Source organism: Brevundimonas sp. A19_0 (assembly GCF_017744255.1).
Lineage (GTDB): Bacteria > Pseudomonadota > Alphaproteobacteria > Caulobacterales > Caulobacteraceae > Brevundimonas.
On sequence record NZ_JAGHQP010000012.1, the window covers coordinates 1 to 57,671 of the forward strand.

The 57,671-nt window shown below is 68.6% G+C and carries 49 protein-coding genes (1 of these 49 running past the window's edge); 18 read left to right on the top strand and 31 right to left on the bottom strand.

What is annotated here, in order from left to right; translation table 11 throughout:
• Window positions 1-385: 385 nt before the first annotated feature.
• The gene (locus J7346_RS11020) at window positions 386-697 is read left to right on the top strand and encodes a hypothetical protein (protein WP_209119988.1); all 312 of its coding nucleotides are present in this window, start codon (window positions 386-388) and stop codon (window positions 695-697) included.
• 171 nt (window positions 698-868) lie between these two features.
• Here the strand turns inward: J7346_RS11020 and J7346_RS11025 are convergent, their stop codons facing one another.
• Window positions 869-3,010 (bottom strand): S9 family peptidase, encoded by a 2,142-nt coding sequence (locus tag J7346_RS11025; protein WP_245157811.1) that lies wholly within the window; start codon window positions 3,008-3,010, stop codon window positions 869-871.
• Between the two features lie 121 nt (window positions 3,011-3,131).
• Between J7346_RS11025 and J7346_RS11030 the strand changes: the two genes are divergently transcribed.
• From J7346_RS11030 to trxA, 7 genes are all read left to right on the top strand, one after another.
• On the top strand, window positions 3,132-3,977 hold the full coding sequence (locus tag J7346_RS11030) for a 1-acyl-sn-glycerol-3-phosphate acyltransferase (protein WP_209119989.1): 846 nt from the start codon (window positions 3,132-3,134) through the stop codon (window positions 3,975-3,977).
• Window positions 3,970-4,440, top strand: a complete 471-nt coding sequence (tsaE, locus tag J7346_RS11035; protein WP_209119990.1) for a tRNA (adenosine(37)-N6)-threonylcarbamoyltransferase complex ATPase subunit type 1 TsaE — start codon at window positions 3,970-3,972, stop codon at window positions 4,438-4,440. The genes J7346_RS11030 and tsaE overlap by 8 nt, the downstream gene beginning before the upstream one ends.
• Entirely contained in the window at window positions 4,433-5,521 is a 1,089-nt protein-coding gene (gene amgK, locus J7346_RS11040) for an N-acetylmuramate/N-acetylglucosamine kinase AmgK (protein ID WP_209119991.1), read from the top strand. Before tsaE ends, amgK begins: the two co-directional genes overlap by 8 nt.
• A complete protein-coding gene (gene murU, locus J7346_RS11045) occupies window positions 5,518-6,237 on the top strand; it encodes an N-acetylmuramate alpha-1-phosphate uridylyltransferase MurU (protein ID WP_245157812.1) in 720 nt (239 codons plus the stop codon). Before amgK ends, murU begins: the two co-directional genes overlap by 4 nt.
• A complete protein-coding gene (gene addB, locus J7346_RS11050; protein WP_209119992.1) occupies window positions 6,234-9,302 on the top strand; it encodes a double-strand break repair protein AddB in 3,069 nt (1,022 codons plus the stop codon). The genes murU and addB overlap by 4 nt, the downstream gene beginning before the upstream one ends.
• Window positions 9,299-12,754: a double-strand break repair helicase AddA gene (gene addA, locus J7346_RS11055; RefSeq protein WP_209119993.1), complete on the top strand. Its 3,456-nt coding sequence runs from the start codon at window positions 9,299-9,301 to the stop codon at window positions 12,752-12,754. Before addB ends, addA begins: the two co-directional genes overlap by 4 nt.
• Window positions 12,755-12,836: 82 nt before the next feature.
• Window positions 12,837-13,178: a thioredoxin TrxA gene (trxA, locus tag J7346_RS11060; protein ID WP_209119994.1), complete on the top strand. Its 342-nt coding sequence runs from the start codon at window positions 12,837-12,839 to the stop codon at window positions 13,176-13,178.
• On the opposite strand, the gene J7346_RS11065 is transcribed toward trxA, so the two are convergent.
• From J7346_RS11065 to J7346_RS11105, 9 genes are all read right to left on the bottom strand, one after another.
• Window positions 13,175-14,449, bottom strand: coding sequence for a folylpolyglutamate synthase/dihydrofolate synthase family protein (locus J7346_RS11065; RefSeq protein ID WP_209119995.1), 1,275 nt, complete (start codon window positions 14,447-14,449; stop codon window positions 13,175-13,177). The genes trxA and J7346_RS11065 overlap by 4 nt on opposite strands.
• Before the next feature lie 63 nt (window positions 14,450-14,512).
• Window positions 14,513-15,412 carry an acetyl-CoA carboxylase carboxyltransferase subunit beta gene (locus tag J7346_RS11070; RefSeq protein ID WP_209119996.1) on the bottom strand — a complete coding sequence of 300 codons (900 nt, stop codon included), beginning with the start codon at window positions 15,410-15,412 and terminating at the stop codon, window positions 14,513-14,515.
• Between the two features lie 10 nt (window positions 15,413-15,422).
• A complete protein-coding gene (trpA, locus tag J7346_RS11075; RefSeq protein WP_209119997.1) occupies window positions 15,423-16,253 on the bottom strand; it encodes a tryptophan synthase subunit alpha in 831 nt (276 codons plus the stop codon).
• On the bottom strand, window positions 16,250-16,576 hold the full coding sequence (locus tag J7346_RS11080; protein ID WP_209119998.1) for a hypothetical protein: 327 nt from the start codon (window positions 16,574-16,576) through the stop codon (window positions 16,250-16,252). Before J7346_RS11080 ends, trpA begins: the two co-directional genes overlap by 4 nt.
• A gap of 17 nt (window positions 16,577-16,593) precedes the next feature.
• Window positions 16,594-17,808 (bottom strand): tryptophan synthase subunit beta, encoded by a 1,215-nt coding sequence (gene trpB / locus J7346_RS11085; protein ID WP_209119999.1) that lies wholly within the window; start codon window positions 17,806-17,808, stop codon window positions 16,594-16,596.
• Window positions 17,805-18,473 (bottom strand): phosphoribosylanthranilate isomerase, encoded by a 669-nt coding sequence (locus J7346_RS11090; protein ID WP_209120000.1) that lies wholly within the window; start codon window positions 18,471-18,473, stop codon window positions 17,805-17,807. Before J7346_RS11090 ends, trpB begins: the two co-directional genes overlap by 4 nt.
• A 32-nt stretch (window positions 18,474-18,505) precedes the next feature.
• The gene (locus J7346_RS11095) at window positions 18,506-19,720 is read right to left on the bottom strand and encodes an FAD-dependent oxidoreductase (RefSeq protein ID WP_209120001.1); all 1,215 of its coding nucleotides are present in this window, start codon (window positions 19,718-19,720) and stop codon (window positions 18,506-18,508) included.
• Between the two features lie 57 nt (window positions 19,721-19,777).
• Window positions 19,778-20,512, bottom strand: a complete 735-nt coding sequence (locus J7346_RS11100) for a 16S rRNA pseudouridine(516) synthase (protein WP_209120002.1) — start codon at window positions 20,510-20,512, stop codon at window positions 19,778-19,780.
• Window positions 20,509-21,408, bottom strand: coding sequence for a class I SAM-dependent methyltransferase (locus J7346_RS11105; protein ID WP_209120003.1), 900 nt, complete (start codon window positions 21,406-21,408; stop codon window positions 20,509-20,511). Before J7346_RS11105 ends, J7346_RS11100 begins: the two co-directional genes overlap by 4 nt.
• A gap of 72 nt (window positions 21,409-21,480) precedes the next feature.
• On the opposite strand from J7346_RS11105, the gene recQ reads away from it, so the two are divergent.
• Window positions 21,481-23,346 carry a DNA helicase RecQ gene (recQ, locus tag J7346_RS11110; protein ID WP_209120004.1) on the top strand — a complete coding sequence of 622 codons (1,866 nt, stop codon included), beginning with the start codon at window positions 21,481-21,483 and terminating at the stop codon, window positions 23,344-23,346.
• A gap of 4 nt (window positions 23,347-23,350) precedes the next feature.
• Here the strand turns inward: recQ and J7346_RS11115 are convergent, their stop codons facing one another.
• Window positions 23,351-24,331, bottom strand: a complete 981-nt coding sequence (locus J7346_RS11115; protein WP_245157813.1) for an alpha/beta hydrolase — start codon at window positions 24,329-24,331, stop codon at window positions 23,351-23,353.
• 121 nt (window positions 24,332-24,452) lie between these two features.
• On the opposite strand from J7346_RS11115, the gene J7346_RS11120 reads away from it, so the two are divergent.
• The gene (locus J7346_RS11120) at window positions 24,453-24,890 is read left to right on the top strand and encodes a surface-adhesin E family protein (protein ID WP_209120005.1); all 438 of its coding nucleotides are present in this window, start codon (window positions 24,453-24,455) and stop codon (window positions 24,888-24,890) included.
• On the opposite strand, the gene J7346_RS11125 is transcribed toward J7346_RS11120, so the two are convergent.
• The 13 genes from J7346_RS11125 to J7346_RS11185 are packed head-to-tail and all read right to left on the bottom strand — an operon-like array spanning window position 24,887 to window position 35,967.
• Entirely contained in the window at window positions 24,887-25,357 is a 471-nt protein-coding gene (locus J7346_RS11125; RefSeq protein ID WP_209120006.1) for a hypothetical protein, read from the bottom strand. The two genes, J7346_RS11120 and J7346_RS11125, sit on opposite strands and share 4 nt — an antisense overlap.
• Window positions 25,358-25,374: 17 nt before the next feature.
• Window positions 25,375-25,989, bottom strand: coding sequence for a response regulator (locus J7346_RS11130; protein WP_209120007.1), 615 nt, complete (start codon window positions 25,987-25,989; stop codon window positions 25,375-25,377).
• Window positions 25,983-26,342 (bottom strand): hypothetical protein, encoded by a 360-nt coding sequence (locus J7346_RS11135; RefSeq protein WP_209120008.1) that lies wholly within the window; start codon window positions 26,340-26,342, stop codon window positions 25,983-25,985. Before J7346_RS11135 ends, J7346_RS11130 begins: the two co-directional genes overlap by 7 nt.
• Entirely contained in the window at window positions 26,342-26,905 is a 564-nt protein-coding gene (locus J7346_RS11140; protein WP_209120009.1) for a chemotaxis protein CheD, read from the bottom strand. Before J7346_RS11140 ends, J7346_RS11135 begins: the two co-directional genes overlap by 1 nt.
• Entirely contained in the window at window positions 26,905-27,294 is a 390-nt protein-coding gene (locus J7346_RS11145) for a response regulator (protein ID WP_209120010.1), read from the bottom strand. The genes J7346_RS11140 and J7346_RS11145 overlap by 1 nt, the downstream gene beginning before the upstream one ends.
• Window positions 27,294-28,343 (bottom strand): chemotaxis response regulator protein-glutamate methylesterase, encoded by a 1,050-nt coding sequence (locus J7346_RS11150; RefSeq protein WP_209120011.1) that lies wholly within the window; start codon window positions 28,341-28,343, stop codon window positions 27,294-27,296. The genes J7346_RS11145 and J7346_RS11150 overlap by 1 nt, the downstream gene beginning before the upstream one ends.
• Window positions 28,336-29,199, bottom strand: a complete 864-nt coding sequence (locus J7346_RS11155; RefSeq protein WP_209120012.1) for a protein-glutamate O-methyltransferase — start codon at window positions 29,197-29,199, stop codon at window positions 28,336-28,338. Before J7346_RS11155 ends, J7346_RS11150 begins: the two co-directional genes overlap by 8 nt.
• Window positions 29,196-29,654 (bottom strand): chemotaxis protein CheW, encoded by a 459-nt coding sequence (locus J7346_RS11160; protein ID WP_209120013.1) that lies wholly within the window; start codon window positions 29,652-29,654, stop codon window positions 29,196-29,198. Before J7346_RS11160 ends, J7346_RS11155 begins: the two co-directional genes overlap by 4 nt.
• A 3-nt stretch (window positions 29,655-29,657) precedes the next feature.
• Window positions 29,658-31,931 carry a chemotaxis protein CheA gene (locus J7346_RS11165; RefSeq protein ID WP_209120014.1) on the bottom strand — a complete coding sequence of 758 codons (2,274 nt, stop codon included), beginning with the start codon at window positions 31,929-31,931 and terminating at the stop codon, window positions 29,658-29,660.
• 9 nt (window positions 31,932-31,940) lie between these two features.
• Complete coding sequence (locus J7346_RS11170) at window positions 31,941-32,306, bottom strand: response regulator (RefSeq protein ID WP_209120015.1); 366 nt, start codon at window positions 32,304-32,306, stop codon at window positions 31,941-31,943.
• Window positions 32,303-32,593 carry an STAS domain-containing protein gene (locus J7346_RS11175; RefSeq protein WP_209120016.1) on the bottom strand — a complete coding sequence of 97 codons (291 nt, stop codon included), beginning with the start codon at window positions 32,591-32,593 and terminating at the stop codon, window positions 32,303-32,305. The genes J7346_RS11170 and J7346_RS11175 overlap by 4 nt, the downstream gene beginning before the upstream one ends.
• Window positions 32,593-35,229: a methyl-accepting chemotaxis protein gene (locus J7346_RS11180; protein WP_209120017.1), complete on the bottom strand. Its 2,637-nt coding sequence runs from the start codon at window positions 35,227-35,229 to the stop codon at window positions 32,593-32,595. The genes J7346_RS11175 and J7346_RS11180 overlap by 1 nt, the downstream gene beginning before the upstream one ends.
• Window positions 35,230-35,259: 30 nt before the next feature.
• Complete coding sequence (locus tag J7346_RS11185) at window positions 35,260-35,967, bottom strand: TorF family putative porin (RefSeq protein WP_209120018.1); 708 nt, start codon at window positions 35,965-35,967, stop codon at window positions 35,260-35,262.
• A gap of 382 nt (window positions 35,968-36,349) precedes the next feature.
• On the opposite strand from J7346_RS11185, the gene J7346_RS11190 reads away from it, so the two are divergent.
• Together J7346_RS11190 and J7346_RS11195 are read left to right on the top strand one after the other, a co-directional pair.
• Window positions 36,350-36,961: a response regulator gene (locus tag J7346_RS11190; protein ID WP_280636508.1), complete on the top strand. Its 612-nt coding sequence runs from the start codon at window positions 36,350-36,352 to the stop codon at window positions 36,959-36,961.
• A gap of 55 nt (window positions 36,962-37,016) precedes the next feature.
• Window positions 37,017-40,220 (top strand): ATP-binding protein, encoded by a 3,204-nt coding sequence (locus J7346_RS11195; protein WP_209120020.1) that lies wholly within the window; start codon window positions 37,017-37,019, stop codon window positions 40,218-40,220.
• Here the strand turns inward: J7346_RS11195 and gyrB are convergent.
• Both gyrB and recF read right to left on the bottom strand, forming a co-directional pair.
• A complete protein-coding gene (gene gyrB, locus J7346_RS11200) occupies window positions 40,217-42,646 on the bottom strand; it encodes a DNA topoisomerase (ATP-hydrolyzing) subunit B (RefSeq protein ID WP_209120021.1) in 2,430 nt (809 codons plus the stop codon). The genes J7346_RS11195 and gyrB overlap by 4 nt on opposite strands.
• A 157-nt stretch (window positions 42,647-42,803) precedes the next feature.
• Entirely contained in the window at window positions 42,804-43,937 is a 1,134-nt protein-coding gene (recF, locus tag J7346_RS11205; RefSeq protein WP_209120022.1) for a DNA replication/repair protein RecF, read from the bottom strand.
• Window positions 43,938-44,070: 133 nt separating this feature from the next.
• Here recF and J7346_RS11210 point away from each other — a divergent pair, with 133 nt between their 5' ends.
• The gene (locus J7346_RS11210; protein ID WP_209120023.1) at window positions 44,071-45,867 is read left to right on the top strand and encodes a hypothetical protein; all 1,797 of its coding nucleotides are present in this window, start codon (window positions 44,071-44,073) and stop codon (window positions 45,865-45,867) included.
• 19 nt (window positions 45,868-45,886) lie between these two features.
• On the opposite strand, the gene dnaN is transcribed toward J7346_RS11210, so the two are convergent.
• From dnaN to mutM, 5 genes are all read right to left on the bottom strand, one after another.
• Window positions 45,887-47,005, bottom strand: a complete 1,119-nt coding sequence (gene dnaN / locus J7346_RS11215; protein ID WP_209120024.1) for a DNA polymerase III subunit beta — start codon at window positions 47,003-47,005, stop codon at window positions 45,887-45,889.
• 180 nt (window positions 47,006-47,185) lie between these two features.
• On the bottom strand, window positions 47,186-48,646 hold the full coding sequence (gene dnaA, locus J7346_RS11220; protein WP_245157815.1) for a chromosomal replication initiator protein DnaA: 1,461 nt from the start codon (window positions 48,644-48,646) through the stop codon (window positions 47,186-47,188).
• Window positions 48,647-49,124: 478 nt separating this feature from the next.
• A complete protein-coding gene (gene rpsT, locus J7346_RS11225) occupies window positions 49,125-49,394 on the bottom strand; it encodes a 30S ribosomal protein S20 (protein ID WP_209120025.1) in 270 nt (89 codons plus the stop codon).
• Window positions 49,395-49,510: 116 nt separating this feature from the next.
• Window positions 49,511-50,311: an enoyl-CoA hydratase-related protein gene (locus J7346_RS11230; protein WP_209120026.1), complete on the bottom strand. Its 801-nt coding sequence runs from the start codon at window positions 50,309-50,311 to the stop codon at window positions 49,511-49,513.
• A 438-nt stretch (window positions 50,312-50,749) separates the two neighbouring features.
• Complete coding sequence (gene mutM / locus J7346_RS11235; RefSeq protein ID WP_209120027.1) at window positions 50,750-51,613, bottom strand: bifunctional DNA-formamidopyrimidine glycosylase/DNA-(apurinic or apyrimidinic site) lyase; 864 nt, start codon at window positions 51,611-51,613, stop codon at window positions 50,750-50,752.
• 113 nt (window positions 51,614-51,726) lie between these two features.
• Here mutM and J7346_RS11240 point away from each other — a divergent pair, with 113 nt between their 5' ends.
• From J7346_RS11240 to typA, 5 genes are all read left to right on the top strand, one after another.
• Window positions 51,727-52,524, top strand: coding sequence for a LytTR family DNA-binding domain-containing protein (locus J7346_RS11240; RefSeq protein WP_209120028.1), 798 nt, complete (start codon window positions 51,727-51,729; stop codon window positions 52,522-52,524).
• 338 nt (window positions 52,525-52,862) lie between these two features.
• Window positions 52,863-53,687, top strand: a complete 825-nt coding sequence (locus J7346_RS11245; RefSeq protein ID WP_209120029.1) for a phosphatase PAP2 family protein — start codon at window positions 52,863-52,865, stop codon at window positions 53,685-53,687.
• A 26-nt stretch (window positions 53,688-53,713) separates the two neighbouring features.
• On the top strand, window positions 53,714-55,156 hold the full coding sequence (locus J7346_RS11250; protein ID WP_209120030.1) for a glycosyltransferase family 39 protein: 1,443 nt from the start codon (window positions 53,714-53,716) through the stop codon (window positions 55,154-55,156).
• A gap of 130 nt (window positions 55,157-55,286) precedes the next feature.
• Window positions 55,287-57,341, top strand: coding sequence for an oligopeptide transporter, OPT family (locus J7346_RS11255; RefSeq protein WP_209120031.1), 2,055 nt, complete (start codon window positions 55,287-55,289; stop codon window positions 57,339-57,341).
• 170 nt (window positions 57,342-57,511) lie between these two features.
• On the top strand, window positions 57,512-57,671 hold the 5' portion of the coding sequence (gene typA, locus J7346_RS11260) for a translational GTPase TypA (protein WP_209120032.1). The gene runs 1,673 nt beyond the window's last position; only the first 160 of its 1,833 coding nucleotides appear in the window; its start codon is at window positions 57,512-57,514; its stop codon lies off the right edge, out of view.

Here is a 57,671-nt window from a genome sequence, read left to right on the forward strand (position 1 = left end):
CCTTCTCCCGATGGGAGAAGGTGGCGCGTGAGCGCCGGATGAGGGTCGGCGGCGTCATTCGGCGACAGCCGTGGCAGGACCGGTGCGACGGCTCACGCCGAAGGCCCCGGAGAGCCCCTCACCCCCTACCCCCTCTCAGGCTCCGCGCTGCCCTTCGGGTCCCACGGGAGAGGGGAGATGTGCGCAGCGGCCTCCGAGGGAGAACCGATCCTTGGGTCGAGCCCGAGGATGACGGGCCGGGTAGCGCAGAAATTCCGACCGTATACCAAGCACATGTCATTTTTCGTGTCACAAACTGTCATATAACATTTACATTCTCGCAGATCGGCGCATTCTGAGGGGGAAGACGCCGGGGAGCGTCCCTGTCCCTATGGAGGTACCGCCCATGATCCGCCCTGCCCTGTCCCTTGTTCTGGCCGCCGGCCTGGCCCTCGGCGCCGCTGCGCCCGTCCTGGCCTCGGTCGATCCGACCACGGGCGCCAAGCCCGGTCAGGCCGTTATGATCTGTTCCGAGGATGCGGCGACCCGCGCCAGCTTCCAGCGCGAGTATGGCGAGCGGCCGGTGTTCGTTTCGGCCCAGGACCTGCTGGCCGCCCGCGACGCCGGCGAGCGCTGGGAAGCGCCGCGCTGCATGACCGAGCGGGAGTTCGCCCGCTTCGAGCGGATGACCGAGCAGCGCGCCGAACTGCGCCGCTAGGGTCTGTACCCGCCTGAAACAGCAAGGGGACGCCGGATCACTCCGGCGTCCCCTTTTTTGTCGAGAGACGGCGTGTCGCCCCCTCCACCCTGCTTCGCCGAGGCTTCAGGCTACGCGCTGCCCTTCGGGTCGCAGGGTCCCCCTCCCCCGATGGGGGAGGAGACGAGAGCCCTACTCGCCGATGTATTTGTCGAGCCAGCCGAACACTTCATTGTGCCATTGCAGGCTGTTCTGGGGTTTCAGCACCCAGTGGTTCTCGTCCGGGAAGACCAGCAGGCGGCTTTCGATGCCCTGACGCTGGAGGGCGGTGAAGGCCGACAGACCCTGCGACGTCGGGATGCGGAAGTCCTGCTCGCCCTGGATGACCAGCATCGGCGTGTTCCACTTGTCGACGTGGTTGGCCGGATTGAACTCCTGATAGGCGCGCGGATTTTCCCAGGGCGTGCCGCCGTTTTCCCATTCGGTGAACCACAGCTCCTCGGTGGCAAAGCCCATGGCGAAGGTGTCGAACACCCCGTCGTGGTTGACCATGCACTTGAAGGCATTCGGCCAGTGGCCCGAGATCCAGTTGATCATATAGCCGCCATAGGAGGCGCCGAGCGCGCAGGCCCGGTCGCCGTCCAGGAAGTCATACTTCTGCTGCGCCGCGGCCCACCCCTTTTGCAGGTCTTCCAGCGGGCGATCGCCCCAGTGCTGGCTGATCGAGTCGGTGAAGGCCTGGCCGTAGCCGGTCGAGCCGTGGAAATCGATCATCACCACCGCATAGCCGGCGCCCGCATAGGTCTGGGGGTTCCAGCGATAGGACCAGCCATTGCCGAACGAGCCCTGCGGCCCGCCGTGGATCAGGAAGGCGACCGGGTATTTCCGGCCTTCGACATAGTTGGCGGGCTTGATGACATAGCCGTGGACGGTTTCGTCGTTCCAGCCCTCGAAGGTGAACTGCTCGGCCTCACCGAAGGCCAGATCAGCCAGTTCCGGGTTCACCTCGGTCAGGCGACGCGGCATTTCGCGGCCGCGATAGGTCTTGAACCAGAGGTCACCCGGCTGATCCAGCGCGGCCTGGGCATAGACGATGCCCGACGGGGTCAGGACATGGCTACCGACCGAGCCTTCGCCGGTGAAGGGGATGACGGCGCCGTTGCGCGTATCGACAGCGAACAGCCGGTGCTGGCCGGTGTCCTGCGCCGTGACGTAGAGGGTATTGCCGTCCGGGCTGAAGGCCAGGCTGTCAGCCGAGCGGTCCCAGTTGGCGGCGATCTGGCGGACCTGACCGGTCTCCATGTCGCGCAGCATGATGGCGAACTTGTCGGCCTCGAAGCCCGGACGTGCCATGGCCCGATACGCCAGGGTGCGGCCGTCGGGCGAGAACACCGGGCCGGCGTCCCAGGCGGGATTGTTCCCGGTCAGATTGGTGAAGTCGCCGCTGTCGGTCAGGCCGTCGGTCATCCAGAGGTCGAAATCGGTGCTCCACGGCTCCGACGATCCGGCCTCGCGGGCCGAGAAGACCAGCGACTGGCTGTCGGGGCTGAAGGTGAAATCCTCCTCGCCGCCGAACGGCTTGGAGGGGGTGTCGCCGTCAAAGCCGCGCGTGACCCAGACCGGCTCGCCTTCGGCCTTACCGTCCTCGCCCAGTTCAACGACAAACAGGTGGTTCTGGGTGCCGTCGTTCCAGGTGTCCCAGTGGCGCACGAACATCCGGTCATAGACGCGGCCGGTCGATTTGCGGGCGGCCTCGGCCTCGCCCCGCGCCACCGAACAGGCGAGGCTGTCGCAATCGGGATAGACCGCCAGCGCAACCGCCAGACGCTCGCCGTCGGGCGAGACCTTGTAGGCCTGCACATCGACCGGCAGGTCGGTCACCTGCATGACCTCGGCGCCGTCCGGGCCCGTGGCCCAGATCTGGTTCGAGCCCGAGCGCGAGGAGAGGAAATACAGGGTCTGACCGTCGGGGGACCAGCGCACCGTGTTGCCCTGGCCTGCGTCCATGAACAGCGGACGGGCTTCCATGTCGCCCTGAAGGTCCTGCACCCACACCGTGGTGCCGCCCCCGCCGTTGACCGGATCGACCGCGCGCACCTGATACGTCAGCCAGTGACCATCGGGCGAGACCTGGGGATCGGACAGCCGGTTCAGGCGAAGCATCACCTCATAGGTGAAGGGCTCGGGGTCGGCCGCCGGGGCGGTCGCCTCGACCGGCGCCGTCTGCGGATCAAGGGCGAGCGCCGGGACCGCCGTCAGGCTGAAGGCCATCAGGGCCGCGGCGGCCGTGGCCATGCGGCGCGACCGGAAGAAGGATGTGGAAAGCGAGCGCATGCGCCGGACCTCATAGCCTGTGCCAGAACTGTGGGACGCAGGCCTAGCACCGCCCGCCCGTCCCGGCAAAGTCCCGCACAGCCCGCTTGCCCGATGCGAGCGGAGCGGCGACAAGCAAGGCATGACGGCGGCCTCCGATTCCCGACATATCTGCGATGTGCTGATCGCCGAGCGCGCGCCGCGCCTGACGGGGTCGATGGCCTGGCCGCTGGTCCGCCCCTTCCTCTACGGGCTGCTGGGCTATGGCCGGGCGCGATCCATGGCGGATGCCGTGGCGCCCATGGGCGGGGCCGAGGCGCTGGATTATGTCTCGAAACTGCTGGCGCTGGACGTGCGCATCCTGAATGCCGACCGGATTCCACAGGCGGGTCGCTGCGTGGTGGTCAGCAACCACCCGACCGGGATCGCCGACGGCATTGCCGCCTATGACGCCATCCGCGCGCAGCGGGACGATGCCATCTTCTTTGCCAATGCCGATGCGCTCCGGGTTTCGCCCCGGCTGGACGAGGTGATCATTCCGGTCGAATGGGTCACTACAAAGCGCACGCGCGAAAAGACCCGCGCCACACTGGATGCCGCGCGGAAGGCCTTCGAGGAGGATCGCGCCGTGGTCCTGTTCCCGGCCGGGCGACTGGCTCGGGTGGCGGGCGACGGCCAGCTGACCGATCCGGAATGGTCGCCGACCGCCGTCAGTCTGGCCCGCAAATATCAGGCGCCGATCGTGCCGATCCATATGAGCGGGCCGTGGTCGCGGCTGTTCCACACCTTTGACCGCATCTCGCCCGAGCTGCGCGACATCACCCTGTTTCACGAGATGCTGAACAAGACCGGCGGGACCTTCCGCCTGACGGTCGGGCCGCCCATCCCGCCCGAGCGGCTGGATGCGGACGCCACCCGCGCCACCTATGGGCTGAAGGCCTATATCGAGCGGGTCCTGCCCGGACAGCCGGATGCGCCCTATGCCTGAGGTCCGCGATATGGCCCTGGCCGACGAGGCTGCCACGACCCGGCTGGGACAGGCACTGGCCGCGCACCTGACAACGGGTGAGGTCGTGCTGCTGAGCGGCGCGCTGGGCATGGGCAAGTCGACGCTGGCCCGCGGCCTGATCCGGGCCCTGACCCGGCCGGACGAGGATGTGCCCAGCCCGACCTTCACCCTGGTGCAGTTCTATGAGAGCGAGCCGCCCGTGGCCCATTTCGACCTCTACCGGCTGGACGACCCGCGCGAGGTGGACGAGATCGGCCTCCATGAGGCCATCGACGACGGCGTGGCCCTGATCGAATGGCCCGAACGGCTGGGCGAGGACGGCGCCGGGGCCTTGAGCCCGGACCGGCTGTCGGTCACGCTGGAGACCGACGGCGAGGGCCGTCGCGCGCGGCTGTCGGGCCACGGCGCCTGGGCGGAAAAGCTGAAGGATCTGCATGTCTGAGCGTGGTGCGCTGATCGCCGATTTCCTGGCCGGAGCGGGTCTTGCCGACGCGCGGCGCGACCCCCTGCCGGGTGACGCCTCGACCCGGCGCTACGAGCGGCTGACCACGGCCTCGGGCGGGCGACTGATGCTGATGGATCAGGCCCCGGCGCTGGAGAGCCCGCCGTGTGATCCGGCCTGGTCGCCCGAACAGCGTCTGGCCCATGGCTGGAACGCGACGGCGCGCCTGTCGGCCGGGCGGATCGAGGCCTTTGCCGCGGTGGCGCAGCATCTGCGGGCCGCCGGCCTCTCGGCACCCGAAGTGGTCGCGCTGGATGCCGCCAACGGTCTGGCGATCCTCGAGGACCTCGGCGACGACCTCTATGCCCGGGTGATCGAGCGCGGCGCAGATGAACGGCCCCTCTATATCGAGGCGGTCGAGGCGCTGGCCCGGCTGCATCTGGCCGCGCCCCTGCCGGAGCGGCTGGAGGGGCCGGGCGGGGACTGGCCGCTGCTGACCTATGACGCGACCGCCCTGCAGGCCGGGGCCGACCTGTTCATCGAATGGATGCCGAAGCTTCAGCCCGGGCTCGACTTCGGTCCGGAGGCGCGCGCCGAATGGCACGCCGCCTGGGCCCCGGTCGCGGCCATGGGCGAGGCCAGGGCCTGGGTGATGGCGCACCGCGACTATCATGCCGAGAACCTGCTGTGGCTGCCGGACCGTGAGGGCTTCCGGCGAGTCGGGCTGATCGATTTTCAGGATGCCGTGCTGGCCCATCCCGTCTGGGACCTGCACTCCCTGCTTCAGGACGCCCGCCGCGACGTCTCGCCCGAGGTCGAGCGCGCCGCGCTGGACCACTATATCGACGTCATGCAGGTCGACGGCGAAGCCTACCGGGCCGACTATGCTGCGCTGGCGGCTCTGAACGAGGCGCGCATCCTCGGCGTCTTCGCCCGGCTGGTCGCGCGGGACGGCAAGCCCCGCTATCGCCAGTTCATGCCGCGCATGTGGCGCCATCTGGAACAAAACCTGAAACGACCGGAACTGTCGCAGGTCGCTGTCTGGTTTGACCGTCATGTCCCGAAGGAGATGCGCGGATGACGGTTCCGAAGACAGCGATGGTGCTGGCCGCAGGGCTGGGCACGCGGATGCGGCCCCTGACCGATGACCGGCCCAAGGCGCTGGTCGAGGTCGGCGGGCGGGCGCTGATCGACCATGTGCTGGACCGGCTGGCGGACGCCGGGAGCGCGCGCGCCGTGGTCAATGTCCACTGGTTCGCCGACCGGCTGGAGACCCACCTGGCTGGCCGCAGTCGGGCGCCGGAGATCACGATTTCGGACGAGCGGGCCGAGCTTCTCGAGACCGGCGGCGGCCTGAAGAAGGCCATCCCCCTGCTGGGCGATGACCCGGTGTTCGTCGCCAATATCGACAGCGTCTGGACCGACCGGGGTGATGCGCTGGCGGAGCTGGCCGACCTGTGGGACGCGGAGCGGATGGACGCCGCCCTGCTGTTGGCCCGGCGCGAAGGGGCCATCGGCTTCGAGGGCGGCGGGGATTTCTTCCTCGGCGACGAGGGACAGCTGAGCTTCCGGGGCGAGGCCGCCGAGGCGCCCTATGCCTATATGGGCGTGCACATCTGCCGGCCCGGCTATGTTGCAGACGGGCCTGACGGGCCCTTCTCGCTCAGCGGGCTGTGGCGCAGGTCGGCCGCCGAAGGGCGGCTGTTCGGCTGTGTGCTGGACGGCGACTGGATGCACGTCGGCGATCCCGGAGCGCGCGATGAGGCCGAGGCCCGGCTGGCGCGAGAGGCCGGGTGACGGACCCCTTCGACCCCTTCCCGCACATCTTCGCGCCGCGCTGGTATTCCATCGACGCGCACCGGCCCTTCCTGAACGATCTCGCAGCGGCCCTGCTGGACTGGTCCGGACGCCAGTCACCGGAAATCCTGAGCGACGCCATGCTGTTGCTGCCCAACCGGCGAGCGGTGCGCTCGTTCGAGCAGGCCCTGCTGGCGGTGGGTGACGGTCGGCCGGTGCTGATGCCGCAGGTGCGCGCGCTCGGCGATCTGGAGGAGGACGAGGCCCCCTTCACGCCCGGCGCGCTGGGGCTGGACCTGCCGCCCGCCATCTCGCCCCTGCATCGCCGGTTCGAGCTGGCCCGGATGATCGTCGAGGCGTTCGACACCACCCTGTCGGTACGCGAGGCCCTCGCCCACGCCGACACCCTCGGCCGGTTCCTGGAGTCCTGCCAGATCGAGGAGATCGAGGACCCCGGTCGCGTCGCCGATCTGGTCGAAGGCGATCTGGCCGACCATTGGCGGAAACAGGCCCGGTTCCTCGCCCTCGGGGTCGAGGCCTGGCCGAAGCGGCTGGCGGCGCTGGGGCTGGTCGATCCGGCCTGGCGGCGGGTGACCCTGCTGCGGCTGCTGGCTGAGCACTGGTCGAAACACCCCCCGGTGACCCCGGTTCTGGCGGCCGGATCGACCGGCACGGTCCCGGCCGCCGCTGCGGTTCTGGACGCCGTCGCCCATGCCCCTCAGGGGGCCGTCATCCTGCCCGGACTGGATCGCGCCCTTCCGGACGATGTGTGGGCCAGGGTCGACGACCTGCATCCGCAAGGCGCCCTGAAACTGCTGCTGGAGCGCAGCGGAATCTCGCGCGCCGATGTGCGGCCCTGGCCCGTGCCCGGTGGCGTCGACCAGACCGGCGGTCGGGCCCGCGAACGCGTGCTGAACGAGGCCCTCAGGCCGGCCGAGACCACCGGCGACTGGCGGACCGCCATCTCCGGCCTGCGCGCCGAGGCCGCGCCGCATGATCCGGTCGATCCCGTGGTGCGTGGCCTGGAGGGCCTGACCCTGCTGGACCTGCCCGACGAGGAGTCGACGGCCGCGACCCTCGCCCTGGCCATGCGCGAGGCCCTGGAAGTGCCGGGCCGCACCTGTGCCCTCGTCACGCCCGATCTGGATCTGGGCCGGCGCGTCGCCGCCCGGCTGGAGCGATGGGGCATCCGGCCGGACAATTCCGCCGGGGTCAGTCTGCGCACCCTGCCCGCCGGACGGCTGGTCGATCTGGTGGCGCGCTGGATGGACCGGCCGCTGGATGCCCCGACGCTGCTGTCGTTGCTGAAGCATCCGCGCGTGCGCCCCGGTCTGGACGAGGCCGCCGTCGCGCATCTGGAACTGTATGGCTTTCGGGGCGCCGCGCCGCGCGACGGGTCGGTCCTGCGCCACAGGCTTCTGAAGCCGCAGGGGCGAGGGCGCGGCGGCGCCGGCGATACCCCGCCTGAAGGCGCGACCGCAGCCCTGGCTCTGATCGATCGACTGGAGACCCTTTCGGGCGCCGCCCGGTCGGCCTTCCGGCCCGAGGCCCCGCTGGATGAAGCCGCCCGGGCGCTGGTCACCGCAATCGAGAGTCTCGCCGGTCCCTCGGCCTGGTGCGCCAGCGATGGCGACGCCGCGTCCGCCCTGCTGGCCGAACTGATCGAGGCGGGTGGGGCGCTGGGCGCCGTCACCCGGCCCGAGTTTGCCGCCCTGATCGGCACGCTGCTGGATGAACAAACGGTGCGTCAGGGCGGCGCCACCCATCCGCGCCTGCGTATTCTCGGCGCCATCGAGGGGCGGCTGGTCCGGTCGGACCGGATGATCCTGGCCGGGCTGGAGGAAACCGTCTGGCCGCCCGCCGCGCCTGTCGATCCCTTCCTGTCCCGGCCGATGCGCGCGACCCTGGGCCTGCCCTCGCCGGAGAAACGCATCGGCCAGTCGGCGCAGGACTTCGTTCAGGCGGCAGCGGGACCCGAGGCCCTGCTGGTCCATTGCCAGCGGCGGAACGGGCAGCCGACCGTGCGCTCGCGCTGGCTGTGGCGCCTTGAAATGCTGGCCAATGGCGCCAACACCCGGGACCACCCGGTCGCCCTGACCACCGACGATCCAGTGCGCGAGCTGGCCCGCATGCTGGACAGCCCGCCCGATCTGGTGCCGCGACCGGCCAGCCGGCCCGAGCCCCGGCCACCCGTCGACCAGCGCCCCCGCAGCCTGTACGTCACCCGGGTCGAGCGGTGGATCCGCGATCCCTATGCCCTCTATGCCCAGTGGATTCTGGGCCTGGAATCGCTGGACCGGCCCGGCCAGCCGGCGACCGCCATGGAGCGGGGCAATGCCATTCACGCCGCCATCGAGGCGCTGACGCTGGAGCGGCCCGACGACATGGGCGACGACTTCGCCGAGGCGCTGGCCGGGCGGATCGTCGCCGAACTGGTCAAGGCGGGCTTTGACGACGCCGCCCTGGCCCGCGAGCAGCCGCTGGCCGAGGCCTCGGCCCGCTGGCTGGCGGAGCAGGAGCGGGTCCGCCGCGCCCGCGCGGACGGCCCCGTCACCCTGTATGCGGAAAGGAAGGGGCGAATGACCCTGACCTTGCCGGGCGGCGACTTTGTCCTGCAGGCCTGGGCCGACCGGATCGAGACCTGGCCGGGCGGCGCCGCCGTGCTGGACTTCAAGACCGGCATGGCGCCGTCGAAGAAGGAGGTCGAGGCCGGCCTCGCGCCCCAGCTGACCCTGACCGCCGCCATTCTGGAGGCCGGAGGCTTTGGCCCTGACATTGGCCGCGGCCCGGTGGCCGAGCTGGCCTATGTCCGCCCCACCGGGCGCGGCGAGGGAGGAGAGTGGAAGACCGTGGCCGCCGGGCTCGAGGACACCGCCACCGCGACCGGCGACGCGCTGGAGGGGCTGACCCGGCGCATCGCCCATTTCGACCGCGCCGAGACGCCCTATCGGTCATGGGCCGTGCCCAAATTCATGAGCCTGCGCGGCGGCAACTATGACCATCTGGCACGGGTCTGGGAGTGGCATGTCATGGGCGCGGCCGACGGCGAGGGAGAGGGCGGATGAGCGACCCCCTGCATCCCCAGACCCGCGCCGCCGATCCGACCCTGTCGGTGTTCGTCTCGGCCAATGCCGGGTCGGGCAAGACCACCACCCTGGTCAGCCGGGTGGCGCGACTGTTGCTGGGCGGAACCTCGCCCGGCGCCATCCTGTGCGTGACCTTCACCAAGGCTGCGGCGTCGGAGATGCAGAGGCGGCTGTTCGCGCGGCTGGGCGGCTGGGCCGTCATGGACGACGACAAATTGTCCCGCGCCCTTGCTGAGCTCGAGGGTCGCGCGCCCGGCGACTATGACGACGAGGCCCTGTCCCGGGCCCGGCGCCTGTTCGCCCGCGCGCTCGAGACCCCCGGCGGGCTGAAGATCCAGACCCTTCACGCCTTCTGCGAGAAGCTGCTGCGGCGCTTTCCCATGGAGGCGGGGGTCACGCCGGGCTTTGCCGTGCTGGAGGACGAGGCGGCGCGGCGTCTGTCCCGGGAGGCGCGCGATGATCTGGCGCGTGCGGCGCTGGCCGACGGGGACGGACCGTTGGGTGAGGCCTATCGCCATTTCGCCGTCACGCTCGACTTCCAGACCTTCGAGGGCCTGCTGGCGACGCTGGAGGCCGAGCGGCTGAAGATCTCGGCCTGGGTCGAGGCGGTCGCGCGGGGCGAGGCCTGCGACATCCACACCCTGACCGGTACCGAAGCCGGCGTGACGGTCGAGGCGCTGGAGCGCGACTGGCTGGCCGCGTTCGACCCGGCCGAAGCGCGGGCGCTGGCGGCGGAACTGGCAGCAGGCGCCGTCACCGACCAGAAGAAGGGTGCCGTCCTGCACCAGGCGCTGGCCGAGGGCCTGAGCTTTGCCGGGCTGCGCCGCCTGTTCCTGAAGGCCGACGGCGCGCCCCATGCGAAGATGGGGACGAAGTCGGTGCCGCCCGGCGTGATGACGCGCCTGAACGAGCTTCAGGACAGCTATTGCCAGACGCTGGGGGCCTGCCGCGCGGCCTGCACGGCCGAACGGTCGCGACACGCGGCCACGCTCGCCACCGCCTATGCCGCCCTCTATCAGCAGGCCAAGGACCGGTCGGGGGCGCTGGACTTCGCCGATCTGGTGGACCGCACGCGCGCCCTCCTGACCGAGGCGCAGGCCGCCGCCTGGGTGCTCTACAAGATGGATGGCGGCATCGACCATGTGCTGGTCGACGAGGCGCAGGACACCGCCCCCGAGCAATGGGACATCATCACCGCCCTGACCGGCGAGTTCTTCGGCGGGGAGACCTCGACCCGCACCGTCTTCGCGGTCGGGGACGAGAAGCAGTCGATCTATTCCTTCCAGGGGGCGCGCCCCGAACGGCTGCGGCGCGAGGCCCAGGCCTATGACCAGAGGATCAAGGCCACCGGCGGCGCCTTCGAGGGCATTGAGCTGACCACCTCCTACCGGTCGACGCCGCAGGTCCTGCAGTTCGTCGATGCTGTATTCGAGGGGCCCGAGCGTGCGCGTGCCCTGACCGGCCAGACGCTTCAGCAGGCGCCCGAACATGTCCCCGCCCGCACCGATCACGCCGGCTCGGTCGAGCTGTGGCCCCTGTTCTTCGACGACGAGGCGGTCGAGCAGGACCCATGGGTGCCGGTCGACCACGAGCCCGCCACCCATGGCCGGAAGAAACTGGCCCGGGCGCTGGCCCGCGAAATCCGCCGCGCGGTCGACCAGGGCGACGCCGTCTATGACCCGAAGGACAAGGCCTGGCGCGCCTGTGGCTATGACGACTTCCTGATCCTCGTCCGGCGGCGCGATCCGACGTTCGAGGAGATCATTCGCGCGCTGAAGGCCGAGGGCGTGCCGGTGGCGGGGGCTGATCGGTTGAGGCTGTCCAGCCATATCGCCTTTGACGACATCAAGGCCGTGATGCGGTTTGCCCTCTTCCCCGGCGACGAGCTCAGCCTCGCCGAAATCCTGCGCGGTCCGCTGTGCGACCTGCCGGACTTCGAGGGGCCCGACAGCCTGTACGCCCTGGCCGGTCAAAAGGGCCGAGGCCCGCTGTGGGGCGAGCTTCAGGCGCGCGCCCACGAGCAGCCCCTGTGGGCCCGGGCGCTGGCGCTCGCCACCTGGGCGCGGGATGCGCGGGACCGCGAGGCCTTTGCCTTCGTCTCGGGCCTGCTGAACCGCAAGGACGACGCGGGCGTCACCGGCCGGGTGCGGATGCTGGAGCGGCTGGGTCGCGAGGCCGAGGAGGCCCTGGACGAGACCCTGTCGCTGATCCTGTCGCTGGACAAGCAGGGGCTGTCGGACCTGGAGACGGTGCTCGACCGGCTGGAGGCCGCCGAGGTCGAGGTCAAACGCGATCTGGAGGGCCCGCGCGGCGAGGTGCGGATCATGACCGTGCACGGGGCCAAGGGGCTGGAGGCGCCGGTCGTCTTCCTGCCCGACACCACGGCAAAGGCCGGCGCGCGCGGCACCGCCCTGTTCGAGGTGCCGACCGAGGTCGAGGAGGGTAAGACACCGCCCCCCGCCGGATGGCTGATGGGCGGGCGGAAGGACGAGGATTGCGCGGCGCTGGCGGCCGCCCGCGCGGCTCGCGAACAGGCCTCGTCCGACGAGAGCCTGCGCCTGCTCTACGTCGGCCTGACGCGGGCCCGCGACCGGCTGGTGATCATGGGCCGGGGCATGGCCGGGCGAAAGGACGGCTTTGCCGACGGCAGCTGGTGGGACCTGCTCAGCCAGACCTTCGACCGGCTGGACGGGATCGCGGATCTGGACGATGGCCGCCGGCGCTTTGGTCCGGCCCCCGCGTCCGTCCTGCGCGTGGTGCCCGCCATCCCCGAACGGCAGACCCTGCCCGACTGGTGCCGCACCGACCCGCCGCCGGACGCCGGCCTGCGCGCCCGCGCCCCGTCGCGGCTGGCCGGTGAGGGCGAGGACGCCGGACCGCCCTCGCCTTCGCCGCTGGATCGGGGCCGGGACGGCGGCCTGTCGCGCCTGCGCCGGGGGACACTGATCCACCGGCTGCTGGAGCGGCTGCCCGAACTGCCCGCCCCCGATCGTCGCGCGGCGGCCGACCGCCTGCTGGCGCGCGAGCCCGGCCTGACACCTGACCAGATCACGGAGATGACGGGCGCGGCCTTCGGTGTGCTGGAGGACGACCGGTTCGCGGCCGTCTTCGGCCCCGGCTCTCGCGCCGAGGTGGCCCTGACCGGCACGGTTGAGGGGATTGCCTGGTCCGGCCGCATGGACCGGCTGGTGGTCCTGCCCGACCGGATTCTGGTGATCGACTACAAGACCCAGCGCCCGGCACCGGACCACATCGACCGCACCGACCCCGCCCATCTGCTGCAGATGGCGGCCTATGTCGCCCTGCTGCGGCGGCTGTATCCCGAGCGGGCGGTCGAGGCCGCGCTGGTCTGGACGGACGGGCCGCGCCTGATGCCCGTGCCGGACGCCCTGATCGACGAGGCGCTTCACGCGCTGACGCCCGCCCTGTAGGCTGTCACCTTGAACGGGGCGGGAATCGCCCCACATCCGAAAGCCGACGGGTGCCCGGCACCCCGCTTCCCGAGAGAGTTCCATGACGACGATCAAGGTCACCGACGACAGCTTCGAGACCGACGTGCTGAAGGCCTCCACCCCCGTGCTGGTGGACTTCTGGGCCGAATGGTGCGGGCCCTGCAAACAGATCGGCCCGGCCCTCGAACAGATCGCCGACGAAATGGCCGGTCAGGTCACGGTCGCCAAGCTGAACATCGACGACAGCCCCATGACCCCGTCGAAGCTGGGCGTGAAGGGCATCCCGACCCTGATGCTGTTCAAGGACGGCCAGATGACCTCGATGAAGGTCGGCGCCATCCCCAAGGGCAAGATCGCCGAATGGCTGGCCGAACAGGGCATCGGCAGCAGCGACGCCGCCTAGACCGGCCAGGTGTCCTCGGACGCGCCCAGCACCTCCCCCGCCAGATAGAGTGAGCCGCAGATGATGATGCGGCCGGCGCCAAGGTCGAGCGCGCGCTGAACGGCCTCGCCGACGCTGTCGGCTGCCATGGCGCCGAAACCCTGCCCTTGGGCGACGGCGGCCAGGGCCTCGGCCGGGACGGCTGCGCCTTCGAACGCCACCGTGATGACCGGGGCATCCAGCCCGCGCAGGGTCTGGAAAAAGCCGCCCGCGTCCTTTGAGGCCAGCAAGCCGACGATCAGGGCCATGGGTCGCGGGTCGCGGCGCTGGCGTTCCAGCAGGGCCCCGGACAGGGCGCGGCCCGCATGGGGGTTGTGCCCGCCGTCCAGCCACAGTTCGACGCCCGCCGCCTCGGCCTTCTGTCCGTACGGCCCGGCCTTCAGCCGTTGCATGCGGGCGGGCCAGACGGCCGCGGTCAGGCCGGCCTCGATGGCGTCCACGGTCAGGCCGAGGTCGAGCGCGGCGGCCACGGCCAGACCGGCATTGTCGATCTGGTGCGGGCCCGTGAGGTTCGGCAGGGTCAGGTCCAGCAGCCGGTCGACGCCCTGGAACACCAGCCGCCCGTGCTCGCTGAAGGCGTCGATGTCCTCGCCCAGGACCGACAGGGCCACCCCGTTCCGGGCCGCGGCGTGGCCGATGACGTCGCGCGCGACCTCGGGCTGGCGGGCGACGACCGCGCGGCCGCCCCGCTTCAGAATGCCCGCCTTTTCGCCCGCGATCCCGGCCAGATCGGTCCCGAGGAATTCGGCGTGGTCATGGTCCACCGGCGTGATGACGGCCAGCTGGGGTACGGGCAGGACGTTGGTCGCATCCAGCGATCCGCCCAGCCCGACCTCGATCAGGGCCAGATCGGCCTCGACCTCGCTCATGGCGACGAAGGCCGCCGCCGTGGTGCTTTCGAACACCGTCGCCTCGCCCGGAATGGCCTCGATCCGGTCGAGGATAGCCTCCAGCGCCGCATCGCTGATCAGGCTGCCGGCCAGCCGGATCCGCTCGTTGAACCGCACCAGATGCGGCGAGGAATAGACATGGACGCGCAGGCCCGCCGCCTCGGCCATGGCGCGCAGGAAGGCGATGGTGGAGCCCTTGCCGTTGGTCCCGGCCACATGGACCACGGGCGGCAGTCTCCGGTGCGGATCGCCCAGCGCCGCACACAGGTCGGTCATCCGCTCCAGCGACAGGTCGATCCTCTGGGGATGCCGCTGTCTGAGGCGCTCAGAAATGGGGTCCATGTTTTTGTCGCCCCCTCCACCGCTCCGCGGTCCCCCTCCCCCGCTCGCGGGGGAGGATATGGCTTAAGCCGCCTTTCGGCCGTCCATGAGCATGGACAGGATCTGGCCCAGCACCCGAGGCAGGTCGGCGCGGGTGACGACGCGGTCGACCATGCCCTTTTCCTGCAGATATTCGGCGCGCTGGAAGCCGGGGGGCAGTTTCTCGCGGATGGTGGCCTCGATCACGCGCGGACCGGCAAAGCCGATCAGGGCGCCGGGCTCGGCCAGATGGACGTCGCCCAGCATGGCATAGCTGGCGGTCACCCCGCCCGTGGTCGGGTCGGTCAACACCACGACGAAGGGCAGGCGGTGGGCCTTCAGGTCCTGGATGGCCAGGGTGGTGCGGGCCATCTGCATCAGGCTGAGCGCGCCCTCCTGCATGCGGGCGCCACCTGCGGCGGTGTAGCAGACCAGCGGCACCTTGCGTTCGATGGCGGCCTCGGCGGCGGCGATGAAGGCCTCACCGGCGGCCATGCCCAGCGACCCGCCCATGAAGGTGAAATCCTGCACGATCACGACGGCCGGGCTGCCCCCGACCTCGCCATAGCCGATGGCCATGGTGTCCTTGCGGCCTGCGGCCTTGCGCGCCGCAGCCAGACGCTCGCGGTAGGGCTTGCCGTCCGAGAAGTTCAGCGGATCCTCGGGCACCTCGGGTGTCTCGATCGGCTCATACTCGGCGTCGTCAAAGGTGTAGCGCAGCCGGGTCGGCGCATTGATGCGCATATGGCGCCCGGACGGGGTCACCCACAGGCTGCCCTCGAGGTCCGAGCGATACAGCATCTCGCCGGTGTCGGGGTCCTTGACCCACAGATTGTCGGGCGTGTCGCGGCGGCCGACGATCTTGCGCACGCCGGGCGCGAAGCGGCTCAGCCAGCCACCCCGGGCGGGTGGTTGCGGGCGGTCGGGAGTCTTGCGATCAGCCATGGGCAGTCTTCTACACGGTTTCGGCGGCGCGGGCGGTATGCACGGCGTGCGACAGGTCCCGCGCCAGGGACAGAACGTCGGCCACCGGGTCACGGTTCTCGGTCACGGCGGGCTCGATCCGGTCGACCAACGCCGAACCGACCACCACCGCATCGGCAACGCGGGCGATCTCGGCGGCGCGTTCGGCGGTCTTGACGCCAAAGCCGACCGCGACGGGCAGGCCGGTCGCAGAGCGGACGCGCGCCACCGCAGGCGCGACATCGCCGGCCACGGCTTCCTTGACCCCGGTGACGCCGGCGACCGAGACATAATAGACAAAGCCCGAGGTGCCACGCGCGATGACCTTCAGCCGGTCATCGTCCGAGGTCGGGGTGGCCAGACGGATCAGCGACAGACGGGCCGCATCCAGCGCCTCGACAAGATCGGCGGATTCCTCGGGCGGGCAGTCGACGATGATGACACCATCCACCCCCGCTGCATCGGCGGCCTCGGCAAAGGCCTGATAGCCCATCTGCTCGACCGGGTTCAGATACCCCATCAGGATCAGGGGGGTGTCGGCATTCCCCTCGCGGAAGCAGCGCGCCAGCTCCAGCGTGCCCTTCAGTGTCAGGCCGGATTTCAGACCGCGCAGGGCGGCGCGCTGGATGGTCGGCCCCTCGGCCATCGGATCGGAGAACGGAAAGCCCAGCTCCAGCACGTCGGCCCCGGCCTCGACCAGACCGTTCAGGATGTCGAGCGTGGCCCCGGGCGACGGATCGCCCGCCATCACATAGGCGACGAAACCCGCCCGGCCCTCGGCCTTCAGTGCCGCAAAGCGGGCGTCAATACGGGCGGTGGTCATGCGTCAGATCCTCCCTCACGAGAGGCAATGAACCCATGGACCTTTGTGGAGGCATCTCGAGCGCAGGCAATCAGATCGGCCTCGCGGCAGGTGCCCGTCGTGGACCAGACAGGCGCGTCCATATCCTCTTCACTGACCGAAACGCGGTAAGCGAAGCTGCCTTCGTGATCCGGCCGGATTTGATCGAGCAGAACGCGCAAGCTCCCCTCGGGGCATTGGCTGTTTTCCGCGGCCAACTCATCAAAGAACCGCAGGGTGAGGCCATCATCGCCTCCCCGCCAGAATTCGACGCAAGGCGTCTGCGGCGCGAGCGCGAGCGTCATGAAAGCGACCGCCCCAATCACAGCTCCACCCCCAGATGTTTGGCGACCGAGAAGATGTCCTTGTCGCCGCGTCCGCACAGATTGACCACGACATTGCCGTCCTTGCCGACCTCGTTCGCGATCTCGCCGATCCGGGCCAGGGCGTGGCTGGGTTCCAGCGCCGGGATGATGCCCTCCAGCCTTGAGCACAGCTGGAAGGCCTCCAGCGCCTCGGCATCGGTGGCGGCGCGGTATTCGGCGCGTCCGGTCTGGTGCAGCCAGGCGTGCTCGGGCCCGATGCCCGGATAGTCGAGGCCCGCCGAGATGGAGTGCCCTTCAAGGATCTGGCCGTCGTCGTCCTGAAGCAGGTATGTGCGGTTGCCGTGCAGCACGCCCGGGCGCCCCCCCTGCAGGCTGGCGGCGTGCGAATTCCCCTCCAGCCCAAGCCCCGCGGCCTCGATCCCGATCAGGCGCACACTCTCGTCGCCGATGAAGGGGTGGAACAGGCCGATGGCATTGGAGCCGCCGCCGATCGCCGCGACACAGGCGTCGGGCAGGCGGCCGGTGCGGGCCATCAGCTGCTCCTTCGTCTCGCGGCCGATGACGCTCTGGAAGTCGCGGACCATGGCGGGATAGGGGTGCGGACCCGCAGCCGTGCCGATGATGTAGAAGGTGTCGCCGACGTTCGAGACCCAGTCGCGCATGGCCTCGTTCATGGCCTCCTTCAGCGTCGCGCGGCCATTGGTGACGGGCCGCACCTCGGCCCCCAGCAGCTTCATGCGGAAGACGTTGGGCGCCTGACGCTCGATGTCGGCGGCGCCCATATAGACGATGCAGGCCAGGCCGAAGCGGGCGCAAACGGTGGCGGTCGCCACGCCGTGCTGGCCGGCGCCGGTCTCGGCGATGATCCGGGTCTTGCCCATGCGGCGGGCCAGCAGGATCTGGCCCATGCAGTTGTTGATCTTGTGCGCGCCGGTGTGATTCAGCTCGTCGCGCTTGAACCAGATGTTGGCGCCGCCGTGGTGTTCCGTCAGCCGCTCGGCGAAATAGAGCGGGCTGGGCCGACCGACATAGTGGGTCAGGAAGTCATCCAGCTCGGCCTGAAACGACGGATCGGCGCGCGCGGCATCCCAGGCCGCCTCGAGCTCGTGGATGGCCGGCATCAGGGTCTCGGCCACGAACCGGCCGCCGAACGGACCGAACCGGCCCTCGGCGTCAGGCCAGGCGTAAGCGTTGGAAAGCGAAGCGTTCAAGATGACTGTTTCCCGGGGAGGGTACCCGTGGCCTGAAGGAAGGCGCGGATGAGGGCCGGTTCCTTAACACCCGGCGCGCGCTCGACGCCAGAGGACACATCGACCATGGGTGCGCCGGACAGCCGCACGGCTTCGGCGACGTTCCCCGGATTGAGCCCGCCCGCGAGGAACCACGGGCGCGGCAGGTCGAGGCCCTGCAGCAGGGTCCAGTCGAAGCTCAGCCCCATGCCGCCGGGCAGGGTGGCGTCGGCCGGGGTGCGCGCGTCGAACATCAGGTGATCGGCCACTCCGGCCCAGTCGGCGACGGGCCTGAGGTCGTCCGGTCCGGAGACCGGCAGGCATTTGATGATCCCGGCCCCGGTCCGCTGGCGCACCGCATCGGCGCGCTCGGGCGTCTCGTGGCCATGCAGCTGAATGAAGTCGGGGGCGACGTGGCGGCTCAGGGCGTCCAGCAGGGCATCGTCGGGATCGACCGTGACCACCACCACCTTCGCGCGGCGGTCCCCGACCATGCCGGTCTGGTCCAGCAGGCGCCGGGCGTCTTCGGGCGCGAGGTTGCGGGGGCTCTTCCCGAACGCCACCAGACCCACGAAGGTCGCGCCTGCGTCCAGCGCAACCGTCAGGGTCTCGGGGGTCGTCAGTCCGCAGATCTTGGCCAGGGTCATGGGCCGTGACCTGCGCACAGCCGGGCCGGGCGTCAAGTCTGATAGAGGTCCGCGTCCGGGTCGGGGTGCCCCCGGATCGCCGCCGAGACCACCTGGCTGGCGATCACCGAATAGGTGATGCCGTTGCCGCCAAAGCCCATGACGGCCCAGGCGTGGGCCATATCGGGGACGGGCGCGATGGACGGCAGGCCGGTCGCGCTCTCGCCGAACGCGCCCGCCCAGCTGTAGTCGACCTCGAACTCAAGGTCCGGCAGCAGGCGCAGCAGCTTTTCGCGGATCGTCGCACATTTCCGCTTAAGCTTGTCCGGGTCCTCATGCGCGCCCGGGGCGTCTTCGTCCTCGCCGCCCACGATCAGTCGCCCGTCGGCGGCCATGCGGAAATAGAGGTAGGGGTCGGACGCTTCCCAGACGAGAGTGTCGCGCAGCCAGGGCGGGGAAGGTGTGCGTTCAGTCGAGGCCAGCGCCCAGGTCGAAATGACCTTGGCCCCCGGCGTCGGCACCCCGTCCGGGAACTCATAGCCACAGCAGAACACCACATGGCGGGCGCGCACCGCGTGGCCCGTATCGGTCAGAAGGGTGACACCATCGGGGTCCGAGGCGGCCTGGGTCACCTCGACCGGCGAATAGACCACCGCCCCGTCCGCCTGGGCGCGGCGCAGCAGGGCAGCGGCCAGTTGCGCCGGGTCCGCGCTGGCCGAACCGCTGGACAGGATCGCTCCGGTCCGGTCGATACCGAACCGTTCGCGCAGCTCGGCGGGGCCCAGGAAGGTACTGTCCAGACCGATGTCGGCGCGGGCTTCGGCCTCGGCCTCCAGCGCACGACGGCCGTACTCATCGCCGGCCAGATAGAGGGTGTCCTTGTCCTCGAGGCCACAGCGGATGCCCTCGTCCGCCACGATCTGTTTCAGGGCATCCACCGCCGCGCGGGAGCGCCGATACGCCCGGCGCGCATCCGGCATGCCGATCTGGTCGGCCAGGGCGGTCAACGGCAGGTCGATCTCCCATTGCAGCAGGGCCGTCGAGGCCATGGTCGATCCGGTCAGGGGCGGGCGCCGGTCCAGCACGACCACCGAATGATCCCGGCTCAGCTCGCGCGCCATGAAGGCGCCGCTGATGCCCGCGCCGACGATGGCGATATCGACTGAAACGGCTTCGGTCAGCGCCTTCACCGGCACTCCAAGGCCATAGCTGTCGGCCCAGACCGGGCGACCGGTTCTGAGATCCCGCTTCTGTGTGGCACCGCTCATCGACCGTCCCCTGTGGCGGAGCGATAGAGCCCCAGAGGTCCGGGGGTTCCGGCGGCGTCACTGAAAGATCAGATCGACCTCTTCGGGCGTCAGAAGGCGCCACTCGCCGGGCGGCAGGTCGTCGGGCAGGGCCAGGGCCCCGACCCGCTCGCGGTGGAGGGTTTCGACGTGATTGCCGACGGCAGCGAACATGCGTCGCACCTGATGATAGCGGCCCTCGGTCACCGTCAGCGTCGCCTCGGTCGGGGTGACGACCTCAAGGATGGCGGGGGCCAGCGGCTTGTCCTCGCCCTCCAGCACAAGCTCGCCCGAGGCGAACAGCGCCCCCTCCCCGCCCTCCAGCGGACGGGCCAGGGTGGCGCGGTAGACCTTGGCCACATGGCGTTTGGGGCTGATGATCCGGTGCAGCAGGGCGCCGTCGTCGGTCAGCAGCAGCAGGCCGGTGGTTTGTTTGTCCAGCCGCCCGACGGTCGAAATGGCCGGGTCGCGCCTGCGCCAGCGTTCGGGCAACAGGTCGAACACCAGCGCCCCGTCCTCCTTGTGCGAACAGGTCATGCCCAGCGGCTTGTGCATCATCATGACCAGCCCCGGCAGCGGGTCGAGCGGCGCGCCGTCGATCTCCATCCGCGCGGGCAGATCGGGCGAGAGCGCGATCCGCTTCGACACATCGGTCAGGTCCGTGCCGTCCAGCACAATCCCGCCGGCCCGGGCCATCCGCGCCATCTCGGTGCGCGAGCCATAGCCCAGCGAGGACAGCAACCGGTCGATGCGCAGGCTGGGGACCTTGCTCACTTCTTCGCCTCGATGATCTTGTAGCCCTCGGCTTCCACGACCGGTCGCACGGTCTTGAAGGCCGCATTCAAGGTGGTCTCGTAGGGCAGGTGTCGGTTGGCTACCATCCACAGCGTGCCGCCCGTGCGCAGCGATTTCGCCGCGCGGTCGATGAAGGCCTGACCCAGCGCCCGGTCCTCGGCCCCGCCATCATGGAAGGGCGGATTGGCGACGACAAAATCCAGATCCGCCAGATCGGTCAGGGTGCGCACATCGGCCCATACGAACCGTGCGCGCGGATCATCCAGATTGCGCCGCGCCGCCTCGACCGCCCGCCGGTCCAGATCGATCAGGGTCAGTTCGGTGACCGCCTCCTGCGCCAACACCACCCGGCCCAGCGCGCCATAACCACAGCCGAAGTCGGCGCCCCGGCCCTTCAGCGCGCTCAGATGACGGATCAGCAGGGCCGTACCCGGGTCGACCCGGTCCCAGGCGAACAGGCCCGGCTGGGTCCAGATGCCGGAGTCCGGGTCCTGCCGCAGCGCACCGGCTGCAATCGCCGTCTCGATACCGCTCAGCGTCTCCGGCCGCGTTGCCAGACAGCGTTTGTGGTGGGCCTTGGAGACGACCTCGCAATCGACCCCGAAGCCCTTGAGCTCCTTGGCCAGCCGCGCCCCGCCTTTGGTCTTGGGCGCCATGACATCGAGGCGACCGCCCGGCTTCTGGGCCCGCAGCACCAACGCCAGCGTGTACTGGCGCTCAAGCGCGCCCGCCGGCGCCAGAACCACGGCCTGCTCCACACTTTCGGGGGCGAGGTCTTCCAGCACGGCCGCGCCGGGCACGCGGGGCGAGACCTGCACCGCATCGGTCGGTGGATCGAAGACAAGGGGCGGGCGACCGAAGATCAGGCTGTTCATAAGGCGGCCTATAGCGGCAATTGTCGCCCCGGGCACGGGTGACACATCCGGCCCCATCCGGCAGAACCGGGCATGGCCTGTGATTCGTCCGCCAGCCGGAGCCTTCCGGACGCCCGCGCCCTCCTGCAGCGTATCTGGGGCCATGACGACTTTCGCGGTCTTCAGGCGCCGGTGATCACGGCCGTGCTGGAGGGCCGCGATGTCCTGGCCGTCCTGCCGACCGGCGGCGGCAAGAGCCTGTGCTACCAGATCCCGGCCCTGCTGCGTCCCGGCCTGACGCTGGTGGTCTCGCCGCTCATTGCCCTGATGAGCGATCAGGTCGCCGCGCTGGACCAGCTGGGCGTGCCCGCCGCGCGGCTGGATTCCTCGCTCGATTCCGAGGCCCGCGCCGCCCTCTGGACGCGCATCCGGGCGGGCGACATCAAGCTGCTGTATGTCTCGCCCGAGGGTCTGGCCTCGTCCTGGCTGCTCGACCGGCTGGCCGAGCTGGACCTGTCCTTCATCGCCGTCGACGAGGCGCACTGCGTCTCGCAATGGGGGCATGACTTCCGGCCCGACTATCGCAGTCTGGGGCGGCTGAAGGCCCGCTTTCCCGCAGTGCCGACCGTGGCCCTGACCGCCACCGCCGATGCCCGCACCCGGGCGGACATCCTGCAATCGCTGAACATCGGCGCGGCCGAGGTGTTCGTCGACAGCTTCGCCCGGCCCAATCTGCGCCTTTCGGCCCTGCCCAAGGCGGGCGGTCAGGCGAAGACCGAGACCCAGGTGGCCGAACTGGTCGAGGCGCGACGCGGCGTATCGGGCGTCGTCTATTGCGGATCGAGGAAGGGCTGCGAGCGGTTGGCCGAGGCCCTGTCCGCAGCCGGCCATGATGCGGTCGCCTATCACGCGGGGCTGGACGCCCGGGAGCGCCAGGACCGGCTGACCCGGTTCCTCGAGGCCGATCAGGGGGTGATCGTCGCGACTGTCGCCTTCGGCATGGGGGTCGACAAACCCGACGTGCGCTTCGTCATCCACGCCGATCCGCCGGGCTCGCTGGAGGCCTATTGGCAGGAGGTCGGCCGCGCGGGGCGTGACGGCGATCCGGCCGAGGGCATCACCCTGTTCGGCTCGGCCGACGTCGCCTGGTCGCTCAAGCGTCTGGACGGAGGTGCGCTGGACCCCGAGGTCATGGCCGCCCAGCGCCGCAAGGTCTGGCAGCTGTACGCCATGCTGGACGGCGCCGTCTGCCGGCCCCAGGCCGTGCGCCACTATTTCGGCGAGGAGGGCGCCGAGCCCTGCGGTGTCTGCGACCTGTGCCGCCATCCGCCCGAACTCGTCGCCATGACCACCGAGGCGCAAAAGGCCCTGGCCGCCGTTCACCGGCTGGAGGGCCGTTACGGCCGGGGGCGGGTGATCGACCACCTGACCGGGCGTCGCAAGGATGGCGAAGGTCTGGGCGAGGGCCTGTCGACCTGGGGCATCGGTCGCGACCTGCCCGCAGCTGAATGGCGCCGCATCCTCGATCATCTGGTGTTCGAGGGCCTGCTGATCGAGGACCCGAACGACGGTCGCCCCCTGATCGGGCTGGGCGATCCTGCCGCCGTACGCGCGGTCTATCGCGGCGAGCATGCGGTTGAACTGAAGCGGGAGACGCCACAGGTCGCCCGACCGGCCGGTCGTCGCGCGCCGGCCACCGACCTGATGGCGCAGCTGTCACCCGGCGCCCGCGCCCGCTTCGAGGCCCTGCGCTCCTGGCGGCGCGAGGCGGCCCATGCCCAGGGCGTCCCCCCCTATGTGATCTTCCAGGATCGCACCCTGCTGGCGCTGGCCGAGGCCCGCCCCGCCAGTCTGGAGGCCCTGTCGGGCGTCTCCGGCATCGGCAAGTCCAAGCTGACCACCTATGGACGCGCGGTTCTGGAGGTGCTGGCCCGCGCCGAGCAGGCCGAGGCCGCCTGACCCCTCAGGGCGCGCCGAGGAATTCGTCGACGGCCGCCATGAAGCGCGCGGGCTGGTCGATCATCACCATGTGCTCGGCGCCCGCGATGGGCACCAGTCGCGGCGGTCGCGGCAGTCCGGTCCAGGCCTGACGCCAGGACGATTGCAGCCGGTAACGGGGAGAATCCTCGCGCTGGCTCCAGCCATAGACCACGGTCACCGGCACATCGATCCGGGGCAGGCGCGGCCTGAGGTCGACGGTCATGACCTCATAGAGGCTCTGGGCCAGCACCCGGGCGTCGCCGCCCTGCCAGCCGACCCAGGATTCCAGCGCCTCGGAGGTCGAGCCCATCCCCTCGGCCCAGACCTGCCGCGACAGGGCGTCGTCGCCCAGGAACAGGACGGCCTGATAGGCGATTGCGGCGATCGGCTGCAGGTCTTCTCCGGTCGCCCGGTCGTCGAGCAGGGACGGGAAGAAGGGCGCCGCGTCCACGATCATGACCCGCCCCACACCGGACCGCCCGTCGCTGGCCAGTCTGACCGCGATCTGGCCGCCCATCGAATGGCCGATCACCGCCGGGGCGCGCAGGCGCTGGCTGCGGATGTAGCGGGCGACCTCCTCGGCCACGGGGCCGGCGACCAGACCCTGGCTGTTGTCCGCAGCGGCCAGCTCACCGAAGCCGCGCACCGACACCAGATGCACCCGGTAGGTTTCGCTCAACCGCTCTGCGACCGGTTCCCAGACCAGACTTGTCGAGGCGAGGCCGGGGATCAGGATGACGTCGCGGACCGCCCGGCCGGGATCGACATTCTGCGGGCCCCGCACCTCGACCGTGATCCGGCGGGAGGTGAAGCGGGCCTGCGGACCCGATTCGGTCACGACTTCCGGCGCCACCGGAGCTTTCGCCACCGCCATCGGGGGCTGCGCAGGAGAGTCGGGCACCATCGGTCCCGCCGGCGCGGCCAGCGACAGGATCAGGCCGGAGAAGGCGAGCAGCGAAATCATGAGCCTATCCTGCGACGGCGACCCGGGCAGGAAAACGGCCCGGATGGGGCAAACACCGCCGCTATTGCCAAAGTTGCGTGATCGGTTTCATCTATCATCGGATCTTCTGGGGGAGGAACCGATGCTGATCCCGATTCTGACCGCCCTGGCCCTGACGCTGACGTCCGCTCCGGTTCAGGACCCGCCAACGCCCGCCTCGGACTGGCATCCGTTCTCGCGCAGCAGTTCGACTGTCTACATGGCCGATGCCGGGACGCTGGCGCTGGTTGACGGCGCGACACGGGTGAAGGTGGCGCGCGTGCCGCTGACGCTCGCGGACTTCAGCCACGAGATCGACGCCTATGCCCTGCGCTGCGGGGCGCGCGAAATCCGCTTCCTGTCGACCGAAACCTATGACGGCTCGGGGGCGATGGTCGACCGCTACGAGGAAGAGGCCGACTGGGAGCCGATCGTCGAAGGCACCAACTACGGCTTCCTCTATGAGGTGGCCTGCAACGAGAAGCGCTCCAGCCAGGGCTCCTGGCCCTCGGTGACCGCCTACATCGGCCAGAACCGCTAGGCGTCGATCGTCACTGCCTCGCGCTCCGCCCTCTTGTAGCGGGCGATGCACAGGTCGATGTTCTCGATCAGGACGCTGACCTGGGTCAGCTCCAGCGACCCGTCGAGGGTCAGCTGGAAGGTCTCGATCAGCGGGGCAAAGGTGCCCGGAATCCACAGATCGCTGCCGTGAACGGCGTCGCTGAGCAGCGCGGTCCGCAGCAGGACCTGATCCAGCCCCGGCCGGTTCACCGTCAGGCAATAGGCGATCAGACCGTCGGCGATGCGGAAGATGTGCTTGAGGTGCTCGTCCGACGGCCGTTCGCGCCCGTTGCCGACGATGGTGCGGATCCGCTCCAGACCTTCCTGAAAGCGCGGCAGGGTGCGGGGGGCCAGCACCTCGAGATTGGCATGGGCCTCGACCAGACATTCCGAGACCCGCTTGCCGCCCGGGCGACGCGCCTCGCGCTCGAAAGCGGTCTCGATCATTCGAATTTTTGTACCAGTCACAGGGCGACCTTCTGGGGTTTGAGCACGCTGTTGATCTGCTCCTGATCAAGGTTGGGTTCCTTGGCCGCGCCGAGCGCGGTGGACAGGTCGGACGCCCGCCGGCCCTTGGTACCCTCGGGAACACCGTCGTATTTGAAGCGGCGATCCGGCCCGACATATTTGGCGGCCTCGACGAACTGGCGGCCACCCTTGGATATCCAGAGCATCCGCTGCATCAGCACGCTGGGCGACAGCGGCTTGGCCACAACGAAGTTGGCGCCGCAGTCGCGGGCCGAGGCGATCTCGCTTTGCGGGGTATGGGAGCTGGTGACGATGACAGGGGCGAACCGGTTGGGGTCCAGCGTCGACTGGCGCAACCAGCGCACCAGTTCATAGCCCGACTCCTCGTTCACCGTGCTGTCGACAAGGGTGAAGTCGATCTGCTCGCGCGACAGGACGGATTTGGCGTCCTCCAGCGTGGGGGCGCGGCGGATCCGCTCCACGCCAAAGCCCATCAGCATCTGGCCGAGCACATCGAGGCCCAGCGAGTTGGAGTCCACGCACAGCACCGTCACATTGCGCAGATTGATGCGGGCGCTGCCGCCGGCGGCGGGTTTGTCGGCGACTACCATAACTCGTACTCACCTGTGTTTCGAGCGGTGTCCCCCCGCGGCGTGCCCCCGGCCAGACGACTGGCCAGTCCCTGCAGTTGCAAGGCGCCGGTGATCCGGCCCAGCCAGGCCTCGTCGATCGACTGGCGTCCGGACGTCGCGAGCGACAGCGCCGCGAGCACCGAGGCGGTACCCTCCAGATGCTGGGTCAGGGAGTCGAGGTCCTGGATATCCACGTCGGTCGGGGGTTCGGTCTCGAGCGCGAGGCGGTCCTCGAGGGTGCGTGACCGGGCCGCAAGGTCCGCTACCTCGGCCGCCAGCCTGGCCAGAACCGTCTGCAGAACCGTATCCGTCATTTCGAGTGCGCGCCCCATCAAAACAGCTCCAGATCGCCGACCGGCTCGCGCTCCAAGCGGGACGCGCGCTCGGCCAGGGCGCGTTCGCGGGCGGCCAGACCCGGATCCGCCACCAGCTGCTGCTTGGCCCGACCGGTCGCCGGCCAGAAGTGAATCCGCCGCGCCTGCAGACCGCCCAGGCTCTCGCTCACGATCGGAATGCCTTCGTCCTTCAGAAACTGGCGCACGAAGGTGACATTCTTGCTGCCGATATCGACCAGACCCGCGCTCATCCGGCCGCCGCCGAACACCTTCGCCTCCAGCCGATGCCGGTTGGCGCCCATGGCCAGCAGGGCGTTGACCAGCAGTTCCATGGCCTGGACGCCATAGCGCCGGTCGTCGGCGCCACTGCCGGGGGCGGCGGGCAGCAGGAAGTGGTTCATGCCGCCGATGCCCAGCGACGGATCGCGGATACAGGCCGACACGCACGAGCCGAGGATGGTCGAGAACACCAGATTATGCCGATCGGTTACCTCGAACTCGCCCTGTCCGACGTGGACGCGGATTTCAGAGTCGAGGGCCGGGTGTGGGGGTGCCGCCATCACGTGATCGCCCCGTACACTTCCTCGATCTTGGCCCGCAGGGTCATGACGGTGAACGGCTTGACCAGGTAGTTGTTGACCCCGAACTGCTGGGCACGCTGCACCAGTTCGGTATCGGCCCGGCCGGTCAGCATGATGAAGCCGATCGACTTGAGCTGGGGCGTCATGCGCACCGCGCGCAGCAGGCCGAGGCCGTCCAGCTTCGGCATGTTGAAGTCCGAGATGATCAGGTTGATGCGGGCGCTCAGCAGCACGCGCAGGGCGTCCTCGCCGTCGATGGCATCCTCGATATTGTGGATGCCGATGTCCTTCAGGCCCGCGCGCACCAGCGAGCGGATCGTCTGTTGGTCATCGACGACCAGGGCGCGAATGTCCGAGCCGGCCGGCATCAGGCAGCTCCTTTCCGGGAAGAGGCGGAGGAGGCGGATGCCGCACGCAACAGGGCGCCTCCGATCTGGTTGAGGGGCAGCTGGCGCTGGACCGCGCCGATTTCCTGGGCCGCGCGCGGCATGCCGTAGACGATGCAGCTGGCCTCATCCTGGCCGATCGTCGTCGCGCCCGCCTCGCGCATACGCAGCAGACCTTCGGCCCCATCCCGGCCCATGCCGGTCAGGATCACGCCCACGGCCTGGGAGGTGGCGCGCGCAACCGAGCTGAACAGCACATCGACCGACGGCCGGTGGCCGGAGACGTGATCCGACTCGTCCAGCGCACAGACCAGACCGTTGCCACGGGCCGTGACGCGCAGGTGCGCGGGGCCGCCGGGGGCCAGATAGACATGGCCGACTTCCAGCGGCGCACCCGGGCGGGCCTCGGTCACGTGCGGGGCGCAGGACCGGTCCATACGGGCGGCAAAACTGGTCGTGAAGGTGGCGGGCATATGCTGGGTGATGACCGTCGGCGGACAGTTGGCGGGGAACTGGCTCAGCACCGTCAGAATGGCCTCGACGCCGCCGGTCGAGGCGCCGATGGCAATGATCCGGTCGCCGGGCGTGTAGGGGGCGTGCGAGGTCGGGGCCGCTTCGCGCGGCGCCCGGTCGCGGACCCTGGCGCGGGCCGCCACATGGACCTTTTCGCACAGGCTGCCGAACTCGCCGGCCGAGGCGCCGACCGGCTTGCCCACGCAATCAACCGCGCCCAGTTCGAGGGCCTCCAGCGTCGCTTCCGCACCGCGCTGCGTCAGGGTCGAGACCATGACCACCGGCGTCGGGCGCAGGCGCATCAGCCGCTCAAGGAAGTCGAGGCCGTTCATGTTCGGCATCTCGATATCCAGGGTGATGACATCGGGGTTCAGCGCCTTGATGGCCTCGCGGGCCTCAAGGGGATCCGCCGCCTCGCCCACGACCCGGATGCCGGGATCGGCGCGCAGCTGCTGGGCGATCAGGGCCCGCATCGTGGCCGAGTCATCAACGATCAGGACGGAGATGGGATTAGCCACGGCGCGACTCCCGGCGATAGCCCGTCAGGCCCTCGGGCTTGAGGTTCGGGTTCATGGCCCGCTCCGAGTGACCGATGTACAGCTGGGCGCCGTCATGCAGTTGTTCACTGAACCGTTCGAACAGCCGGTTCTGGGTCTGGTCGTCGAAATAGATGGCGACGTTGCGACAGAAGATCACGTCGAACCGGCCGCGCATCGGCCAGTCCCCCAGCAGGTTCAGGGTGCGGAAGGTGATCAGGCCCTGGGCCTCGTCCGAGACCTTCCAGCCCCCCTCGACCCGGCGCACATGGCGGCTGCGCACGGCCGAAGGGATGGGGTCAACGTCGTCGTCCGAATAGATGCCGGCAGCGGCGCGTGCGACGATCTGCGGATCGATGTCCGAGGCCAGGATGCGCACGTCCAGCCTGGCGGCCTCCGGCAGGGCCTCCAGCACCGTCATGGCCATGGAATAGGGCTCATGGCCGGCCGAGCAGCCGGCAGACCACAGACGCACCCGCCCCCCGGCGCGCGCCGTCTCGGCCAGCCGGGGCATGACCTTGCTGCGCAGATGATCGAAATGGTGGGGCTCGCGGTAGAAGCGGGTCACATTGGTCGTCAGGGCGCTCAGCATGGCGCTGCGCTCCTCGACCTGGGATTCATCGCGCACCAGCTCGCAATAGGCCGCAAAGTCCGGCAGCTTCAGCGTGCGCACGCGCTTGGCCAGCCGCGAATACATGAGCGACGCCTTGGCCTCGACCATGTGGATGCCCGACATGGCGTACAGCAGGCCCGCGATCTCCGAGAAATCCTTCCAGGTGAAGAGATATTCGCCCGGAGAGGCGATCTCCGAGTTGCGCTGACGGACGGCGGCGGTCATGCGGCCTCGCGCAGTTCAGCCTCGGGCAGGATGCCGTCGAGGGAGACCAGGCTGATCATGTCGGCTTCCTGGGCGATGACGCCCTTCACGAAGCAGCGCACCGCCTCGCACGACACGTCGGGGGCCGGCTGGATGGACTCCGAGCCCACCGTCAGGATGTCGGACACGGCCTCGACCAGCAGGCCGACGGTCTTGTCCCCGATGCGGGCCACGATGATCACGTGACGTTGCGACGGCTCGGTGGCGCCGAAACCCAGACGGGCGCCCAGGTCGATGATGGGCAGCACCGTCCCGCGCAGGTTGATGACCCCCTTCACCCAGGTCGGGGCCTGCGGCAGCGGGGTGGCCATGGCCCAGCCGCGGATCTCGCGCACCGCGCGGATGTCCACGCAGAACTGCTGGGCGCCGATCCGGAAGGCGATGAGCTCGTGCGTCTTGTCGTTATCCTGGGTCATGGGTCAGCTCGCCTGGGCAAGGGGTTGTTGGGGGGCGACGGCCGGGCGCCGGGTGGCCACGAGCCCGTCGACATCGAGGATCAGGGCCACGCGGCCATCCCCGAGGATGGTTGCGGCGGCGATGCCTTCGACCTGGCGGTAGTTCTGTTCCAGGCTCTTGATCACCACCTGGCGCTGGCCCTGGATCGCGTCGACACGCAGGGCGATCAGACCGCCCAGTTCGCTCTCGACCAGCAAGGTCACACCGGCCCGCGCATTGCCCTGGGTCGGGAATTTCAGCGCCTGGCCGACGTCGACCATGGGCACGTGACTGCCGCGCACGGCCAGAACGGTGCCTTCGGGCCCGAGGCCGCGGACGTCCGACGCCTTGGGCTGCAGCGTTTCGACGATGACGGTGATCGGCACGACCAGGGTCTGGTCGCCGACCGTCACCACCATGCCGTCCAGCACCGCCAGCGTCAGCGGCAGGCTGAGGGTGAACAGCGAACCCTTGCCGGGCGTCGAGGTGATGGTGATGCGGCCGCCCAGCGCCTGGATCGAGCGCTTGACGACATCCATGCCGACCCCGCGGCCCGAGATGTCCGAGATGGTCGAGGCGGTCGAGAAGCCCGGCGCGAAGATCAGATTGTCGATCTCGTCATCCGTCAGCGTCGCGTCCGCATCGATCAGGCCGCGCTCGACGGCGATCGCCTTGACCCGGGTCCGGTCGATGCCCTTGCCGTCGTCCGAGATCTCGATGACGATCCGGCCTGAGCGGTGCAGGGCGGCCAGGCGGATGGTGCCCTCTTCGGGCTTGCCGGCCTCGCGCCGCTGTTCCGGCGTCTCCAGACCATGATCGATCGCATTGCGGATCATGTGGGTCAGCGGATCGGACAGGCGTTCGATGACGGTCTTGTCGACCTCGGTGTTCTCGCCCTCGGTCACCAGTCGGACGGACTTGCCCGTCATGCCCGCCACTTCGCGGACCAGGCGCGGCATGCGCTGGAAGACCGACTTCACCGGCTGGGCGCGGATGGCCATGACGCTGTCCTGGATTTCGCGCGTCAGCTGCTCCAGATCGTCCAGGCCCAGGGCGACACTGCCCGAGGGCGCGGCGCCTTCCTCCAGAACCTTCTGCGCCAGCATGGCCTGGTTGATGACCAGCTCGCCGACCAGATCGATCAGGCGATCCACGCGGTCCAGATCGACGCGGATGGTTTGCTGCGTCGGCGTCGCGGAAGACCCGGTCGAGGCCTCGTTTGCCGCACGGGGGGGCGCAGAGGCAGGAGGCGAGGCCTCGACCGCCGACCCTTGGGGAGCCGGAGCCTGGGAAACATCAGAAACGTCAGCCTGCGGAGCCGGGACATCCCCGGTCGATTCCGTTGCGGCAGCGGCATCCCGCGCCATGGCCAGGATGGCGTCCAGCGAGAAGGCCTCGCCCGCGGCGGGGGCCTCGGCGACGGGCTCCGGCATGGCGGGGGTCTCTTCCACCGCCAGAACCGGCAGCGGCGCCTCCACGATCTCGTCCGCACCCTCTCCAGCCGACCGCCGGATGGTCAGATCGCAGTCAAAGTCAGCAAATTCGAAGACCTCCCGGATACGGTCTTCCCCGACCGTGCCCGGCATGCTGACCGTCCAGCAGAGATAGGCGCCCTGGGCGTCCAGATCGTTGAGGTCCGGCACACCGCTGTCGTCCAGGGTGACCGTGGTCTCGCCCAGCGCGGCCAGTTCCCGCAGCAGGACCGCCGGATCATTGCCGTTCCGGTACAGGGCCGACTGGGGCCGCAGGATGATTTCCCACGGAGCATCCGCGACCGGCGCGAGTTCGAGCGGCGCCGGATCATCGCCCAGCGAGATCAGCATCGGCTTGAAGCCGAAGTCGGGCATGTCGTCGCCGGCGGCCTCGTCCTCGACGTCTCCGAGGAAGGCCTGCAGTTCCTGGATCAGGGCCTGATCGCCCTCCTCGCCCAGATCCTCCCCGGCCTTGGCCGCGGTGATGTGGTCGGACAGGCGGTCGGCCGAGCGCAGCATGACCCGGACGACGGCCGCGTCGGCCTCGAGGGTCTGGTTGCGGACCGCATCCAGGGTGGTTTCAAAGACGTGGGCAAAGCGCACCAGGGTGTCGAGACCGAAGGCGCCGGCCCCGCCCTTCACCGAATGGACCGCACGGAAGACGGCGTTGACGGTTTCGGGGTCGGTGGCACCGGCCTCCATCTCCAGCAGGCCGCTTTCCAGGTCCGCGAGCAGTTCGTCGCATTCCTGAAAGAAGGTGGCCTTGATTTCTTCCATCGGATCCATGGCGAGACCTCAGGCAGACACGCGGCGAACGGCGTCGACGAGCTTTTCGGGGTCGAAGGGTTTGACGATCCAGCCGGTGGCGCCGGCGTCGCGGGCCCGCTTCTTCTTGTCCATGCTGCTCTCGGTCGAGAGCACCAGGATGGGCATGCCGGTGTAGCGACCGTCGGCGCGCACCGCCTCGATGAAGCCGAAACCGTCGAGGTTCGGCATGTTGATGTCGGTGATCACCACGTCCGGCGCGCTGTCGGCCAGGACTTCCAGCCCCTGGACCCCGTCGTCCGCCTGGACGACGTTGAAGGAGGCCTTCTCGAGGGCCATGCGCAGCATGCGACGCATGGTCGGCGAGTCATCGACGGTCAGAACGGTCATGCTCACTGGGAAAGCTCCTCAGCCAGGGGGGCGCGGAAGGGAAAACCGAGGGCCTCAAGGCCCGAACAGAAGGCGGGTGAAGGGTCCGTGATCCGGAGGGCGTGGCCGTCCTGGGCCCAGGTCTTGAACGCGGCGAGCAGCACCTGCAGACCCTGACCGCCGACCCGCTCCACATCGAAGCCGTAGAGGTCCAGGTCCCGGCCGCGGAGGGGCTTGAGCCCTTCCGCGACCGTCGTGGCGGTCGAGCTGTCCAGCCGGGCCGGGAGGACGAAGTGGGGGCCGGCCTCCGTCATCAGAACTCTTCCCAGCTGTCGACCGCCAGGGCGGTGTTACCGGCCGCACGCGGCATCGATTGGCGGCTGGCGAACTCCGACACGCGGGCCTGGGCCGCCCGTGCAGGGCTGGGGGCGGCGCGGTGGCGATCGGCGCTGGCCTCGACCGGGCGCTGGTTGCCGACCTCGAAGCGACCGACCAGACGGGCCAGTTCGGCGGCCTCCTGTGTCAGATTGTGGCTGGCCGCGGTGGATTCCTCGACCATGGCCGCGTTCTGCTGGGTCGTCTGGTCCATCTGGTTGACGGCCGTATTGACCTGGCTGAGCGCGGTCGCCTGTTCCTGGGCCGAGGCATTGATCTCGGCCATCAGGGCGTTGATCTCGCTGACGCGGCCGACGATGGCGGTCAGGGCCTGGCCGGTCTGGCCCACCAGGCTCACGCCATCCTTGACCTGACCGGTCGAGGCGGAAATCAGGGTCTTGATCTCCTTGGCTGCCTCGGCCGAGCGCTGGGCCAGGGCCCGCACTTCGGAGGCGACGACCGCAAAGCCGCGACCGGCATCGCCCGCCCGGGCCGCCTCGACCCCGGCGTTCAGGGCCAGCAGGTTGGTCTGGAAGGCGATCTCGTCGATCACGCCGATGATCTGGCTGATCTGGTCGGCCGAGGCCTCGATCTCGCCCATGGCCGTGATGGCCTTGGCCACCACATTGCCGCTGACCTCGGCGTCGTTGCGGGCGTCGGTGACGACCACATTGGCGCGCTGGGCCCCTTCGGCGGTCCGGCGCACGGTGGCCGTGATCTGGTCGAGGGCCGCAGCGGTCTCTTCCAGGGTGGCGGCCTGTTGCTCGGTCCGGCGCGACAGATCGTCGGCGGCCTGGCTGATCTCACCGGCTCCGGTCTGCATGGCCAGGGCGTTGTTGGTGATGACGCTCATGGCGTCTTCCAGCTTGCTCATCGCATCGTTGAAGTCGGCCTTCAGCGCGGCGTAGTCACCGGGGAAGTCGGCATTGATGCGGTGCGCCAGCTTGCCGGCGGCCAGGGCGCTCAGGCCACGACCGGTTTCGGCGACGACGCGGGACTGGACTTCGGCAGCCTTGCGATCCGCTTCCTGGCGTTGCTCGCGCTCGATCTCGACCTGGGTCACGTCCGTGGCGAACTTTACGACCTTGTAGGGCTTGCCGTTCGAATCGAGGATCGGGTTGTAGCTGGCCTCGATCACCGCGCGGGCACCGCCGCGGCCATAGCGGGTGAACTTGTCGACGATGAATTCGCCGGCGTTCAGGCGACGCCAGAAGGCCTGGTATTCGGCCGAGGCGGCGAAGTCCTTGTCGACGAACATGCTGTGGTGACGGCCCTGGACCTCTTCGAGCGAGTAGTTGAGGACCTTCAGGAAGTTCTCGTTGGCCGTCAGGATCTTGCCGGTCAGGTCGAACTCGATGATGGCCTGGGCGCGTCCGGCGGCCTGCAGCTGGGCCACATAGTCGGCGACCTGGGTCTCGCGGGCCCGGGCCTCGGTCACGTCCTCCCACTGCAGGGCGTTACCGATATAGTTGCCATCCCGGTCGCGCACGGCGCTGACGTTCAGGTCGAACGTCAGATCCCCGACCTTGATCTCGGCCCGGTGGGGCAGACGCGACGGATCCGACAGCATCTGGCGCTGGTGGTTCGGGTTCTTGTGAAACACGTCGATGCATTGACCCAGGATCCGGTCCGGGTCGAAGCCATTCCAAAGGGTACGGAAGGCCTGGGCATTCTCGGACAGCATCTTCTTGGTCGCGCTGTTGACGTGAAGAATCTTGAAGTCGCGGTCGATGGTCATCATCGCCGTCGACGAGCCCTCAAAGGCGGCCGACTTGAAGGCGTCGTTCCACGCCTCGGCGCGGCTGGCGTCCAGAAGGTCGGCGTTCTGCTTGAACTGCACCAGGGCCCGGGCCATGGCACCGATCTCATCACCCCGCTCGCGACCGGCGATTTCACCCTCGAGCCGGTTCTGGACCAGGGCGCCCATGGCGTCGGTGAGGCCGACCAGCGGCTTGGCGACAGCACGGGTCAGAAGCCAGGCGATGCCAATCGACATCAGAACGAGCACCAGAATGCCGCCGGCGATCTGGATCTTGCCCTTGTTGACCGAGCCGGACAGCTGCGCGCGCGCGGTGTCGCGTTGGGCGGCGAACAGGCCCTGGGTCGCCTCAAGGGCGTCTTCGGCGCCGGACATCATCTGGTCAGCCGTACCCTGGCTGCCGACGGCCGGGCGGAGGGCCGTGGCCGAGGCGCTGTTCGTGACCGCCTGGTACCAGGCTTCGGCGGCCTGGCCGGCCTTGTCGATCTGCGCGATCTGCTCGGGATTGTCCTCGGCGGCCTCTCTCAGCTCGGCAAGGGACTTTTCAAAGTTGCCGCGGTGGGCATCCAGACGCTCGCGGTAGTACGGCTCGCCGGTGAGGGTGTAGCCCCGGAAGCTGTTCTCCTGACGGGTCAGGTAAAAGCGCGCCATGGCGGTGGTGTCGTAGGCGTTACCCGCCACCCTCGCCTGTTCCTGGCGAAGGTTGATCTGGCGGAATTCCAGAACCGAAACGGCCCCGACCACCGCCATCAGGGCGACGACCACGGCGAAGGCGGCGGCGAGCTTGCGGCCGATTTTCCAGTTGGACAGGCGCATCTTTTATATCCCTTGAATTCGCGGAGGCGGTCAGAAGCTGTAGGAGATCGAGGCGACCAGGCGGCCGTCGTAACGGCTGCCCAGTTCGTGGCTGTCGGTGTCGTACCAGCGCAGATCGCCCGAGATCGCGGGGGTGAACTTGTGCTTCACGCCGACATTCCAGGCGTCGTAGTCGTTTCCGCCGTCGAGGCGCCGCAGGCCGTAGGCCACGCTCAGCTTGTCGTTCGACGTGAGTTTGAAAGTGGCCTGCGCCTCGGTCCACCACGCCTCCTCGGTGGCGCCATAGCCGTCGGCCGAATAGTTGACGCGGAAGCGGGCGCTGACGCGGCTGGTCAGGGCGCGCGAAATATCGCCCTGGACCTCGACATAGCTGCTGTCGACGCCATTGGTTTCATTCAGCATCTGGCGGTGCATGACGACGAAGTCGACGTCCCAGTCGCCGAGCTCGCGCTCATAACCGGCCGACAGAATGAACTCCGAGTCGGCGCCCCGGGACGAGGTCGCCTCGGAGATGAAAGCGTTGACGTAGAAGGCGTTGGGCTGCCACCGCACTGAACCGAAGGCGGCCGGGTCCTCATTGCTCTTGCCGAGGCCCTTGCCGGTATACTCGCTGGCAATACCGATCTGGCCGGTGATGGGATCCGGCTCACCTGCAGATGCGGTGGCAGCGGCCGGCGACACGGCCAGCAGCGAGCCGGCGACGAGGGCAAGGACAGACGAGAGTTGAGCGAGCTTCATTGTTTTCATTCCAGAATGGCGGGGGGCCGGGCAGGCCTGCGTGAGGGGCCTGCGGGACAGGCTCATGAGAGGAGAAGGCGCGGAGGGAACAGCGCGCGGGTTCCTCGCCTCCGATGCGGCACCCCGCACGGGGGTGTCGGACCGGGACGGGCGCCGAAAAGCCTGTACTGATGTGATCAAGCGCATTCTTCGCTCCCTTGCATGGGAGACGGGATCGCGGACCCTAGATTTATGAGGTCTTAAGTACGTGGTTGCACGTGTCGCAGCGGTGCAAAACGCTGCCGTTAACCATTATTTCAAGCGTGGAACCGCTTAGTGACAACAAGGGAGGCGTATCAGGACAGAGTCCCGATTCGACCTGAAAAAAGACGGGTAGGTCAGTATGACTCCAAACGAGGAGCCTTCGAGGGCGGGGACCGTCCGGTCGGTCGCAATCGTCGACGACGACCCCTTCATGCTGGAATATCTGTCGCTGGCGCTGGGCAAGACTCCCTACCGCATCGCCGTGTTCGAGAGCGCGGAGGATTTTCTCGACAACGTCGGCAATCTGCCCCCCGGGATTGTGCTGACCGATCTGAAGATGCCCGGCATGGACGGCATGGCCCTGCTCAAGGCCCTTCAGGACCGTGCGCTCGAATCCCGGCCCACCGTCATCATGAGCGCCTTTGCCGACATCCCCCTTGCCGTGCTCGCCATGAAGACCGGCGCCGTCAGCGTGCTGCAAAAGCCGATCATGCCCGCCGCCCTGCTCCAGGCCGTCGAGGACGCCATGGCCACCCTTGCGGAAGAGGACACTGGCTGGAAGGCCGTCCGGCTGACCAACCGCGAGCGCCAAGTGGCCGACCTGATCGCCGAGGGGCTGACCAGCAAGGAAATCGCCCTCAGGCTGGGCATCAGCTACCGGACGGTCGAAGTGTTCCGCTCCAGCATCCTGCGCAAGACCAATACCCCGAATGTCGCGGCCCTGGTCGCCCTCATCCGGGGGGGATCCTGAGGCCCCTCTTCCGGCGCCGGCCTGACGGCCCCGCCTCTTTGCGGGATGCCGGACAATGACAGCGCCCTCACTTCGCTTCCGGCATACAGGTGGTCTGCTCCCAGCCAGCCTCAGAACCGTCGGCTGGCTCGTCCTGCTCGCCGGTGCGGCCTGGGCGCTGGCCTATCTGTCCATCGTCCTGACCCGCGAGGCCGGGCGCACCGCCGCGATCTGGCCACTCAACGCGATATTTCTTGTGCTGCTGATGCGGGCTCCGCGCCGCGAGTGGCCGGGCCTGCTGGGAGCACTGTTTGCCGGCAATGTCGCGGCCAACATGACGGTCGGCGACCCGGTTTTGCCCGCCGTCCTGTTCGTGGTCGCCAATATCGTGGAGATCCTGGTCGTGGCCTTTGCCATGACCTGGCGGCGCAGTGTGCGCTTCCTGCGGCGCTCCTCGATTGTGCGATTCGCGTCCGCCTCGATCGTGGCCTGCATGATCTCGACCCTGATCGCCCTGTGTCTGCTTCACCAGGTCGGAACCGGCGTCCCGGCCATTAAGGAGGCGGCCATATGGTTCGCTGCCGACCTTCTCGGCCTGCTGATACACGTCCCGATCCTGTGGATACTGCTGTCTCTCCCCACCCACGAGGTTCTTGCCTGGCAGCGGCTGGCCCTCGGCCCCGAGCTGGCACTGCTCATCCTGATAACGGTGCTGGTCTTTGCGCAGTCGCGGTTTCCACTCCTGTTCCTGGTTCCGCCCGCCCTGGTTCTGGTGGCCATTCGCAAGGGACTGGCAGGGGCTTCTGTCGGAATGGTTGTGGTGGCCCTGATATCGATCGCCTTCACGCTCGCCGACCGCGGCCCGACCATGCTGGTTCATGGCGGGCCGACCATTCACGGGGGACCACAGGTCCGCGTGCTGGTGCTGCAGGTCTTCCTCGCGGCCAATGCCCTGATGGCGCTGACAGTGGGGGCATCGGCGGCGCACCGCCGGGACCTGATTGGTCGTCTCAGGGGAGCCAAGTCGCGCCTCGCCGAACGGTCGCTTCGCGAACGGTTGATGATCCAGCAGGCCCAGCTGGCCGAACGCATCGGTCAGGTGGGCTACTGGTCATTCCGTCCCCTGACGGGCGAGGTCTTCTGGTCACCCGAGGTCTACCGGATCTACGGGGTTACGCCCGAGACCTACGACCCTGTCACCCAGGACACCCTGGCCCCCTTCCTGCCCGAGCATCGCCAGCGCTTTGCCGAGGTTATCCAGCGGGCCATCGCCGAGCGACGCGGCTGGCAGCTCGACTCGGACCTTATGCGACCGTCGGGCGAGATCGTCCGCGTCCGCTCCGTCGGCGAACTGCGTCTGACGCCGACGGGTGAGATCGATGCCCTGTTCGGGGTGTTCAAGGACGTGACGGCCGACCACGAATTGCTTGAGAGAGCCCGCGAGCAGGAAGCTCTCTACCGCCTGCTCGCCGACAACTCGTCTGACATCATCGCGCGCTACGGTCGGGACTCGGTCTTCACCTATCTGTCGCCCTCGATCGCAACGGTGCTGGGATACAGCCCCGAAGACCTGATCGGAAAGACGACCTTCACCCTCCTGCACCCGGACGACGTCGAGCACGTGCTCTCGGCCTGGCGTGAGGGTCTGGCGTCCCAGCAACCGTTCAGCGTCGAATACAGGGCCCTTCATAGGGACGGTCGGGTCGTCTGGCTTGAAGCCAGGCCCACGGTGACCCGGGACGCCAGGGGCGAGATCATCGACTTCATCGATACGGTGCGCGACGTCAGCGACCGGCGCGAGCGTGAGGAGGCCCTCGCCCGGGCGACCGCCGTCGCCGAAAGCGCGACCCGGGCCAAGACCGAGTTCCTGGCCAATATGAGCCACGAGATCCGCACGCCTCTGAACGGGGTGATCGGCTTTGCCGACCTGCTCGCCAAGGAGAAACTGGCGCCCCCGGCAAGCGGCTATGCGAACCGGATTCAGACCTCTGCCCGGGCCCTGCTGTCGATCGTCAACGACATCCTCGACTTCTCGCGCATCGAGGGCGGCATGATGTCGGTCCAGGTGCGCCCCTTCGATCCCGGCCAGCTGGTGGCCGAGGTCGTCGACCTTGTGGCGGCGGCCTATCCCGATCCCGCCCTCACCATCACCACACCGTTCAGGCGTTCGACCGGTGCCCTGTATCTGGGCGACGACGACCGCATCCGTCAGATCCTTCTGAACCTGGTCGGCAATGCCGCCAAGTTTACGCGGCGCGGGTCGGTCAAGGTCACCTGGTCCGTTCGCAAGGGCCGTCTGCGGATGGTGGTGGATGACACAGGGCCCGGTATCCCGCCGGAACGGCTGGAGACCGTCTTCGACAGCTTCTCTCAGGCCGACGCCTCCATTTCGCGCACCTTTGGCGGCTCGGGCCTCGGCCTCTCCATCAGCCGGTCGCTCGCGCAGCTGATGGGCGGCGACATCACTCTCAGGAGCCGGGTCGGCAAGGGCACACGCGTCACCCTCGATCTTCCGGCGGAGCGCGCGGCCCGTGAAGCCCTCAAGGCCCCGGCGGCGACGCCCCGACCGCGCGGCCCCGCGCCTTGCGGGCGGGTCATGGTCGTCGATGACGTCGATACCAACCGCGAACTCATCGAGATCGGACTGGGCCAGGCGGGTCACCGCGTGACAGGCTTCGCCTCGGGCGAGGCGGCCCTGGCCGCGATCGAGGCCGATCCCGCATGGGACCTGATCCTGATGGACGTCCACATGCCCGGCATGGATGGTCTGACCGCGACCCGGACGCTGCGGGCCCTGCCTGGTCGGGCTGGCGACATTCCGGTTGTCGGGCTGTCGGCCAATGTCCTGCCCGCCCAGATCGACGCCTGTCTGGATGCCGGTATGGACGACCATCTGGGCAAGCCCGTCGATATGGAAAAGCTGATCGCGCTCACCGATCGTCTGTGTGGTGCGCCGCGGGCCTGGAGGAAGACCTCTGCGGACCTTGACCAGGATCCGGCCTTCGACGCGCTCAAGACCCGCTATCGACATCACCTGACCGGGGTCCGCCCGACCATTGTGAAGGCGCTGGACCATCTGCATGACCCGGAACACAGGACCGCGCTGATCAGCCTCGCCCACAAGCTGGCGGGCGCGGCGGGCAGTCTGGGCTTCAGCCACCTGTCGGCGGCCGCCATTCGCCTTGAACAGGCTGCGCGGCAAGGCGCTGACGACACCACCCTGCGCAAGCTCGGCCGGACGCTGCTGGACCAGATCGACGCCGCGAGCGACGCCGACTAGACGTCGACGGCGGCGTCCAGTGCGTTTTCCTGGATGAACTCGCGCCGCGGCTCGACCACATCGCCCATCAGCTTGGCGAACAGATCGTCGGCCTCATCGGCCTGATTGATCTGCACCTTCAGCAGGGTGCGGGCATTGGCATCCAGGGTGGTTTCCCACAGCTGATCCGGGTTCATCTCGCCCAGACCCTTGTAGCGCTGGATCGACAGACCCTTGCGCCCGGCCTCAAGCACCGCCGCCAGCAGGTCGAGCGGCCCGCGCACCGAGGTGCTGCGATCCTTGCGCACAAAGGTCGCCAGGGTGTCGAACAGGCCGTCAAAGGCCCGCGCCCGGTCCGCCAGACGACGAGCGTCCAGCGAGCGGATCAGGGCCTCTTCCAGCACGATGGTCTCGGCCACGGCCCGACGCACCCGGTTGAAGACCACGGCGCCCTGATCGCCCGGCGCCCCGGACCACGGCCCGTCGCCTTCCTCGGCATAGCGGTCGAGACCGGCCGCGACGCGATCCAGCACGGCCTGATCCAGATCGGCGCTCTCCGCGAACAGGCCGCCCAGGGCCGCCTGTTCGATGGCAAAGGCCGGCGCGCGTTGCGACAGGCGGTCCACACCGGCCTTGAAGGCCTTGGCCTCGCGCACCACACCCTGCAGGTCCATGCCCGCGCGGCGCACGCCGTCCGGCAGATCGAGGGTCGCATCCGAAATGCCTTCCTCGATCAGATAGGCGTCCATCTCGGCCTGATCCTTGAGGTAGCGGCTCTGCTTGCCCTTGGTCACCTTGTAGAGCGGCGGCTGGGCGATGAAGACGTGCCCGCGCTCGATCAGCTCCGGCATCTGCCGGTAGAAGAAGGTCAGCAGCAGCGTGCGGATGTGGGCGCCATCGACGTCGGCGTCGGCCATCAGCACGATCTTGTGGTAGCGAAGTTTGTCGATGTTGAAGTCGTCGCGCCCGATGCCGGTGCCCAGTGCCAGGATCAGGGTGCCGATCAGGTCGGACGACAGCATCCGGTCAAAGCGGGCACGTTCGACGTTGAGGATCTTGCCCCGCAGCGGCAGGACGGCCTGGTTCTCGCGGTTGCGCGCCTGTTTGGCCGAACCGCCGGCGGAGTCACCCTCGACGATGAACAGTTCCGACTTGGCCGGGTCGCGTTCCTGACAGTCGGCCAGCTTGCCGGGCAGGCTCGAGATTTCGAGCGCCGACTTGCGCCGGGTCAGGTCGCGGGCCTTGCGGGCCGCCTCGCGCGCGGCAGCGGCCTCGACGATCTTGGCGACGACCATCCTGGCCTCGACCGGATGCTCCTCGAACCAGGTCGCCAGCCCTTCGCTGCACAGGCCCTCGACGGCCGGGCGCACCTCGGACGACACCAGCTTGTCCTTGGTCTGGCTGGAGAATTTGGGGTCGGGCACCTTGACCGACAGCACGCAGGTCAGACCCTCGCGCGCATCCTCGCCCGAGACCGAGACCTTCTCCTTCTTCGCCAGCCCCGAGCTTTCGATATAGCTGCCCATCACGCGCGTCAGGCTGGCGCGGAAGGCCGACAGGTGGGTGCCTCCATCCCGCTGGGGGATGTTGTTGGTGAAGCACAGCATGGTCTCGTGGTAGCTGTCGTTCCACCACAGGGCGAGATCCAGCTCGATGCCTTCCTTCTTGCCCCGGATGACGATGACGTCCTTCAGGATCGGCGACTTGGACTTGTCCAGGTGGCGCACAAAGGCCTCTACCCCGCCCTCATAGTGCAGCAGGATCTCGACCGGCTCGGCATGGCGCCGGTCGGTCAGCTTGATCACCACGCCCGAGTTGAGGAAGGCCAGCTCGCGCAGCCGGTGCTCCAGCGTCTTCAGATCAAAGTCGATGTGCGAAAAGGTGGTGACCGACGGATAGAAGGTCACCTCGGTGCCCGTCAGGGGCTTGCCGGTGTCCTCGCGGATCGGGGCGTCTCCGGTCACTTCCAGCGACTTGACCGTATCGCCGCGCTCGAAACGCATCTCGTGCGCCTTGCCGTTGCGATAGATCTTCAGCTGCAGCCAGTCGCTGAGCGCATTGACCACCGACACCCCCACGCCGTGCAGGCCACCCGACACCTTGTAGGAATTCTGGTCGAACTTACCGCCCGCATGCAGCTGGGTCATGATGACCTCGGCCGCCGAGACGCCCTCGCCCTCGTGGATGTCGGTCGGAATCCCGCGGCCGTTGTCGGTCACAGTGACAGATCCGTCGGCATTCAGGATCACCTGGACCAGATCGGCGTGCCCGGCCAGGGCCTCGTCGATGGCGTTATCGACCACCTCATAGACCATGTGGTGCAGGCCCGAGCCGTCGTCGGTGTCGCCGATATACATGCCGGGCCGTTTTCGAACGGCATCCAGTCCCTTGAGAACCTTGATGGAATCTGCGCCGTATTCGGGCATGTCGGCAGTCGGATCGGTCATGAAGTCGGTCGATGAGACGCCCGTCGAGCGGGCCTGAAAAACAGGGGCGGACACGGAAGGCTGGCGAGACGAATCTGCCCCGTATCGAACCGGCTAAATATATAGGAAATTCGCCGGGAATTGCGAGGAAAAGGGGCGCTGCGGACGCCGCCGGAATTCAGTCCTCCGCAAGCCCTCCGGCGGCCACCCGCACGAACCGGGCGCGGCCTTCCAGACCCTCGAACAGGGGCCGTTCGGTGCCGGTCATGAAAGCCTGCAGACCGTGCTCGCGCCCCAGCACCTCGATCTCGTCGAACAGGGCCGCGCGGCGCGCCGCATCCAGATGGGCCGGGGCCTCGTCCAGCAACAGCATCGGCCGCGCCGTTTGATGCGCCAGGCGCGTGATCTGGGCCAGCACCAGATTGAGCACCAGTGCCTTCTGCTCGCCCGAGGATCCCTCGGCCGCCGGACGGTTCTTCTCGCGGTGCAGCGCGGTCAGGTCGGTCCGGTGCGGCCCGAACAGCGAGCGTCCGGCGGCCCCGTCGCGGGCCCGCGCCCGCGCAAGTCCCTCGCGCAGAGAGACCTCGACCTCGGCCGACGCCACGCCCGATGCAGTCTGCTGCTCGGCCTCGCCCGCCAGCCCCAGATCGGCCTGGGGGAAAGGCCGGTCGCCGCGCCCGTCGATGGCCGACTGCAGGGTCGCCAGCGCCGCCACCCGCGCCTCGGCGATCCGCGCCCCGGCCTCGGCCAGCCGCCCCTCCAGCGCGTCCAGCCACAGGGGATCGGCCTCTCCGCCGTCGGCGGCCTGTACCAGCAGCCTCAGCCGTTCGCGGAGCGCCTTGTCATAGGCCGCCACGGCCGCCGCATGGTCGGGCAGGGCCGCAAACACCAGCCGGTCGAAAAAGCGGAGCCGGTCGGCCCGCGCATCGGAAAACAGCCGGTCCTGATCGGGGGTCGCCCACACCGGCCGCAGATATTCCAGCAGCCGCCCGGGCTGGGCCGTCTCGCCATTGATGCGCACGATCCGCCGGGCCGCCCCGCCACCGGGGACGCCCGTACCCAGCCGGGTATCGTCGTCCAGTTCGACGGCCACCGCCCAGGGCCGGCCCGAGGCCTCGCCCGGCTCGCGGCGCCCCATCTCGGCCGCCGTCGCCCCGCGCAGCCCCTTGCCGGGCGTCAGAAGGCTCAGGGCCTCCAGCAGATTGGTCTTGCCGGCCCCGTTCGGCCCATGCAGCACCACAGGCCCCGCCCCCGGCTCCAGCCGCGCGGCGCCGTACGAACGGAAATCGGTCAGGGTGAGGGCGGTGATCAAGGCGCCGTTCTAGCGAAGAAACCCGGTCGGACCCAAGCCGGATTAAATGCAATCTTCGCGCGAGAGGTGCGCGGAGTTTGACAACCCGATTGGCCAATTTAACGTGAGATCGGGGCAGGGGGAGCTGCGGGTAGTGTCGATCTATCACTTTATGGGCGAGCCCTACGCTCGCAGCCGACGGGAAGCGCATCGCCGCAAGGCGACGCTCATCAGTCCGCCGACGGTCAGTCTCTGTGCGTGTATTGAGCGCCCGGGGAACTGGCAAAGCACATTTGAAGTCTTCCTGAACGCGCTCCTTGGCGCAATCATCGGAACCAGGCCCGACCTGAACTCTGCGGACCCGGAGGCGCGCAGGGCCGGGCACTACATTCAGAATCTTGCCCGCCACTACGATGTGGGACGTCGACACGCGGTCTCCGAGGGGGGCGAGCTCACGCTCGAGATCCCGGACACCGATCTCGCCGACGGGATCTGGCGCGTCGAGGTTCTCCGAGACTATGTGTCGCTGACCTTGCACGTCGGCATACACCTGGGCCGGAACGAAACGGACTACCTCGTTACCGTGAAGCGGCGGGAGATAGGCGGCCTCGCTCAGGAAGACATCGTCCATAGATGTCCCTTTCGGCGATCCGGGCCGACGAACAGGGAAGCCGCCACCGGACTGAACGACGTCCTCTTCAATACACTGGCAACGGATCTGGAGCGTTGCTTTCACCGTGTCACCAATGCGATCCGCCCCGTGTATCTGGACGTTCCCGGCGCGCGAGACGAGGACCTCAGGGGCGTGGTTTTCGCATTCATGTACAGCGTGCTGGCGCCCTGGACGGTGCTCCCGGATGCGGATCCGTCCCCGGACACCCGACCGGGGCTGCATCCGGTGGAACCGGCATTTCCCGATTTCGATGCACCGGGCTTCGAGGCACACGAAATTCAGGCAGCGCAGCAGCAGACCAACCGGTTCCTGACCCAGCACTGGGAGGTCCTGAAAGGCTCATTGCTCTCGAAGCAGGAGAGTGACTGCGTGGCCTGCTACATGATGAACGGGCACGGCCTGTATGTCTCATCGCTCGGGTCCGAGACGAGCAATCCCAATGAGCCGATAAAATACCTTCTGCTGTACCGAGACCCCGCGACCCCTGCGGATGGGGAGCGAGGCGTCAGCCAGGTGGCGCCGTGTAATTTTGCGTGGCGCCTCAGTCGCTATGTGTCTCGTATCCACGACATCGGGGCTGCGCGACTGAGGGCGCTTTCCCAGCATGAAGAGATCAGCCGCTTCCTGGTCCACGGCCAGGACCTCGAGTTCAGACTCGCCGAGCAAAAGCACGATGCCCAGCGCATCAAACAGCTTGAGCGAAGATTCAGGATGATCACGCATGCGAAAACGCGCGACGTCACAGAGCACGAGGGCTTCAGCGATGAGGATTATGCCCGCTCAGGCATCATACCCAATACCAAGCCCCTGATGATCCGGTTCAATATCGTGCAAAATCAGTACGCCACGATGAATCGCCTGTCCAAGGACCTGGGAATAATCAGCATTCCCTCATATCAGGACTACGAACAGTTCATCAGGCGCCGCGTTGCCGGGCCCATTGAACTCATGCTGACGGCCCCGTCGCTGTATGCATCCATTTCCCAGAAGCTCGCGAACTCGAACGTCAGGCTCCAGCGAGACGCGAGCGTAGACCTGACCAAACAGATTGCGAAGTTTCAGAAGTCTGCGGATGCCTTGGGAAAGGTCCTGTTCATCTACTACACAATGCAGGCAACCTATTACGGCATCAAATACCTCGGTCACACGGCCGAGCGCTACAGCTGGACGAACATGCCGCATCTCGACCCGCAGGTGTTCGGCCTTATCGCGGCAGTCGCGGCCATTTTTTTCGTGGCCTTCATCACGGCAAAGGACTGGGTCAAAAAAGAGCGCTAGCCGGCCCGGCGCAGAGACCTCACACCCGCAGCGGCATCAGCACATACTGGACGCCCGGATCGCCCGGATCGAGGACCAGCGTCGGGCTGGCCGGGTCGGCGAATTTGAAGGCGGCGGTCTCACCGGTGATCTGTCCGCAGACGTCCAGCAGATAGCGGGCGTTGAAGCCGATCTCGAACGGCTCTTCGGAATAGCCGATCTCGACCTCCTCGACGCCCTGCCCGGCTTCCATGTTGCGCACCGTTAGGGTCACGCGGTCCAGCTCAAAGGCCAGCTTCACGCTGCGGCTCTTCTCGGCCGAGATGGTGGCCACCCGGTCGACGGCGGCGGCGAAGTCGGCGCGGTCGATGTCGGCCTGCTTGTCATTCCCCTTCGGGATGACGCGCATATAGTCGGGGAAGGCGCCGTCGATGACCTTAGAGGTCAGGGCCGCTTGGCCGAACTCGAAGCGGATCTTCTGCGGCGAGACGATCACCTCGACCGAGCCCGAGCCGTCGTCCAGCAGGCGTCGGACCTGATCGATGGTCTTGCGCGGCACGATCACGCCGGGGCTGCCGGCCGCGCCCTCGGGCGCGGGGGTCTCGGCCAGCGCCAGACGGTGCCCGTCGGTCGCCACGGTGCGCAGCAGGGGCACGCCGTCCTCGGCCACCGTGTGCAGGTACAGGCCGTTCAGATAGTAGCGGGTTTCCTCGGTCGAGACGGCAAAGCGCGTCTTGTCGATCAGGCGGATCAGATCCTCTTTCGACAGGGCGTAGCGCGCGCCGCCCGCCTCGGTCGACATGACCGGGAAATCGCCGGCCGGCAGGACCGGCAGGTTGAATTTCGAGCGACCGGCCTGGACCGTCAGGCGCGGATCATCCCCCGAATACACCAGCGAGACCTCGGCCCCCTCGGGCAGTTTGCGGGCGATTTCATACAGGGTGTGGGCGGGGGCGGTGATCTGCCCCTCGACCTGGACGACGGCCTCGGCCTCGTCGACCATTTCCATGTCGAGGTCGGTCGCCGAGAAGGACAGGCGGTCGCGGCCCGCGCTCAGCAGCACATTGGCCAGGATCGGAATGGTGTTGCGACGTTCAACGACGCTCTGGACGTGGCTGAGAGCCCGAAGGAGCGCGGATCGTTCGATAGTCAGCTGCATGTCGTCTCGCCCGGACGCGGCGACTCAGCGCCACCGCGAGTATGAAGGGCCTTGGACACTAGCGGATCGCGCGGCCAGAGCAAGAAAGGCCGTGAATATCGGCCCCTCCGCCCGGCCGCTGCCCGGGCCCGGATGTGGATAAGGATGTGGATCGACCGGGGACAGACCCCCGGCCGCGCCTCAGGCCTGGCCGCGCAGCTTGCGGGTCAGGGTCTCGACGTCGCGCGCGATCTGTTCGTCGGTGGCCAGCAGGCTGTCGATCTTGCGCACCCCGTGCAGGACGGTCGTGTGGTCACGGCCGCCGAACCGCCGCCCGATGTCGGGATAGGAGCGGGTCGTGTGCTGCTTGCACAGATACATGGCGATCTGGCGCGGGCGGGCGACCGACCGGGTGCGGCGCTCGCTGAGCAGGTCAGCCTGTTTCAGATTGAAGTGCTCGGACACCGTCTTCTGGATCTCGTCGACGGTGATGCGGCGCTCGGGTCCGCCGCGCAGGGCCGCGCCCAGCAGCTTCTGGGTATCCTCGACCGTCAGGCTGGACAGCCGACCGCCCGACACCGCCGCCAGGGTCGTGACCGCCCCCTCCAGCTCGCGCATCGAGCCCGGGGTCCGATCCACCAGATGCTCCAGCACCGCATCGCCGATGGTGCCGTCCACCACGCCCAGACGCGACAGGGCCTCCAGACGGTTGCGGGCCACAGCCAGCTTCAGCGCCCGGTCGCCCGGCTCGATCGGGCAGGTCAGGCCCGAGGCCATGTGCCCGCGCAGGCGCGGCTCGATCTCGGTCAGGGCCAGCGGCGGCCGGTCGGCCGACAGCACCACCCGGCGCCCGTCCTGGATCAGGGCCGTCAGGGTCGACAGCAGCTCTTCCTGGGTCGAGGTCTTGCCGCCGACGAACTGCACATCGTCGATCAGCAGCATGTCGGCATTGCGCAGGCTGTCCTTGAAGGCCGCGGTCTGGCGGTCCTGCATCGCCTTGACGAAGGTCGACAGGAAACGCTCGGCGGTCAGATAGACCACCCGGGCCTCGGGGCGCAGGCGCTGGGCTTCCCAGGCGATGGCGTTCAGCAGGTGGGTCTTGCCGAAGCCATAGGGCCCGCACAGGAAGACCGGATTGAAATGGCCATCGGCCCAGGCCGCCACCTGACGGGCCACCGCCAGGGCGAAGGCATTGCCGTGGCCCTCGACGAAGCCGTCAAAGGTCAGGCGGTCCTGCAGGCCGGCGGCGCGCACGGCCCGCGGACCGTCGGCCACGGGACCGACCGTGGGGGCCGGCATCGGGCGGAACCCGGCCGAAGGCGTGACGGCGGCGGGCGCGCCCTGCCCGGCAGAAGCCGGCGGCACGGAGCCCATCTCGGCGCGGCAACGCACGTCCAGACGGCGCGACAGGCCGTCCAGGCCCAGCCACAGTTCATTCACGCGGCGCAGGGCATTCTTGCGCACCCAGTCGCGGGCATAGGCGGTCGGGGTCACCAGAACCAGCTGGCCCGAGGCGTCCATGCGCACCGCCGACGGCGCGATATAGGAGCTGAAGGGCCCGTCGCCGATTTCCGAGCGCAGGCGCACGGCCGCCTCGGTCCAGATCCGGTCCGGATCGGTCATCGTCGTCGCCCCGCTCGCCATCATCGTGCCACCCTGCATCACGCTTCCCAAAGCTCAGCCCCGTTCGCCCTTCCGCCCCGTCGCGTCCCCGTGGCCCTCCCCCGATCCGGTGACCCGGTGTCAGGGAAAGCTCCGCCCGTCCCGAAAAGCTTGCGCTTTTCGGGCCTGGTCAGGCACTCGATCAGACATCTCCCGCCGACACGAAATCGCGTTCCGCGCCGCCTTCATCCGTGGTGGGATGGAAGTGCGATGGAGGTCCAAACTACTCGCGCGGCGGGGAGCGTCAACGCTGATTCGCGGCCCGAAATGCAGTTAAATTTGTTGACTCGGCTAAAGCCGTTTCTTGCTTGGGAAATTGTCGATTTCGCCACCCGGGCGAGTGCGAATTCTACTGCGAACGGTTATCGGCGAACGCAAAAACGGCGAGACAGGAAACCCCGTCTCGCCGTTGAAATATCTCGGTTTTCACATGACAGCCGCGTGAAGGGCCGTCCGCGTGCCGCCGAAGCGGCGGGCCTCAGGCTGCAGAAATTTTCTTCAGCTGGGCAGCCAGGCGCGACACCTTGCGCGAGCCCGTATTCTTGTGAACCACACCCTTCGAGACGGCGCGCATCAGCTCCGACTGGGCTTCCACGAAAGCGGTCTTGGCGGCGGTGGCGTCACCGGCCGTCACGGCTTCCTGGAACTTGCGCAGGAAGGTACGGACGCGCGTGCGGCGCGCCTTGTTCACTTCGGTACGGGCCTCGATCTTGCGGATCGCCTTCTTGGCACCGGCGTTATTGGCCATCAGTCAGAACCTTTGAACGGAAAGCGCCGCGGAACCCGTCCACGGCGCGGAAATCTCAAGAGCGCGCGGCTATAGCGGAAAGCTCTTGAGGGGTCAACGCGAGTCAGGCGGCAGTCTTACCGGCCCTTGAACGCCGGCTTCCGCTTCTCGACGAAGGCCCCCATGCCTTCCTTCTGGTCCTCGAAGGCGAACAGGCTGTGGAACAGGCGGCGCTCGAACTGGACGCCCTGGGTCAGGGTCGTTTCCAGCGCGGCATTGACCATCTCCTTGTTGGCCATGACCGCCAGCGGGCTCTGGGCGGCGATGCGGGCGGCGATCTTGCGGACCTCGTCCATCAGGGTGTCGTGCGGGACGACCCGGCTGGCCAGCCCGGCGCGCTCGGCCTCATCCGCGTCCATCATCCGGGCAGTCAGCACCATATCCATGGCCTTGGACTTGCCCACCAGTCGCGTCAGCCGCTGCGAGCCCCCGATCCCCGGCGCCACCCCCAGATTGATCTCGGGCTGGCCGAACTTCGCCTTGTCGCTGGCCACGATGAAGTCGCACAACATGGCCAGCTCGCACCCGCCGCCCAGGGCAAAGCCGTTGACCGCCGCGATGATCGGCTTTCTGAACCGGGTGATCCGGTCGTGGCCCAGGGCAAAGAAGTTGGCCGTATACATCTGGGCATAGGTCTGGTCGGCCATCTCCTTGATGTCGGCCCCGGCCGCAAAGGCCTTGTCGCCCGCGCCGGTCAGGATCAGGCAACGCACCGTATCGTCATGCTCAACCGCATCCAGAAAGGCCGCCAGATCGCGAAACAGGGCCGAGTTCAGCGCATTCAGCGCCTCGGGCCGGTTCAGCGTCACCACCGCATAGCCGTCGTCGTGGCGCTCGATCGCCAGGGTGTCATAGGGGTCGGTCGCGGCGTGGGTCATGGGGTGCTCCTTGATTGACCCCGGCCATAGCCGGTGAGAGGCTTCCGCATCAACTCTGGAGCTCCTTGTGGGCAGCCCGACCCTTTGGATGATCGTGGTCCTCCTCGTGCTGCTCCACGCGGCATGCGGTTACCGGTGGGGTGTGAAGGGCGCTGCGGCAGGCGTCTTTCTGGCCTTGCTGCTGTCATGGCTCCCTGCCGCAGTACAGTGGACGGCCCACGTCTTTAACCCCGCCAAGGGTTGGGATGCGTGGCTTGGAATGACGATCCTCTTCTCCGGGCTCCTGACAATTTTATGGGGACTGCTGGCCCTGGTGTGCGGCACAATCGGCGCGATGGGTCGAGGTACCGGGATATCAGGAGCATCGCAGTTGCCGCGACGGCATCAGTATCTGGCAGGAGGCCTGAAGGCCCGACCTCGGAAGGACCGTACCGGCCCTCACCGCCTCTGACAGGCCGGGCACCAGAAGGTCGAGCGACCGCCCTGGACCTCGCGCCGGATGACCGGATGGTCGCCATTGCGGCGACAGGGCTTTCCCTCCCGGCCATAGACATCAAAGCGGTGCTGGAAATAGCCCTGACCGCCCTCGGCATTGGCAAAGTCACGCAGGGTCGATCCGCCTGCCGCAATGGCTTCGGCCAGCACGTCGCGCACCGCCACCGTCAGCCGCTCCAGCCGCGCGGCCGACAGGCTGCCCGACGCGGCAAAGGGCGAGATCTGCGCCCGCCACAGCGCCTCGCACACATAGATATTGCCCAGCCCCGCCACATGCCGCTGGTCCAGCAGGGCCACCTTGACCGGCTGGCTGCGGCCCCTGAAGCGGGCCTTCAGATGGTCGGCGGAAAAGCCGTTGCCCATCGGCTCGGGGCCCAGGTCGGCGAACCACGGATGCGCCTCGACCTCATCCGTGGGGATCAGGCCCATGAAGCCGAACCGGCGCGCATCGGCATAGCCAACCCGCGTGGCCGTCCCGTCTCGCGTGGCACACAGGCTGAGATGTTCGTGCGGCCCGCGCACCGGGGCGTCCGTTTCGAACTCGCCCAGCGGATCGCCGTCCAGGGTGAAGCGCCCGGTCATGCCCAGATGGGTGACCCAGGTCTCCCCCGTCGACAGCGGCATCTGCAGGTATTTGGCCCGGCGCCCGACCGACAGCACGGTCGCCCCCTCCAGCCGGTCCACGAACCGGTCGGGAAACGGAAAGCGCAGATCGGCGCGGTTCTGGCGCACGCGACCGAGCGTAGCTCCGGCCAGCACCGGCTCCAGACCCCGCCTGACGGTTTCGACCTCGGGAAGTTCGGGCATTGCATTGGCCTCAGGAGCAACTGCCCGGTCCCTAGCAGACGGGCAACGCCAGCGACACGCCGAAAGGTCAGCCTGTCGCTTGGCTAGCCGGGCAAGGGTGCTATTTCTCGCCCATGACCCTGTTTGAGCGGATCGACCCGACACGCACCTGGCCCGGCTTTCTGGCCACGGCGGGCGCAGGTCTGACGGCCCTGTTCGTCTTTCTGGAGCCCACGCCGACGCAGGTGTTGAGTGCGCCCGCGCTGATCGCCTTCTGGGGCGTCCACGTCTTCCTCTTTCTCGCACTCGCCCAGGGGGCGCAGGTCCTCGTCTCCCGCCATGTCGCGCCCAGAGCGAACCCATGGGCCGCGATCGCGGTGGCGGGAATCCTGGCGTCGACCTTGCTGACTCCGATGGCCCTGCTGCTCGACCATTTGATAGTCGCCCCCCTCGATCCCGCCGAAGCGAGCGGCTGGACCTGGGCCGGACTGATCGAGGAATGGGCCAGCCTGGCCGCCCCCGCGACCCTGGTCTGGCTGGGCCTCAACGCCGCGCGGTTTCTGCGGCTGCCCGACCCGGCGCCATCGTCGACGCCAGAGGGCGCCGGTCAGGGCGCGGAGCCGGGCTTCATGCGGCGGCTTCCGCCGGGCCGGCGCGGGCAACTCGTCGCGCTCAGCGCAGAGCTTCATTATCTGAGGGTCTATACGACCCTGGGCGACAGCCTCATCCTGCAGGGCTTCGGCGAGGCCCTTGAGCAATTGGACCCGAACGCCGGGGTCCGCATCCATCGCTCGCACTGGATCGACCCGGCGTACGTGGTCGACGTACTGCGGGCGCGGGGCCGCACGAGCGTGCGCCTGTCCAACGGTCTTGTCCTGCCGATTGCACGAAACCGGCGGGCCGAGGTGGCCGCCAACCTCGCGCGGGCCTGACCTTTCATGAGGCCGGGCGCGCCTTTCGTGCCCTGATCGCGCCACTCGTGCAGTCGGGGCGACCGTTCGTGCATTCACGTTAGCCGGGCCTCCCGGCCTCCCACATCAGTCCTTCCCGTACCGCAAGCGCCAGCCCGGACGGCAAGACCGATGAGCTCCCCGACATGAGTCCGCGACCTGCGGACACGCTGGACCTGTCCCCGCCGTCAGTCCGACCCGGGACGGCCTGCAACGGAACCGGCGCCGAAACGACACCGGATCCACATGGATCGGTGACGCGGGCGCCGCACGAGTCAGGCATTCGCATTCCCCGGGCGACGTCCGGTTCGGGGAAATCGATGACGCATGTGCAGACGCTGTCCGGCGCGGGCCCGGTCGATCGATGGACCGCAGCCCGGCACGGCCTGCGCCGGGAATTCCGGCGGCTCAGACTGTCGTTGGCCGCGGGCGTCGACACCGCCTCACCCGTGACCGCCTCCCTCGTCGCGACAGTGATGCTGTCGGGCTTTTTCATCCTGTTGCCGGGCGTCGACCTGGCCGTCACCCAGGTCTTCTTTGACGCCGAGCGGGGGTTCGTCGCCGCCTCTGACCCCGCGCTCAAGGCGCTGCGAGCCTCGTCGACCTGGGTTATGGGGCTCGTACTGATGGGACTGATTGTCGCTGCCGTCCGAGGCGTCTGGACCCGCCGCCACGAGGCGAAGAAGGCGCTGTTCCTCATCGCCGGCCTGGCCATGGCCTCGGGTCTGATTGTCAACGGGCTGTTCAAGTCCAGCTGGGGGCGGGCCCGCCCGATCCAGATCGAGACATTCGGCGGCGAGGCTGCGTTCACGCGGGCCTGGGCGATCACGGACCAGTGCGCCTCCAACTGTTCCTTTGTCTCGGGCGAAGCGTCGTCCGCCGCCTGGATCGCGGCGGCAGCGGTCGTCATGACGCCGCAACCGTGGCGGGCCATCCTGATCCCGACCGCCTTCGCCTACGCCGCCGCCCTTTCGTTCAACCGCCTGGTGTTCGGCGGTCACTTCCTGTCGGACATCGTGTTGTCATGGGCCATCACCGCTCTGGTTCTCTGTCTGCTGCATCGCCTGATGCTCCACTGCCCCGTGGCGGCGCGCCGGGCGCGTCGGAGACGTCGGGCGCGGCAGGGCGACCCCGCCCTGGCCTGATCCCCCTGGGCCTGGTCGGGGCGGTCGTGGTCCTGACCGCCGTGCGACTGATCGGTCTGTGGACCGCCCGGACCGACCTCTATGTCGATGAGGCCCAGTACTGGGCGTGGAGCCAGGACCTCGCCTGGGGCTATTTTTCCAAGCCCCCGTTCCTGGCCTGGATGATCGCGGCGGCCGAGCCCCTGTGCGGGTCGACCGAGGCCTGCGTCAGGGCCCCCTCGACGCTCAGCTGGGCGGTGACCACCCTTGCTGTTTCAGCGGCCGCCGCCACCCTCGGGGGGCGCAGGGCGGCCTGGTGGGCGGGCCTCGGCGTGCTGCTGGCCCCCGGCGCGGCCTTCTCGGCGCGGATCGCCTCGACCGACGCACCGCTGTTGATGTTCTGGGCGCTGACTGTGCTGGCCTTCCTGCGGCTCCGGGCGGGGAGCGGCCGGGGCTGGCTGGCCCTGATGGCCGTGTCCTTCGGCCTCGGCCTGCTCTCCAAATATGCCATGGCCTATCTGCTGCCCTGTCTGGCGATCGCGGCGCTGGTCGACGCTGACAGCCGACGGACCCTCCGGCGGCCCGACGTCTGGCTGGCCCTCGCCGTCGGTCTGCTGATCTTCAGTCCCAACCTCGCCTGGAATGCCCTGAACGGCGCCGTCACCTTACAGCACACGGCCGACAATGCCCGGGGCGAGGGTCTGGGGCTGGACGTCGGCAGCGGCCTTGAGTTCATCGCCGCCCAATTCCTTCTGGCCGGACCGGTGGTATTGGCCGCAGTTGCCATGGCGGCTGTTCGCCCCTCCACGGTCCGCCCGGACGAGCGGATGATGATGGCTCTGTCGCTCCCGGTCCTCCTGGCTCTGACGGCGCTGGCCCTTCTTGGCCGGGCCCATGCCAACTGGGCGGCTACCGCCCTGATCGCCGTCTGGGTCTTGAGCGGGCTGCTGTTTGCACGGAACCGCCTCCAGCTCTGGCCGGTCGCCGGGCTGCTTCTCGGGGTGGCGCTTCAGGCTGTGCTGCTGATGGGGGATGCCCGGCCGGACCGGGTCGGCGTGCCCGGGAGCGAGCCGTACAAACAGGTCCGCGGCTGGTCCGACCTGTCCCATGCGGTCGCAAGACAGGCTCGGGAACAGGGTGTCAGCACCGTGATCGCCGAGACGCGGGCCGATGCCGCCCAGCTGACCTACTACCTTCGGAACAGCCCCCTTCACGTCCGCGTCTGGCGGCCCCCGGCAGGAGAGGCCCCGGAGAACTACTATGAAATGACACGGGCCCTTGAGGCCGCCGACGCAGGCCGCCCCGCCCTGCTGGCCACGGCCTGTCCAGTCAGTGATCGCCTTCCGCACGCACGCCGCCTCTCCCCCGTCACTGTGAGAACAGGACCGACCGGTCGCCGGACGCATCATATGTTCGTGGTGACCGACGGGTCCGTCAGTCGGCCGCCCCCGTGCACCTCAGGCCCGGCGCCGGCCCCGGACGCCTCCTGACGGTTTCGAGCCCGGAAAGGTGAGGTCTGACCCGCCTCAGCCTTTTGCGACGGAGGGGCCAGGCGGTCCGCAAATCCTGTTGTCGGGACGCGCTTCCCGGGCCTAGGTTCACCGCAACGAGGGGACCATCATGACCGACATCGATACGTCTGCGCCCGGCAAGCGCCGGCGCCTTGAACTGACGCTCCGCGCGCTCGTGCTGGGCTGCGTGCTGGCGGTGATCTTCACCGCCGCCAACACCTATCTGGGGCTCAAGGTCGGCCTGACCTTCGCCTCGGCCATTCCGGCGGCGGTCATCTCCATGGCCCTGCTGCGCGGCTTCCACACCTCGACCATCTGGGAAAACATGACGGTCCAGACCGTCGCCTCGGTCGGCGGCGCGATGAGCTCGATCATCTTCGTCCTGCCCGGTCTGGTGATGATCGGCTGGTGGCTGGAATTCCCCTTCTGGATCTCGACCCTGATCTGCATCTTCGGCGGCATTCTGGGCGTGACCTTCTCCATCCCGCTGCGCCGGGCGCTCGTCACCGGGGGCGGCCTGCCCTATCCGGAAGGCGTCGCCGCCGCCGAGGTGCTGAAGGTCGGCTCGCGCGGCGCCCAGCAGACCGAAAGCGCCGTCCGCGAGAACAAGGCCGGCCTGCTGGTCGTGGTCGTCGGCGCCGTGATCTCGGCCGTCTATGCCTGGCTGATCGCCGCCCGCGCCTTTGCCGGAGAGGCCGCCCGCTACTTCAAACTGCCGGCCGCGCTGGGCGGCGGCGCGACGGGCATGGGCTTTGGCATGCAGTTCGCCCTGCTGGGTGCGGGCCATCTGATCGGCCTGTCGGTCGGTCTGGCCCAGCTGTTCGGCCTGATCCTGGCCTGGGCCATCGCCGTGCCGATCCTGACCTCGCCCGACACCATCGCCTGGCTGACCGCAATCGGCATTCCCTCGATCGCCGGCACCCTGCCGGCGGGCGTGTCCGCCGAGGAGCTGGCCGGGACCGTCTGGAGCCGCGAGGTCCGCTTCATGGGCGCCGGCGTGATCGGCGTGGCCGCCATCTGGACCCTGATCAAGCTGGCCGGCCCCCTGATCGGCGGCCTGGCCTCGGCGCTCGCCGCCCAGGCCCGCCGCAATGAGGGTCTGGCCCTCGACATCACCGAACAGGACATTCCGATCCGGATCGTCGGCGGCCTGTCGCTGGCCGCGCTCGCGGGCATCACCGCCGTGCTGGCCTGGTTCGCCCAGACCACGCCCGTGCTGGCCGGATCGACCGCCATGCTGGTCGCCGGCGGGCTGGTTTATGTGACCCTGATCGGCTTCGCCGTGGCGGCCATCTGCGGCTATATGGCCGGCCTGATCGGCTCGTCGAACAGCCCGGTCTCGGGCGTCGGCATCCTCGCCATCGTCATCGCCTCGGTGCTGATGCTGGGGGTCATGGCCGTATCCGGCGTACCCGCCGATCCCGCCATCATCGCCTTTGCCCTGATCGTCACTGCCGTGGTCTTTGCCGTCGCGGTCATCGCCAATGACAACCTCCAGGACCTCAAGACCGGCCAGCTGGTCGGCGCCACCCCCTGGCGCCAGCAGACGGCCCTGATCGTCGGCGTGGTCGCCGGCGCCCTGGTCATCCCCTTCATCCTGAACCAGATGAACGGCGCCTTCGGCTTCGAGGGCGGCCCGCCCGGTATCGCCAACCAGCCGCTGGCCGCCCCCCAGGCCACCCTGATCTCGGCGCTCGCCCGCGGCGTGATCGGCGGCGACCTGCGCTGGGACCTGATCGGCCTCGGTGCCCTGATCGGCGTCGTCATCATCGTCCTCGACATCGTGCTGTCGGGCGCCAGCAAGGGCCGCATCAAGCTCCCGCCGCTGGCCGTCGGCATCGGCTTCTACCTGCCGGCCGCCGTCACCATGATGCTGGTCGTGGGCGCCGTCTGCGGCTGGCTGTATGACCGGGCCGTCTCGGGCACCCGCTTTGCCGATGTGGCGCGCCGCATGGGCGTGCTGCTGGCGTCCGGCCTGATCGTCGGCGAGAGCCTGTTCGGCGTCGTCTATGCCGGCATCATCGTCGCCACCCGCAACGAGGCGCCGCTGGCCCTCCTGCCCGAGGGCAGCGCCTGGCCGGCCATGACTGCGGGCATTGTCGCCTTCGTCGTCCTGACCTTCGCCCTCTACAGCTGGGTCCGCGGACGCTCGGCGAAAGTCTGATCCCCGGCCCCGGCGTCCGGAGCGGCGCCGGGGCCCCTCCTCCCCGACAATGAAAACCGGCGACGGCTGGCCTTTCGTCGCCCGGACCTGTATGAGGCGCGCGCTCCCCGCACCGTCGCCCTCACCCTGCGGCCCGCATCTGCCGGCCGCCCTGCACGTCTGATAGCTCCATGAACCTTCGCAACGTCGCCATCATCGCCCACGTCGACCACGGCAAGACCACCCTGGTGGACCAGCTGCTGGCCCAGTCCGGCGTGTTCCGCGCCAATGAGGCGACCACCGAGCGCGCCATGGACTCCAACGATCAGGAGCGCGAGCGCGGCATCACCA

Excerpts from the sequence above, each read along its gene's own strand:
- J7346_RS11020 (WP_209119988.1), top strand. The coding sequence starts at position 386 with ATGATCCGCCCTGCCCTGTCCCTTGTTCTGGCCGCCGGCCTGGCCCTC.
- J7346_RS11025 (WP_245157811.1), bottom strand. The coding sequence starts at position 3,010 with ATGCGCTCGCTTTCCACATCCTTCTTCCGGTCGCGCCGCATGGCCACG.
- J7346_RS11030 (WP_209119989.1), top strand. The coding sequence starts at position 3,132 with ATGACGGCGGCCTCCGATTCCCGACATATCTGCGATGTGCTGATCGCC.
- tsaE (WP_209119990.1), top strand. The coding sequence starts at position 3,970 with ATGCCTGAGGTCCGCGATATGGCCCTGGCCGACGAGGCTGCCACGACC.
- amgK (WP_209119991.1), top strand. The coding sequence starts at position 4,433 with ATGTCTGAGCGTGGTGCGCTGATCGCCGATTTCCTGGCCGGAGCGGGT.
- murU (WP_245157812.1), top strand. The coding sequence starts at position 5,518 with ATGACGGTTCCGAAGACAGCGATGGTGCTGGCCGCAGGGCTGGGCACG.
- addA (WP_209119993.1), top strand. The coding sequence starts at position 9,299 with ATGAGCGACCCCCTGCATCCCCAGACCCGCGCCGCCGATCCGACCCTG.
- trxA (WP_209119994.1), top strand. The coding sequence starts at position 12,837 with ATGACGACGATCAAGGTCACCGACGACAGCTTCGAGACCGACGTGCTG.
- J7346_RS11065 (WP_209119995.1), bottom strand. The coding sequence starts at position 14,449 with ATGGACCCCATTTCTGAGCGCCTCAGACAGCGGCATCCCCAGAGGATC.
- J7346_RS11070 (WP_209119996.1), bottom strand. The coding sequence starts at position 15,412 with ATGGCTGATCGCAAGACTCCCGACCGCCCGCAACCACCCGCCCGGGGT.
- trpA (WP_209119997.1), bottom strand. The coding sequence starts at position 16,253 with ATGACCACCGCCCGTATTGACGCCCGCTTTGCGGCACTGAAGGCCGAG.
- J7346_RS11080 (WP_209119998.1), bottom strand. The coding sequence starts at position 16,576 with ATGACGCTCGCGCTCGCGCCGCAGACGCCTTGCGTCGAATTCTGGCGG.
- J7346_RS11090 (WP_209120000.1), bottom strand. The coding sequence starts at position 18,473 with ATGACCCTGGCCAAGATCTGCGGACTGACGACCCCCGAGACCCTGACG.
- J7346_RS11095 (WP_209120001.1), bottom strand. The coding sequence starts at position 19,720 with ATGAGCGGTGCCACACAGAAGCGGGATCTCAGAACCGGTCGCCCGGTC.
- J7346_RS11105 (WP_209120003.1), bottom strand. The coding sequence starts at position 21,408 with ATGAACAGCCTGATCTTCGGTCGCCCGCCCCTTGTCTTCGATCCACCG.
- recQ (WP_209120004.1), top strand. The coding sequence starts at position 21,481 with ATGGCCTGTGATTCGTCCGCCAGCCGGAGCCTTCCGGACGCCCGCGCC.
- J7346_RS11115 (WP_245157813.1), bottom strand. The coding sequence starts at position 24,331 with ATGATTTCGCTGCTCGCCTTCTCCGGCCTGATCCTGTCGCTGGCCGCG.
- J7346_RS11120 (WP_209120005.1), top strand. The coding sequence starts at position 24,453 with ATGCTGATCCCGATTCTGACCGCCCTGGCCCTGACGCTGACGTCCGCT.
- J7346_RS11125 (WP_209120006.1), bottom strand. The coding sequence starts at position 25,357 with ATGATCGAGACCGCTTTCGAGCGCGAGGCGCGTCGCCCGGGCGGCAAG.
- J7346_RS11130 (WP_209120007.1), bottom strand. The coding sequence starts at position 25,989 with ATGGTAGTCGCCGACAAACCCGCCGCCGGCGGCAGCGCCCGCATCAAT.
- J7346_RS11135 (WP_209120008.1), bottom strand. The coding sequence starts at position 26,342 with ATGGGGCGCGCACTCGAAATGACGGATACGGTTCTGCAGACGGTTCTG.
- J7346_RS11140 (WP_209120009.1), bottom strand. The coding sequence starts at position 26,905 with ATGGCGGCACCCCCACACCCGGCCCTCGACTCTGAAATCCGCGTCCAC.
- J7346_RS11145 (WP_209120010.1), bottom strand. The coding sequence starts at position 27,294 with ATGCCGGCCGGCTCGGACATTCGCGCCCTGGTCGTCGATGACCAACAG.
- J7346_RS11155 (WP_209120012.1), bottom strand. The coding sequence starts at position 29,199 with ATGACCGCCGCCGTCCGTCAGCGCAACTCGGAGATCGCCTCTCCGGGC.
- J7346_RS11160 (WP_209120013.1), bottom strand. The coding sequence starts at position 29,654 with ATGACCCAGGATAACGACAAGACGCACGAGCTCATCGCCTTCCGGATC.
- J7346_RS11165 (WP_209120014.1), bottom strand. The coding sequence starts at position 31,931 with ATGGATCCGATGGAAGAAATCAAGGCCACCTTCTTTCAGGAATGCGAC.
- J7346_RS11175 (WP_209120016.1), bottom strand. The coding sequence starts at position 32,593 with ATGACGGAGGCCGGCCCCCACTTCGTCCTCCCGGCCCGGCTGGACAGC.
- J7346_RS11180 (WP_209120017.1), bottom strand. The coding sequence starts at position 35,229 with ATGCGCCTGTCCAACTGGAAAATCGGCCGCAAGCTCGCCGCCGCCTTC.
- J7346_RS11185 (WP_209120018.1), bottom strand. The coding sequence starts at position 35,967 with ATGAAGCTCGCTCAACTCTCGTCTGTCCTTGCCCTCGTCGCCGGCTCG.
- J7346_RS11190 (WP_280636508.1), top strand. The coding sequence starts at position 36,350 with ATGACTCCAAACGAGGAGCCTTCGAGGGCGGGGACCGTCCGGTCGGTC.
- J7346_RS11195 (WP_209120020.1), top strand. The coding sequence starts at position 37,017 with ATGACAGCGCCCTCACTTCGCTTCCGGCATACAGGTGGTCTGCTCCCA.
- gyrB (WP_209120021.1), bottom strand. The coding sequence starts at position 42,646 with ATGACCGATCCGACTGCCGACATGCCCGAATACGGCGCAGATTCCATC.
- dnaN (WP_209120024.1), bottom strand. The coding sequence starts at position 47,005 with ATGCAGCTGACTATCGAACGATCCGCGCTCCTTCGGGCTCTCAGCCAC.
- dnaA (WP_245157815.1), bottom strand. The coding sequence starts at position 48,646 with ATGCAGGGTGGCACGATGATGGCGAGCGGGGCGACGACGATGACCGAT.
- rpsT (WP_209120025.1), bottom strand. The coding sequence starts at position 49,394 with ATGGCCAATAACGCCGGTGCCAAGAAGGCGATCCGCAAGATCGAGGCC.
- J7346_RS11230 (WP_209120026.1), bottom strand. The coding sequence starts at position 50,311 with ATGACCCACGCCGCGACCGACCCCTATGACACCCTGGCGATCGAGCGC.
- mutM (WP_209120027.1), bottom strand. The coding sequence starts at position 51,613 with ATGCCCGAACTTCCCGAGGTCGAAACCGTCAGGCGGGGTCTGGAGCCG.
- J7346_RS11240 (WP_209120028.1), top strand. The coding sequence starts at position 51,727 with ATGACCCTGTTTGAGCGGATCGACCCGACACGCACCTGGCCCGGCTTT.
- J7346_RS11245 (WP_209120029.1), top strand. The coding sequence starts at position 52,863 with ATGACGCATGTGCAGACGCTGTCCGGCGCGGGCCCGGTCGATCGATGG.
- J7346_RS11255 (WP_209120031.1), top strand. The coding sequence starts at position 55,287 with ATGACCGACATCGATACGTCTGCGCCCGGCAAGCGCCGGCGCCTTGAA.